Source organism: Kribbella sp. NPDC050281, assembly GCF_040655855.1.
Lineage (GTDB): Bacteria > Actinomycetota > Actinomycetes > Propionibacteriales > Kribbellaceae > Kribbella.
Genome location: NZ_JBFAKS010000012.1, coordinates 1 through 47,455, shown reverse-complemented (window position 1 = coordinate 47,455; position 47,455 = coordinate 1). Strand labels below are relative to the sequence as shown.

At 68.5% G+C, this 47,455-nt stretch carries 48 protein-coding genes; 31 read left to right on the top strand and 17 right to left on the bottom strand.

What is annotated here, in order from left to right; translation table 11 throughout:
* Positions 1 to 290: 290 nt before the first annotated feature.
* From AB0I34_RS15110 to AB0I34_RS15080, 7 genes are all read left to right on the top strand, one after another.
* Positions 291 to 2,414 (top strand): alpha-galactosidase, encoded by a 2,124-nt coding sequence (locus AB0I34_RS15110; RefSeq protein WP_360445239.1) that lies wholly within the window; start codon positions 291 to 293, stop codon positions 2,412 to 2,414.
* 36 nt (positions 2,415 to 2,450) lie between these two features.
* On the top strand, positions 2,451 to 3,395 hold the full coding sequence (locus AB0I34_RS15105; RefSeq protein ID WP_360445237.1) for a sugar ABC transporter permease: 945 nt from the start codon (positions 2,451 to 2,453) through the stop codon (positions 3,393 to 3,395).
* A complete protein-coding gene (locus AB0I34_RS15100; RefSeq protein ID WP_360445235.1) occupies positions 3,392 to 4,273 on the top strand; it encodes a carbohydrate ABC transporter permease in 882 nt (293 codons plus the stop codon). Before AB0I34_RS15105 ends, AB0I34_RS15100 begins: the two co-directional genes overlap by 4 nt.
* A 10-nt stretch (positions 4,274 to 4,283) precedes the next feature.
* Positions 4,284 to 5,639, top strand: a complete 1,356-nt coding sequence (locus tag AB0I34_RS15095) for a sugar ABC transporter substrate-binding protein (protein WP_360445233.1) — start codon at positions 4,284 to 4,286, stop codon at positions 5,637 to 5,639.
* Positions 5,640 to 5,888: 249 nt separating this feature from the next.
* A complete protein-coding gene (locus AB0I34_RS15090) occupies positions 5,889 to 6,443 on the top strand; it encodes a DUF1707 domain-containing protein (protein ID WP_360445231.1) in 555 nt (184 codons plus the stop codon).
* A complete protein-coding gene (locus tag AB0I34_RS15085) occupies positions 6,440 to 6,853 on the top strand; it encodes a hypothetical protein (protein WP_360445229.1) in 414 nt (137 codons plus the stop codon). The genes AB0I34_RS15090 and AB0I34_RS15085 overlap by 4 nt, the downstream gene beginning before the upstream one ends.
* Positions 6,846 to 8,306: a multicopper oxidase family protein gene (locus AB0I34_RS15080; RefSeq protein WP_360445227.1), complete on the top strand. Its 1,461-nt coding sequence runs from the start codon at positions 6,846 to 6,848 to the stop codon at positions 8,304 to 8,306. The genes AB0I34_RS15085 and AB0I34_RS15080 overlap by 8 nt, the downstream gene beginning before the upstream one ends.
* On the opposite strand, the gene AB0I34_RS15075 is transcribed toward AB0I34_RS15080, so the two are convergent.
* The 7 genes from AB0I34_RS15075 to AB0I34_RS15045 all read right to left on the bottom strand — a co-directional run bounded on the left by AB0I34_RS15075 (position 8,286) and on the right by AB0I34_RS15045 (position 13,709).
* Positions 8,286 to 8,507 (bottom strand): hypothetical protein, encoded by a 222-nt coding sequence (locus AB0I34_RS15075; RefSeq protein ID WP_360445225.1) that lies wholly within the window; start codon positions 8,505 to 8,507, stop codon positions 8,286 to 8,288. The genes AB0I34_RS15080 and AB0I34_RS15075 overlap by 21 nt on opposite strands.
* An 84-nt stretch (positions 8,508 to 8,591) precedes the next feature.
* Positions 8,592 to 9,689 (bottom strand): sulfite oxidase, encoded by a 1,098-nt coding sequence (locus AB0I34_RS15070; protein ID WP_360445224.1) that lies wholly within the window; start codon positions 9,687 to 9,689, stop codon positions 8,592 to 8,594.
* Between the two features lie 41 nt (positions 9,690 to 9,730).
* A complete protein-coding gene (locus AB0I34_RS15065; RefSeq protein WP_360445222.1) occupies positions 9,731 to 10,339 on the bottom strand; it encodes a response regulator transcription factor in 609 nt (202 codons plus the stop codon).
* The gene (locus tag AB0I34_RS15060; RefSeq protein WP_360445220.1) at positions 10,336 to 11,472 is read right to left on the bottom strand and encodes a sensor histidine kinase; all 1,137 of its coding nucleotides are present in this window, start codon (positions 11,470 to 11,472) and stop codon (positions 10,336 to 10,338) included. The genes AB0I34_RS15065 and AB0I34_RS15060 overlap by 4 nt, the downstream gene beginning before the upstream one ends.
* Positions 11,473 to 11,509: 37 nt before the next feature.
* On the bottom strand, positions 11,510 to 12,244 hold the full coding sequence (locus AB0I34_RS15055) for an ABC transporter permease (protein WP_360445218.1): 735 nt from the start codon (positions 12,242 to 12,244) through the stop codon (positions 11,510 to 11,512).
* Positions 12,241 to 13,140, bottom strand: a complete 900-nt coding sequence (locus tag AB0I34_RS15050; RefSeq protein ID WP_360445217.1) for an ABC transporter ATP-binding protein — start codon at positions 13,138 to 13,140, stop codon at positions 12,241 to 12,243. The genes AB0I34_RS15055 and AB0I34_RS15050 overlap by 4 nt, the downstream gene beginning before the upstream one ends.
* Positions 13,141 to 13,220: 80 nt before the next feature.
* Positions 13,221 to 13,709, bottom strand: coding sequence for an HIT family protein (locus AB0I34_RS15045; RefSeq protein WP_360445215.1), 489 nt, complete (start codon positions 13,707 to 13,709; stop codon positions 13,221 to 13,223).
* A gap of 59 nt (positions 13,710 to 13,768) precedes the next feature.
* Here AB0I34_RS15045 and AB0I34_RS15040 point away from each other — a divergent pair, with 59 nt between their 5' ends.
* Entirely contained in the window at positions 13,769 to 14,680 is a 912-nt protein-coding gene (locus AB0I34_RS15040; protein WP_360445213.1) for an aminoglycoside phosphotransferase family protein, read from the top strand.
* 139 nt (positions 14,681 to 14,819) lie between these two features.
* On the opposite strand, the gene AB0I34_RS15035 is transcribed toward AB0I34_RS15040, so the two are convergent.
* Positions 14,820 to 15,527: a TetR/AcrR family transcriptional regulator gene (locus AB0I34_RS15035; protein ID WP_360445211.1), complete on the bottom strand. Its 708-nt coding sequence runs from the start codon at positions 15,525 to 15,527 to the stop codon at positions 14,820 to 14,822.
* Between the two features lie 68 nt (positions 15,528 to 15,595).
* Here AB0I34_RS15035 and AB0I34_RS15030 point away from each other — a divergent pair, with 68 nt between their 5' ends.
* Genes AB0I34_RS15030 through AB0I34_RS15020 form a run of 3 tightly spaced genes read left to right on the top strand, consistent with a single transcriptional unit; the run spans position 15,596 to position 18,678 of the window.
* Entirely contained in the window at positions 15,596 to 17,071 is a 1,476-nt protein-coding gene (locus AB0I34_RS15030; RefSeq protein WP_360445209.1) for an NAD(P)/FAD-dependent oxidoreductase, read from the top strand.
* 57 nt (positions 17,072 to 17,128) lie between these two features.
* Positions 17,129 to 18,445: a hypothetical protein gene (locus AB0I34_RS15025; RefSeq protein ID WP_360445207.1), complete on the top strand. Its 1,317-nt coding sequence runs from the start codon at positions 17,129 to 17,131 to the stop codon at positions 18,443 to 18,445.
* On the top strand, positions 18,442 to 18,678 hold the full coding sequence (locus AB0I34_RS15020; protein WP_360445206.1) for a hypothetical protein: 237 nt from the start codon (positions 18,442 to 18,444) through the stop codon (positions 18,676 to 18,678). Before AB0I34_RS15025 ends, AB0I34_RS15020 begins: the two co-directional genes overlap by 4 nt.
* Here AB0I34_RS15020 and AB0I34_RS15015 read toward each other — a convergent pair.
* The 3 genes from AB0I34_RS15015 to AB0I34_RS15005 form a co-directional block, all read right to left on the bottom strand.
* On the bottom strand, positions 18,632 to 19,708 hold the full coding sequence (locus AB0I34_RS15015; RefSeq protein WP_360445204.1) for an aldo/keto reductase: 1,077 nt from the start codon (positions 19,706 to 19,708) through the stop codon (positions 18,632 to 18,634). The genes AB0I34_RS15020 and AB0I34_RS15015 overlap by 47 nt on opposite strands.
* 125 nt (positions 19,709 to 19,833) lie before the next feature.
* Positions 19,834 to 20,058, bottom strand: a complete 225-nt coding sequence (locus tag AB0I34_RS15010) for a hypothetical protein (RefSeq protein WP_360445202.1) — start codon at positions 20,056 to 20,058, stop codon at positions 19,834 to 19,836.
* Positions 20,059 to 20,348: 290 nt separating this feature from the next.
* Complete coding sequence (locus AB0I34_RS15005) at positions 20,349 to 20,843, bottom strand: MarR family transcriptional regulator (protein ID WP_360445200.1); 495 nt, start codon at positions 20,841 to 20,843, stop codon at positions 20,349 to 20,351.
* 91 nt (positions 20,844 to 20,934) lie between these two features.
* On the opposite strand from AB0I34_RS15005, the gene AB0I34_RS15000 reads away from it, so the two are divergent.
* Together AB0I34_RS15000 and AB0I34_RS14995 are read left to right on the top strand one after the other, a co-directional pair.
* On the top strand, positions 20,935 to 21,504 hold the full coding sequence (locus AB0I34_RS15000) for an NADPH-dependent F420 reductase (RefSeq protein WP_360445198.1): 570 nt from the start codon (positions 20,935 to 20,937) through the stop codon (positions 21,502 to 21,504).
* A gap of 50 nt (positions 21,505 to 21,554) precedes the next feature.
* Entirely contained in the window at positions 21,555 to 22,400 is an 846-nt protein-coding gene (locus AB0I34_RS14995; RefSeq protein WP_360445195.1) for a helix-turn-helix transcriptional regulator, read from the top strand.
* Here the strand turns inward: AB0I34_RS14995 and AB0I34_RS14990 are convergent.
* Positions 22,389 to 23,138, bottom strand: coding sequence for a MerR family transcriptional regulator (locus AB0I34_RS14990; RefSeq protein WP_360445193.1), 750 nt, complete (start codon positions 23,136 to 23,138; stop codon positions 22,389 to 22,391). The two genes, AB0I34_RS14995 and AB0I34_RS14990, sit on opposite strands and share 12 nt — an antisense overlap.
* 81 nt (positions 23,139 to 23,219) lie before the next feature.
* Between AB0I34_RS14990 and AB0I34_RS14985 the strand changes: the two genes are divergently transcribed.
* Genes AB0I34_RS14985 through AB0I34_RS14975 form a run of 3 tightly spaced genes read left to right on the top strand, consistent with a single transcriptional unit; the run spans position 23,220 to position 27,121 of the window.
* Complete coding sequence (locus AB0I34_RS14985; RefSeq protein ID WP_360445191.1) at positions 23,220 to 25,043, top strand: hypothetical protein; 1,824 nt, start codon at positions 23,220 to 23,222, stop codon at positions 25,041 to 25,043.
* Positions 25,040 to 25,966 carry an alpha/beta hydrolase gene (locus AB0I34_RS14980; RefSeq protein WP_360445189.1) on the top strand — a complete coding sequence of 309 codons (927 nt, stop codon included), beginning with the start codon at positions 25,040 to 25,042 and terminating at the stop codon, positions 25,964 to 25,966. The genes AB0I34_RS14985 and AB0I34_RS14980 overlap by 4 nt, the downstream gene beginning before the upstream one ends.
* A 9-nt stretch (positions 25,967 to 25,975) precedes the next feature.
* Complete coding sequence (locus tag AB0I34_RS14975) at positions 25,976 to 27,121, top strand: CoA transferase (RefSeq protein WP_360445187.1); 1,146 nt, start codon at positions 25,976 to 25,978, stop codon at positions 27,119 to 27,121.
* A gap of 47 nt (positions 27,122 to 27,168) precedes the next feature.
* Here AB0I34_RS14975 and AB0I34_RS14970 read toward each other — a convergent pair whose 3' ends face one another.
* From AB0I34_RS14970 to AB0I34_RS14960, 3 genes are read right to left on the bottom strand one after another with little or no spacing between them, the layout of a single operon-like run.
* Positions 27,169 to 28,245: a LacI family DNA-binding transcriptional regulator gene (locus AB0I34_RS14970; protein WP_360445185.1), complete on the bottom strand. Its 1,077-nt coding sequence runs from the start codon at positions 28,243 to 28,245 to the stop codon at positions 27,169 to 27,171.
* A gap of 19 nt (positions 28,246 to 28,264) precedes the next feature.
* Positions 28,265 to 28,582, bottom strand: a complete 318-nt coding sequence (locus AB0I34_RS14965; protein ID WP_360445183.1) for a hypothetical protein — start codon at positions 28,580 to 28,582, stop codon at positions 28,265 to 28,267.
* 4 nt (positions 28,583 to 28,586) lie between these two features.
* Positions 28,587 to 29,531, bottom strand: coding sequence for a DUF6772 family protein (locus tag AB0I34_RS14960; RefSeq protein ID WP_360445181.1), 945 nt, complete (start codon positions 29,529 to 29,531; stop codon positions 28,587 to 28,589).
* 171 nt (positions 29,532 to 29,702) lie between these two features.
* Between AB0I34_RS14960 and AB0I34_RS14955 the strand changes: the two genes are divergently transcribed.
* The 11 genes from AB0I34_RS14955 to AB0I34_RS14905 all read left to right on the top strand — a co-directional run bounded on the left by AB0I34_RS14955 (position 29,703) and on the right by AB0I34_RS14905 (position 41,428).
* Entirely contained in the window at positions 29,703 to 30,356 is a 654-nt protein-coding gene (locus tag AB0I34_RS14955) for a helix-turn-helix domain-containing protein (protein WP_360445179.1), read from the top strand.
* Positions 30,356 to 31,282 carry a nickel ABC transporter permease gene (gene nikB, locus AB0I34_RS14950; protein WP_360445177.1) on the top strand — a complete coding sequence of 309 codons (927 nt, stop codon included), beginning with the start codon at positions 30,356 to 30,358 and terminating at the stop codon, positions 31,280 to 31,282. Before AB0I34_RS14955 ends, nikB begins: the two co-directional genes overlap by 1 nt.
* The gene (locus tag AB0I34_RS14945; protein WP_360445175.1) at positions 31,275 to 32,180 is read left to right on the top strand and encodes an ABC transporter permease; all 906 of its coding nucleotides are present in this window, start codon (positions 31,275 to 31,277) and stop codon (positions 32,178 to 32,180) included. The genes nikB and AB0I34_RS14945 overlap by 8 nt, the downstream gene beginning before the upstream one ends.
* Complete coding sequence (locus tag AB0I34_RS14940; protein ID WP_360445173.1) at positions 32,180 to 33,169, top strand: ABC transporter ATP-binding protein; 990 nt, start codon at positions 32,180 to 32,182, stop codon at positions 33,167 to 33,169. The genes AB0I34_RS14945 and AB0I34_RS14940 overlap by 1 nt, the downstream gene beginning before the upstream one ends.
* Before the next feature lie 343 nt (positions 33,170 to 33,512).
* The gene (locus AB0I34_RS14935) at positions 33,513 to 34,439 is read left to right on the top strand and encodes an oligopeptide/dipeptide ABC transporter ATP-binding protein (protein ID WP_360445171.1); all 927 of its coding nucleotides are present in this window, start codon (positions 33,513 to 33,515) and stop codon (positions 34,437 to 34,439) included.
* A complete protein-coding gene (locus tag AB0I34_RS14930) occupies positions 34,436 to 35,236 on the top strand; it encodes a histidine phosphatase family protein (RefSeq protein ID WP_360445169.1) in 801 nt (266 codons plus the stop codon). The genes AB0I34_RS14935 and AB0I34_RS14930 overlap by 4 nt, the downstream gene beginning before the upstream one ends.
* A complete protein-coding gene (locus AB0I34_RS14925; protein ID WP_360445167.1) occupies positions 35,233 to 36,036 on the top strand; it encodes a hypothetical protein in 804 nt (267 codons plus the stop codon). Before AB0I34_RS14930 ends, AB0I34_RS14925 begins: the two co-directional genes overlap by 4 nt.
* 25 nt (positions 36,037 to 36,061) lie before the next feature.
* Positions 36,062 to 37,573 carry an ABC transporter substrate-binding protein gene (locus AB0I34_RS14920; RefSeq protein ID WP_360445165.1) on the top strand — a complete coding sequence of 504 codons (1,512 nt, stop codon included), beginning with the start codon at positions 36,062 to 36,064 and terminating at the stop codon, positions 37,571 to 37,573.
* A 254-nt stretch (positions 37,574 to 37,827) separates the two neighbouring features.
* Positions 37,828 to 39,384, top strand: coding sequence for a sugar ABC transporter ATP-binding protein (locus AB0I34_RS14915; RefSeq protein ID WP_360445163.1), 1,557 nt, complete (start codon positions 37,828 to 37,830; stop codon positions 39,382 to 39,384).
* Positions 39,381 to 40,409 (top strand): ABC transporter permease, encoded by a 1,029-nt coding sequence (locus tag AB0I34_RS14910; RefSeq protein ID WP_360445161.1) that lies wholly within the window; start codon positions 39,381 to 39,383, stop codon positions 40,407 to 40,409. Before AB0I34_RS14915 ends, AB0I34_RS14910 begins: the two co-directional genes overlap by 4 nt.
* An 11-nt stretch (positions 40,410 to 40,420) precedes the next feature.
* Positions 40,421 to 41,428, top strand: coding sequence for a substrate-binding domain-containing protein (locus AB0I34_RS14905; RefSeq protein WP_131364483.1), 1,008 nt, complete (start codon positions 40,421 to 40,423; stop codon positions 41,426 to 41,428).
* An 81-nt stretch (positions 41,429 to 41,509) separates the two neighbouring features.
* Here the strand turns inward: AB0I34_RS14905 and AB0I34_RS14900 are convergent, their stop codons facing one another.
* Positions 41,510 to 42,514, bottom strand: coding sequence for a LacI family DNA-binding transcriptional regulator (locus AB0I34_RS14900; protein WP_360445159.1), 1,005 nt, complete (start codon positions 42,512 to 42,514; stop codon positions 41,510 to 41,512).
* Positions 42,515 to 42,633: 119 nt separating this feature from the next.
* Here AB0I34_RS14900 and AB0I34_RS14895 point away from each other — a divergent pair, with 119 nt between their 5' ends.
* The 3 genes from AB0I34_RS14895 to AB0I34_RS14885 are packed head-to-tail and all read left to right on the top strand — an operon-like array spanning position 42,634 to position 45,022.
* The gene (locus AB0I34_RS14895) at positions 42,634 to 44,064 is read left to right on the top strand and encodes an NAD-dependent malic enzyme (RefSeq protein ID WP_360445157.1); all 1,431 of its coding nucleotides are present in this window, start codon (positions 42,634 to 42,636) and stop codon (positions 44,062 to 44,064) included.
* Positions 44,065 to 44,457, top strand: a complete 393-nt coding sequence (locus AB0I34_RS14890; RefSeq protein WP_360445155.1) for a VanZ family protein — start codon at positions 44,065 to 44,067, stop codon at positions 44,455 to 44,457.
* 7 nt (positions 44,458 to 44,464) lie between these two features.
* Positions 44,465 to 45,022: a YqgE/AlgH family protein gene (locus AB0I34_RS14885; RefSeq protein ID WP_360445153.1), complete on the top strand. Its 558-nt coding sequence runs from the start codon at positions 44,465 to 44,467 to the stop codon at positions 45,020 to 45,022.
* A gap of 60 nt (positions 45,023 to 45,082) precedes the next feature.
* On the opposite strand, the gene AB0I34_RS14880 is transcribed toward AB0I34_RS14885, so the two are convergent.
* A complete protein-coding gene (locus AB0I34_RS14880) occupies positions 45,083 to 45,349 on the bottom strand; it encodes a DUF3039 domain-containing protein (RefSeq protein ID WP_131517534.1) in 267 nt (88 codons plus the stop codon).
* A 139-nt stretch (positions 45,350 to 45,488) separates the two neighbouring features.
* Between AB0I34_RS14880 and AB0I34_RS14875 the strand changes: the two genes are divergently transcribed.
* Positions 45,489 to 47,291 carry a DEAD/DEAH box helicase gene (locus AB0I34_RS14875; protein ID WP_360445151.1) on the top strand — a complete coding sequence of 601 codons (1,803 nt, stop codon included), beginning with the start codon at positions 45,489 to 45,491 and terminating at the stop codon, positions 47,289 to 47,291.
* The last annotated feature ends 164 nt before the right edge of the window (positions 47,292 to 47,455 follow it).

Sequence of the window (47,455 nt, the reverse complement as noted above, 5' to 3'; positions counted from 1 at the left end):
ACCAGAGGCGGTGGGGTCGCGGCGTCCGGTGGGTCAACCCACCAGAGGCGGTGGGGTCGCGGCGTCCGGTGGGTCAACCCACCAGAGGCGGTGGGGTCGCGGCGTCCGGTGGGTCAACCCACCAGAGGCGGTGGGATCGCGCCGTCCGGTGGGTCGGCGGTCTTCCTTCGTTGTAAAGAATCCCGGCTGAGCCCTAGGGTATTTACTTAACTTCGTGAAGCATTGACATCTGGGCCGACGGGGTAAATAGTTCCGTCCTGAAATCAATCAGAAAGCAGAGTGAATCAACAGTGTCGAACATCGAGGTGCTGCAGCTTCGTGCTGCCGGAGTCAGCTTGGTGCTGGACTGCTCGGGTCCCACTCTTCCGTCCGTGCTGCACTGGGGCGCGGATCTGGGTGAGCTGAACGAGCGGGCTCTGCTGGAACTGAGGCGTGGGGCCGGGGCCGTACAGGACGGCAACGGTCTCGACGACAACCTTCCGGTCGCGATCGTGCCGGAGTACTCCGCGGGCTGGTTCGGGCTGCCGGGCCTGAGCGGCCACCGCGACGGGCAGAACTTCTCCGCGAGCTTCCGGCTGGCCAGCGTCGCGCAGACCGACAACACCGTGCAGGTCGATGCCGAGGACGCCGACGCGGCCATCAAGCTCCGCCTCACCATCGAACTGACCGACTCCGGCCTCGTGCGGGCCAAAGCGGACCTCACCAACACCGGCGAGACGCCGTACACGGTCGACGGGCTGGTGCTCGCGCTACCGGTTCCGACCGAGGCGACCGAGTTGCTCGACCTGACCGGCCGGCACATCGGTGAGCGCCACCCCCAGCGGCACGCATTCACGCAGGGCGCGCACATTCGCGACAACCGCCGCGGCCGCACCGGCGCTGACGCGACCCTGCTGCTGATGACCGGCACCAAAGGCTTCGGCTTCCGCGACGGCGAGGTCTGGGCCGTGCACACCGCCTGGAGCGGCAACCACCGTTCGTACGCCGAGCGCGGCATGAGTGGGTACGCCGTGATCGGTGGAGGCGAACTGCTGCTCCCCGGCGAGGGACGCCTGCAACCGCAGGGCACCTACAGCACACCGTGGCTCTACGGTTCGTACGGCGTCGGCCTCGACCAGGTGTCGACCCGCTTCCACGAGCACCTGCGGTCCCGGTCCGTCCACCCGCGGACCGAGCGTCCCGTCGTACTGAACACCTGGGAGGCCGTCTACTTCGACCTCGACCTGGACAAGCTGAAGGCGCTCGCCGACGCCGCCGCCGAGGTCGGGGCGGAGCGGTTCGTGCTGGACGACGGGTGGTTCCGCGGCCGCCGTGACGACCACGCCGGTCTTGGCGACTGGTACGTCGACGAAGGGATCTGGCCGAAGGGACTGCACCCGCTGGTCGACCACGTGAAGGGTCTCGGCCTGCAGTTCGGCCTCTGGGTCGAGCCGGAGATGGTGAACCCGGACTCGGACCTGGCCCGCGAGCATCCGGACTGGATCCTTGCCACCGGCCACCGGATGCCACCGACCGCGCGTCATCAGCAGGGCCTGAACCTCGGCGAACCGGCGGCGTACGACTACATTCTCGAGCGGCTCGACTCGCTGCTGACCGAGTACGACATCGCCTATCTGAAGTGGGACCACAACCGCGACTTCGTTGACGGAGGCAACCAGTTGACCGGGACGGCCGGCATCCACGAGCAGACGCTCGCGCTGTACCGGCTGATCGACGAGCTGAAGCGTCGGCACCCGGGCCTCGAGATCGAGTCCTGCTCGTCCGGTGGTGCCCGGGTCGACCTCGGCATCCTGGAGCGCACCGACCGCGTCTGGGGCAGCGACAGCAACGACGCGCTGGAGCGGCAGACGATCCAGCGGTACACGGAACTGCTGCTGCCGCCGGAGCTGATCGGCTGCCACGTCGGCCCGCCGCGGGCGCACACCACCGGCCGCACGCAGACATTGTCGTTCCGGGCGATCACCGCACTGTTCGGCCACTTCGGCATCGAGTGGGACATCGCGTCCGCCTCGCCGGAGGAGCGTCAGGAACTGGCCGGCTGGGTCGCCTTGCACAAGGAGCTACGGCCGCTGCTGCACACCGGCAAGGTGGTCCGCGCCGACCGCGGTCCGGACGACTTCCTGCTGCACGGCGTGGTCGCGCAGGACGGTTCGCGCGCCGTGTACGCCGCCGTACAGCTCACGCAATCTGTCACCTCGGCCGTCGGCCGGGTCCGGCTGCCCGGCCTCGACCCGCAGCGGACCTACCGGGTGCAGGAGACCGTGACACCCGGGCCCGAGTCGCGCGCGGCGGCCTGGTCGGCCGACGGTGGACAGGTAGAGCTGAACGGCGCAGCGCTGGCGGCGGTCGGCGTACACCTTCCAGCGCAGTGGCCCGAGAACGCGATCTTGCTGGATGTGACTGCGATCGACTGACCCCCCGGTCGATCGCCGACTGAAAAGGAGATCCCCGTGACCGTGACAACCAAGGCTCCACCTGACAGACAGCACAGTCGCGGGGATACCCAGGCGCCGTCTGCCCGGCGGCGAAGCCTGGGGGACCTGAAGGTCGCGATGATCTTCCTGGCCCCGGCCACCCTCGGCTTCGTCGTGTTCTACATCTGGCCGACCCTGCGCGGTGCGTACCTGAGCTTCACCGAGTACAGCCTGCTGTCCGCGCCGCAGTTCAACGGGCTGGACAACTACCGGCGGATGATCCACGACAGCTTCTTCTGGAACGCGCTCGTGGTCACCGTCGAGTACGTCGTGATCAACATCGGCGTCCAGACCGTCCTGGCGGTCGGCATCGCGATGCTGATGTACCGGCTGACGAAGTCGATCACGGTCCGTGCGGCGATCCTGCTGCCGTACCTGGTCGCGAACGTGGTCGTCGCACTGGTCTGGTACTGGATGCTCGACTTCCAGGTCGGCATCGTGAACCAGGGGCTGACCTGGATCGGGATCGACCCGGTCGCGTTCTTCGGCGACTCGCACTGGGCGATCCCGACCGTCGCCGGCATCAACGTCTGGCGGCACATGGGCTACACCGCGCTGCTGGTGTTCGCCGGGCTGCAGACGATCCCGTCGTACGTCTACGAGGCGGCCGAGGTGGACGGGGCAGGCGAGTGGAAGACGTTCTGGCGGATCACGCTGCCGCTGCTGCGGCCCGTTCTGGTGATGGTCCTGGTGGTCACCATGATCGGGTCGTTCCAGATCTTCGACACCGTCGCGGTGACCACGCAGGGCGGTCCGATCAACGCGACCCGGGTCATCTACTACTACATCTACGAGCGCGCGTTCACCCGGTTCGACTTCGGGTACGCCTCGGCGATGGCGCTGGTGCTGTTCGCGATCCTCGCGGTGGTCTCGTTGCTGCAGCTTCGGTTGCTCCGGGCAAGGGAGAGTGACCTCGCATGAGAAAGCCACTGAATCCGGGGCGGATCGTCGCGTGGGTCTGCCTGGCCGTGCTGCTGATCCTGACGATCTTCCCGTTCTACTGGATGTTGCGTACGGCGTTGTCGAACAACACCCAGCTCGCCGGGCACCCGAATTCGCTGCTCCCGGTGGAGACCACCCTGGGTGCGTTCAAGCGGGTGCTCGGGTTGTCGACCATCGAGGAAGCCCAGGCGCAGGGCGGTTCGGGTGCCTCGGTCAACTTCTGGCTGTACCTGCGCAACTCGTTGGTCGTGGCAACGGTCACGACCGCGTGCCAGGTGTTCTTCAGCGCGATGGCGGCGTACGCGTTCGCCCGGCTGCGCTGGCCCGGGCGGGACAAGGTGTTCGCGCTGTTCCTGGCCGCGCTGATGGTGCCGCCGATCTTCACCACGCTGCCGAACTTCGTGCTGATCAAGAACCTCGGGCTGCTGAACAGCTTCGCCGGCATCATCCTGCCGGGGGCGTTCATGACGCCGTTCGCGATCTTCTTCCTGCGCCAGTTCTTCCTCGGCATCAGCCGCGAACTGGAGGAGGCGGCGATGATCGACGGCGCCGGGCACCGCAAGATCTTCTTCGGGATGATCATCCCGATGAGTGCGGCGCCGATCGCGACACTGGCGATCCTGACCTACATCAACTCCTGGAACGACTACTTCTGGCCGTTGCTGGTGGGTCAGCAGGAGAACGTCCGCGTACTCACGGTCGCGCTCGGCGTGTTCCGGTCGCAGACTCCGCAGGGTGGACCGGACTGGGCCGGGCTGATGGCGGCGACGCTGGTCGCGGCGCTGCCGATGATCGTGCTGTTCCTGGCCTTCGCCAAGCGGATCACCAACTCCATCGGTTTCTCCGGGATCAAGTGAGGAGGCGGGCATGACATTCTCCAGACGCACCCTGCTGAAGGCGGGGCTGGCCGGGCTCGCCGCGTCGGCGGTAGCCGGTTGCAACAACGGTGCCGCGTCTCGCGGCGAGGGCGAAGTCATCTACTGGCTCTGGGACTCCGCCCAGCTGCCGATGTACACCCAGTGCGCCAAGGTGTTCCACGAGCAGAACCCGCAGTACAGCGTGAAGATCGAGCAGTACGGCTGGAACGACTACTGGTCGAAGCTGGTCACCGGGTTCATCTCCGACACCGCGCCGGACGTGTTCACCGGACACTCGTCGAAATACCCGCTGTTCGCGGACAAGGGCCAGGTGTTGCCGATCGACGATTATGTTGCGAAGGACAACATTGATCTGAGCATCTACCAGAAGGGTCTGGCCGATCGCTGGATCGGTGCCGATGGCAAGCGGTACGGACTGCCGAAGGACTTCGACACCGAGGTCTACTTCTACAACAGTGCCTTCACCGAGGCGGCCGGGATCAGCACCGAGCAGCTGAACTCGATGACCTGGAACCCACAGGACGGCGGTACTTTCGAGCAGATCGTGCGGCGGCTCACTGTGGACTCCAAGGGCCGTCGCGGTGACCAGCCGGGGTTCGACAAGGACAACGTCAAGGTCTACGGACTCGGGTACGCCGATGCCGGTGGCGCCGACGGGCAGACCAGCTGGAGCTGGTACACCGCGATCAACGGCTGGAAGTACTCCGAGGGCGAACCGTGGGGGACGAAGTTCTTCTACGGCGACCCGAAGTTCACCGAGACGATCGGCTGGTGGCGCGGGCTCATCACGAAGGGGTACATGCCGACGTACGCGCAGGCGAAGTCCGGGGTCGACGTGACCACGAGCTTCGGAGCGGGCAAGTACGGGATCACCCCGAACGGGTCGTGGATGCTGGCGACGTACGCCGGACTGAAGCAGGTGAAGACCAAGCTGGCCCGGCTGCCGATCGGCCCGATCGGGAAGCGGATGTCGATGATGAACGGGCTGGCGGACACCATCTGGGCCGGGACGACCCGGCGGGAGGCGTCCTGGGCCTGGGTGAAGTTCCTCGGCTCGCAAACCGCACAGGACATCGTCGCCAAGGCCGGCGTGGTGTTCCCCGCGGTATCGGCCAGCCTGCCCGCGGCCAAGGCGGCGTACGCCGCCGACGGCTGGGACGTGACCCCGTTCCTCGAGACAGTGGAGGCCGGGGAGGTCTTCCCCTACCCCGCCAACCCGAACGCCGCAGACGTCACCGCGGTCATGACCCCGGCGATGGACGCGGTGATGTCGTTCGAGGCCGAACCATCGTCCCTGGCCAAGGCGAACGACGACGTCAACCAGATCCTGTCCGCCACCACCTGAGTGGTACCGAAGGACGGGTAGTAGCCGGCCGCCACCAGGCCGCCTGAGCGTGGATCGGGGCGCAACCCTGGTTCCACCCCGAACTACTACCCGTTCTTCAGTACGCCCGGGGGAGTACGTCGTACTGCGTCGGTGGGCGCAGTGTGCTCCCCCGGGGGTAGGTGAGATGCCGCCGCTGAGGCGACGCGGTGACAGGGGATTGAAAGACACGCTTGGTGCAATCGCCAAAGTCGAGCACCGAGGAGTGTCATGAATGACGAGAGGCCGGGCGGACCGATCCGTATCGGCGACACCGAACGCGAGGACGCGGTCAGGCGTCTGGGTGAGCACTACGAAGCCGGCCGGCTCAGCGCGGAGGAGCACGCCGAGCGCGTCGGCCAGGCACTGGAAGCGAAGACCGACCGGGAGCTGGCCGCGCTGTTCGCGGATCTGCCGGATGACCACCGGGCCGGCGAGAGCGCGAACGAGGGCTGGACCGGCCCGTGGGGCTGGCAGCGGCCGCCGTGGACCTCGCCGGAGTACGCCGCCGGCGCGACCGGGCCGGGTGGACGCGGGTCTGGCGGTCAAGGCAAGGGACAAGGCAACGGCGGACGCGGCAAGGTCGGACGCGGGCGGCCGGAGTGGGCTGCTCGGGGACCGCTGGGCAAGATCCCGCTGCCGGTGCTGATCGCGCTCGGCGTGCTCGGGCTGATCGCGTCGATCGGGTGCACCGTGGGCGGCGGGCATCCGCCGATCCTGTTGTTCGGACTGATCGTGGCCGCGGTGATCGTGATCCGTAAGCGCCGGCAGGAGCGTCGCGCATGAGGGCGACGTACCGGACCTTAGGTCTGCTGATCGCGATCGCGGTGGTGCTGCAGGTGGCAGCGATCGCGCTGGCCGGGTTCACCCTCGCCAAGGACGCCGACGACGGAACGACGATCGGGGCGGACTACAGCAACTTCGGGCAGAGCTACCACAGCATCGCCGGTACGGCGATCGGTCTGCTCGCGCTGATCTTCCTGATCGTCTCGTTCCTGACCGATGTCCCGCGCGGCCGGACCCTGGCCGGGATCGTGGTCGGCCTGGTCGCACTGCAGTTCGTCCTCGCGGTGGTGTCCTTCGGGCTGCCGGCGCTCGGCGTCCTGCACGGCATCAACGGTCTGGCGATCGCCGGTGTGGCGGGTGCTGCCGCGCGACGGGCCGCCGTACCCAGGCAGACTGTGACCAGTGGCTGAGCCGAAGCCGCGCCGCTTGCGGGGCCGGCTGATCGCTCTGGGGATCGCCCTGGCGGTACTCGTACCGCTGGGGTTTCTCTGGGCGACCAGCCTGGTCCCCGGCGACTATTCCCCGACCGAGATGGGGTACGCCGACTTCGGCGGCGGACCGGAGTCCGGCGAGCACGAGCACCACCACGGCATGAATGTCGCCGACCTCACCGGCCCGCAGACCGGTACGCCGGATGTCGCGGTGACGCTGACGGCGCGGAAGCAGAAGTTCCAGCTCGCGAGCGGTGAGACGGTCGACGGGTACACCCTCAACGGGACTTCGCCGGGTCCGCTGATCCGGGCGAAGGTCGGCGACCTGGTCCAGGTCACCCTGGTCAACGAATCCGTCAAGGACGGCGCCACCCTGCACTGGCACGGGATCGACGTACCCAACGCCGAAGACGGTGTGGCCGGGGTGACGCAGGACGCCGTACCGGTCGGTGGGAAGTGTGTGTACCGCTTCCGGGCCGAGCAGGCCGGGACGTATTGGTACCACTCGCACCAGGTCTCTGCCGACGAGGTGAAGGGCGGCCTTTTCGGCACGATCGTGATCGCGCCCAAGGAACCCGGTGAGGTCCTGGCCGCGATCCACACCTACGACGGGAAGCGGACGATCAACGGGCGGACGGGTTCGCAACACGTCGACCTGCCGGCCGGTACGACGGCCCGACTGCGAGTGGTGAACACGGACAACTCCATCCTGCGCGTCGGTCTGATCGGTACGCCGTACAAGGTGGTCGCCGTGGACGGTCGTGACCTCCACGGTCCGACGGCGGTGACCGCGGCGTACCCACTGGCGGCCGGAGCCCGCGTGGATCTCGAGGCCGTGGTGCCGGCGGGAGGGATGCGGCTGGTGGCAGGCGCGGCCAACGTGTCGGTCGGGATCGGTCCGGCGGGGGCCGAGCCGCCGTCGGCCGAGCTGCCGGGGGAGACGGTCGATCTGCTGAAGTACGGTACGCCGGCCGCGCTCGGGTTCGACCCAGGGAAGGCCGACCGGAACTTCGAGTACCGGATCGGGCGGCGGCCCGGGTTCCTCGACGGTGTGCCGGGGCTGTGGTGGACGATCAACGGGCACAAGTACCCCGACGTACCGATGTATATGGTTGCCGAGGGCGACGTTGTACGAATGAAGATCTCCAACAGCAGCGGCCAGGCGCATCCGATGCACTTGCACGGTCATCACGCCGTCGTGCTGTCTCGCAACGGTGTCGCGGCCACGGGCTCACCGTGGTGGATCGACACCCTCGAGGTCGGGAACGACGAGACCTACGAGATCGCCTTCGTGGCCGACAACCCCGGTGTCTGGATGGACCACTGCCACAACCTCCCGCACGCCTCCCAGGGCTTGATGACGCACCTCATGTACGAGGGCGTCACCACGCCGTACCGCATCGGCGGGAAGTCAGCCAACAAGCCCGAGTGACTGCTCGGAGTGCTGAGCCAGATGCATCGCCGCGATCCGCGCACAGGCTGCGTCGATCGCGGCGCGCTGGGAGTCGTAGGAGCCGTACCAGAGCGGGTTGTCCGGCTGTGGGTCCAGTTCGTCCTCAATGTCGGCGTACCACTCGCCCGCAGTACGAAACACCCGCGCGTGCAAGTGGATCTCCGTTCCCAGCTCGTTCACCGCACCACTCCCTGGAGTGAGACCGTGTACGTCTCCAGCATGGAACGGGCGAACCGCGGAATCGGCCAGCGACACGCGGAGTGATCAGGTCACCAGAACGCTGATCCGCTGGGCGGAGTTGTTGGCGAAACCGCCGCGGTTCCACGGGGCTTCAATCGGTTGCTCGCGGCCGCTGGCGTCGTACGCGCGGACAGTGAGGACATGCTCGCCGGGTGTGGCCTCCCAGTCATGGGTGAAGGTCCGCCAGGCGTACTCGTCGTTGCCGGGAGCATCGAGTTTGGCGGTCTGCCAGGTGACGCCGGCGTCGGTGCTGATCTCCACCCGCTCGATCGGCGCCCAGCCGGACCAGGCCCGGCCCTCCAACGTGATGGTGCCTGCGGCAACGAACCGGTGCCGGCTCATGAAGTCCGGGAACCCGGGCGGGACCAGCAGCGCGCGCGGCTCGATCCGGGTCACCGGCGCGCCCGCATCGTCTTGTTCGGTGCGGAGCCGGTACGCGACCGCGTTCTGGAAGCCCTCGAACGCGTGGTCGATCAGCTCGATCGACCGCAGCCACTTGACGCTCGCCATCCCGTACCACCCGGGTACGACGAGGCGCAGCGGATAACCGTGCTGCGGCAGCAACGGCTGTCCGTTCATCTCCCAGGCGATGATCGCACCGGAGTCGATCGCCTCGGTGACGGTCAGCCCACGCTGGTAGTCCTGTTCGATCCCGCGCTCGACCCCGTGGTCCGCACCGGTGAAGACCACGTCCACGGCATCGGAACGGATCCCGGCCGCCCGCAAGAGATCGGACAGCAGCACCCCGGTCCACTCCGCCGTACCGACGGCTTCGGTCAGCCACGGCTGGCTGATCGGCCGCGGCTGCAACGCCGCCCGTCCGTTGCCCGCGCACTCCAACGTCACCCGGACGGTACGGCGACCCATCGCGCGCAACTCGGTCAGGCCGAACGACAACGGCTCCTCGACACAGCCGCCGACCGTGAGCCGCCAGTTGGACGCGTTCGTCATCGGGATGTCGTAGTGCACCAGCACGTAGTGCAGTCCGGCCGGCGTCACGTCGTACCGCAACGCCTCCATGGGCATCCCGTGATTACGTGCTGCGAGCTGCAGCTCGTCACCGGTGATCCCTTCGCCGGTGTCCGCCAACCGCCCCCGCACACTGAATTGCTCGACTGACATGCAGATCCCTCCCCTAGGTCAACCCTAGAGGTCTCGACCTGTTACAACCAGCCGTTGTCCAGGGCGATGCGGGCGGCCTCGGCCCGGGTCCGGGCGCCGGTCTTACCGATCGCGGCCGAGAGGTGGTTGCGGACGGTGCCCTCGGACAGGTGCAGTTCCTTGGCGATGTCGGCGACGGTGCCTCCCTCACGGGCGGCCCGCAGTACGTCGGACTCGCGGCCGGTGAGCGGGCTCGTCCCGGCGACGAGCGTCTCGGCGGCGAGTGACGGATCGACGACGCGCAGCCCCTGGTGCACCCGTCGTACGGCGTCCGCGAGTTGCGCGGCGGGCGTGTCCTTGACGACGAAACCGGCCGCGCCCGCCTCCATCGCGCGGCGCAGATACCCCGGCCGGCCGAACGTGGTCACCATGAGCACCCGCACGCCCGGTACGGCGGTCCGCAGCGCGGCGGCGGCCTCGATACCGTCCAGCCCGGGCATCTCGACGTCGAGCAGGGCGACGTCCGGCGTGGTCGCCTTCGCGGCTGCGATCACCTCGTCGCCCCGACCGACCTCAGACACCACATCCAGGTCGGGTTCGAGGTCGAGCAGCGCAGCCAGGGCTCCACGGACCAGCGCCTGGTCGTCCGCGATCAGCAGTCGGATACTCACGGGCCAACTCTGACAGCCAGCCGGAATCCGCTTCCAGGCGCCTGGCCGACCTGGACACTCGCACCGGCCTCGTCCGCTCGTTCCCGCAGTCCGACCAGGCCGTGCCCGGACGCACCACCGCCGGGCGTCGGCCCTTTCCCGTCGTCCAGTACTTCGATCTGGTTGGCGCTGATCCGGATCGTGCAACGCTTCGCGCCGGAGTGCCGTACGACGTTCGTCACGCCCTCCCGGACCACCCAGGCGAACAGCTCGCGGTGGTCCTCGGGCACCTCGTCGACGGTGGTCGGCAGGTCCGCCTTGATCTCGGCGGCCTGCAACGCGGCCCGCGCCGACACCAGTTCACCCGCGAGGCTGAGCTCCCGATACCCCGCGACGGCCGCTCGTACATCGGCCAGCGCCGCCCGGGCCAGGCTCTCCACATCGGCCACCTCGGCCGCGGCCCGGTCCGGGTTCGCCGCGATCAACCGGCCGGCCAGCTCAGCCTTGACCGTGATCACGGTCAGCGAGTGGCCGAGGATGTCGTGCAGGTCCCGGGCGAACCGGTTCCGCTCCTCCTGGACGGCCAGCTTGGCCATGTCCTGGCGGGTCGCGGTCAGCTCGATGCTGCGCTGGATCGCCCGTCGCATCCCGAATACGGCCAGCGCGCCGAGGAAGATCGCGAACCCGTAGCTCCCGTCGTCGGTCCAGCCCGGCACCAGTCGCATCGACAGCTCCGCGCCGCCGAGCAGCACGGCCACGAGCGGCACCGCGACCTTGACGTCGAGGGCCATCATCGCGATCGCCGCGATGTAGACCAGACAGGTGAGGGCCTTCTGGCCGGCCGTCGGGAGCATCAGGAACGTCAGCGCCAGCATCCCGGCCAGGTACGCGAGCCGCTGCCACATCGGGATGGCGCCGGTCCCGAGGCCGACTCGGCGCAGCCAGCCGAAGAACCCGAGGTACGCGATCGCGAAGAGGATCACCGTGGCCAGGCCGAACACCCGCATCGCGCCATGTTGGGTGGACGCGATCTCCTGGAACGGCTGAGCCAGGTAGAACAGCCAGATTCCGGCCGCCAGCCAACCCCACCGGCCCGGGCCGGAGCGGTCTCCGCGCTCGGCCAGCGATTCCAGCAGGGTTGGCGTCCGCGTCATGGTGGTCACGGTATGCCCTGGATCCGCCTCGCGCCGCTCAGGCCCGTGCGGTGTCGGCGCGGTACCGGCGCAGGCCGATGAAGCCCAGGACGACGGTCCAGCCCAGCACCACCAGCAGTGCCTGCATGTCCAGGCCGCTCTCCGTCAACGCGCTGCGGGAGCTCAGACCGGTCCAGTACGCCGGAGTCAACTGGGCGATGTGCTTCATCAGCGACGGCATCGAGTCCACCGGCAGCCACAGTCCGCCGAAGGCCGCGATCAGCATCGTGGCCAGACCGGTGATCGGCTGCACGCTGTCCGGCTTGGCGACGTACCCGATGACCAGGCCGATCGCGGCGAACGGCAGGGCACCCAGCCACGACACCAGCGCGACCGTCACCCACTGCCCGGCGTCCAGGTGCACGTGCCCGACGATCAGGCCGAACAGGAACACGACCAGCAGCGGCGGGATCGCCAGCAGCAGCGACAGGATCACCTTCGTGGTCACATACGCCTGCGGCTTCAGCGGGGTGAGCCGTAGGGTGCGGTTCCAGCCACCGTCGCGCTCGGCCGCGATCACGCCGCCGCTGCTCATCGCGGCCGACATCGACCCGAACATCGCCATACTCACCATCACGTACGCGATCGCAGAGATCCCGCCCTCGTTCGCGTCGTCCGGCAGCGTCAGGCCGAAGATCATGAACAGCACCAACGGCATCAGGATCGAGAAGATCAGCACCCGCCGGTTCCGCAGGGTGCGGCGGATGTCGAACATCAGATAGTCGCGGTTCATGCGAGGCTCTCCTGCTCTGCGCTGATGGCGAGGACGGCGTCCTCGAGGTCGGCGGAAGTCACTTCGATGTCGTGGGCGGGGGTGTTGTTCAGCAGGTAGCGCAAGGTGTCGTCGGAGTCCGCGCACTGCAGCAGGACGACGTCACCGCGGGTCTCGACGGTGCGGACACCCGGCAGGGACGCGAGCGCCGCGAGGTCGGCGCCCGGGACGGTCGCGCGGATGGTCCGGCCGGAGACGCTCGCCTTGATCTGCGCCGAGGTGCCGTCGGCAACGACCTTGCCGTTGCGCATCAGCACCACGCGGTCGGCGTACGAGTCGGCCTCCTCCAGGTAGTGGGTCGCGAACAGCACGGTCCGGCCGCGTGCGGTCTCGGCGTGCATCGAGGCCCAGAAGTCGCGCCGCGACTCGACGTCCATCCCGGTCGTCGGCTCGTCCAGAACGATCAGCTCCGGCTGCGGCAGGATCGCCATCGCGAACCGCACCCGCTGCTTCTGGCCGCCTGACAGGCCTTTCATCTTCCGGTCGGTCAGGTCCGCGATGCCGGCACTCTCGAGTGCTTCCCGCACCGGCATCGGGTTCGTGTGCAGGCCCGCGACCAGGTTCAGGAGTTCGCCGACCTTGGCGTCCTCGATGATGCCGCCGCTCTGCAGCATCACCCCGACCTGGCCCTTCGTGATCGCGTCGGTCGGTGTGCCGCCGTACACCTGCACGGTGCCCTGGTCCGGCCGTACCAGCCCGAGCAGCATCTCGATCGTCGTGGACTTTCCGGCCCCGTTCGGCCCCAGCAGCGCGACCACTTCGCCGGCCCGGATGGTCAGATCCACCCCAGCGACCGCCTGCACCGCCCCGTACCTTTTGGTCACGCCCGTCAGGCTGACCGCAGTCGTTGTCGTCATACCTGAAAGCTTCCGCGAGTACGCCGCTCCGCCCCTGGATCGCTCGTCACGACCCATCCATGACATCCGTCAGCCGGGCCTCAGGGTCTTTCCTCAGGGTCCTCCCTCCCCCCACCCAGATAGGCGCCGAGGCGGCGTACGTAGGGCTGCCGGTCCTCGGGGGTGGCGGGGTTGGGGAGGTGGCGGGTGTTGTAGAGGTTGTCGCCGGGGTATCGCGGGAAGACGTGGACGTGGTAGTGCCAGGCGTCCTGGTAGCCGGCCGGCTCGTTGTGTTGCCTGGTGGAAACGCCTTCGCAGTCGTAGGTGTGGCGAATCGCGATGGCCATCTCGCGGACGACGTCGTGTACGGCGTGGCCATCGGGCGCTGGGAGGTCGTACAGGTTCTCGTGGTGCGCGACCGGGACGACGAGGACGTGTCCGCGGTTGTTCGGCCACCAGCGGGAGGCTACGAAGGCGAGCGCGCGGTCCGTTCGCAGTACGACGTCGTCCTGGGTGGAGAGGCTGTCTCCGCCTCCGGACGCCAGCCGGCAGAACGGGCAGTCGTAGTCGGTGGGCTCGTGGTTGAACATCCTTCGACTCCGATCGAATCAGTTGACCTGGGGGCGGGGGACTGTGAGGCTCCCGTGCCGTGTCCAAGGTTCGCAAGTTGCACGACGACGAGGTGGATATCGACGCGTCGTTGGTGGCGCGTCTACTGGCGGAGCAGTTCCCGAGCTGGGCCGGCCTTCCGATCCGGGTGGTCGAATCGTCGGGCACGGACAACGTGACGTTCCGGGTCGGTGATGATCTGGCTGTCCGCCTGCCCCGCAACGCCGGGAATCAGGGCCAGGTGGAGAAGGATCTGGCCTGGATGCCGCGCCTGGCGCCCGACCTTCCACTCGCCATACCCGAGCCGCTGGCCATCGGCGTGCCGGGCGCGGACTATCCCTTCACCTGGGGTGTGTACCGCTGGCTGGAGGGCGAGCCGTTCCGATTGGATCAGGTCGACCCCGCGGCCGCGGCGAGGGACATGGCCGACTTCATTCACCGCCTGCAGACCGTCGACACGACCGGAGCACCCGTCCCACCGGACGATCCATTCAGCCGGGGTACGCCGCTGGCACCGCGGGACGAGCTCTTCCGTACGGCGCTGGACGAGTTGCGGGACGAGTTCGACACCGGACTCATGCTCGCGGCGTGGGAGGCGTCGCTGGCCGCGACCTGGGACGGTACGCCGACGTGGATCCATGGAGATCTGATGCCGGGCAACGTGTTGGTGGCCGATGGCAAGCTTTCGGCGGTCATCGACTTCGGGACCGCCTGGGTCGCCGACCCGGCCGGGGACCTGCTGGCCGCCTGGTACCTCTTCGACGCCGAATCCCGGCAGGCCTTCCGCGACGCGATGGGGGTCGACCAGGACACCTGGGTGCGCGCCCGCGGTTGGGTCCTGTCCCTGGAACTGATCGCGATCCCGTACTACCGAACCCGCAACCCCGATGCGGTGCGCGACGGCCAGGAGTTCATCGCCGGGCTTCTCGAGGACTTCGCCGCCGATCGCTGATCAGGCCAGGACGAGCGGGAGCCTCTCGGCCAGCTCGCCGGCGGCGGCCCGCTCGACGTCGGTCGGAGTCTCCGCGACCGCCGTACGCAATGCTGCCCATGACTCGGAGAACAGATCCACCGCGGCACGGTACCGCTGGTCAGGTGGTGCTGAGCGTTCGAAGGCCTTGCCAGAGGAGGTCCTGGAGGGTTCGCGCGACCTTCTCCGGAGTGGGTGGGGCGGGGACCCGGCTGCGCCAGATGGCCAGGCGTTCAGTGGCGCCGGAGATGCTTTGGGCAATGATCTCGATCTCGTCGTTGTCGGCGGTGCGGCCGGGTGGGAGGTTCATCCGGACCATCGCGGAGATCAGTTCGATGAAGGCGGCGCGGACCTCGTCGGTGGCGGCCGCTGCGGGTCCGGCGGCGGGGTTGGTGCTGAGCATTCCTTCGTCGATCAGGACGGACCAGGCGTGCGGGTGGTCGTCGAGGAACTGGAACCAGGCGACGAAGCCGGCGTACAGCGCGTCCTCGGCGTCGGTGGCGGCCAGCACCGCGTCGGACACGGTCTCCAGGAGTTGGGCACGGAGGCGGGCGAGGCAGGCGAGGAACAGGCCGTCCTTCGAGCCGTAGTACTGGTAGATCAGCGGCTTCGAGACCCCGACCTCGGCCGCGACGTCGTCCATCGACGTGCCCTGGTAGCCGCGCTCGCCGAAGATCCGCTCGGCTGCCTCCAGCATCTCGCGTTCCCGAGCCGCCCGATTCCGCCGCCGCTTCGGCGGCTCGATCCCCTCAACCACCCCGCTCTCCACGCCGGATTCTGCGGTGGTGCTGGGTGGCACCGGGGGTGTTTTGGGCGTGGTGGACGTCACTTGCACACTCTAACTGACTCCGAGTAACTTACTGGGAGTAAGTTGTTGTCCCGAGGCTGGAGGGCTCGATGGCGGACGAGGTCGCGCGGGAGACCAGGCATCACCGGATCGTGGTGATCGGGACCGGGTTCGCCGGGATCGGGATGGCCGTCCGGCTCAAGCAGGCCGGGTACGACGACTTCGTCGTACTGGAGCGTGCGGACGACGTCGGAGGCACCTGGCGGGACAACACGTATCCGGGCTGCCGGTGTGACGTGCCCTCGCATCTGTACTCGTTCTCGTTCGCGCCGAACCCGGACTGGTCGTCGACGTTCTCCCCGCAGCCCGAGATCGAGGACTACCTGCGCAAGGTCACCGACCGGTTCGACGTCCGCCGGCACATCCGGTTCGGTCACGCCGTTGAGGCGGCGTACTGGGAGGGCGGGCAGTGGCGGATCCGGACCAGCCAGGGTGAGTTCACCGCGCAGTTGCTGCTGTCCGGGATGGGACCGCTGGCCGAGCCGTCGGTGCCGAAGCTGCCGGGGATCGAGTCGTTCGAGGGCGAGGTCTTCCACTCGGCGCAGTGGGACCACGACCTCGACCTCAGCGGCCGCAAGGTCGCGGTGATCGGGACCGGCGCGTCCGCCATCCAGTTCGTGCCGGCGATCCAGCCGGAGGTCGAGGAGTTGCACCTGTTCCAGCGAACGCCGCCCTGGGTACTGCCGCGGCCGGACCGCAGGATCACCGAGGTCGAGAAGGCCGTGTTCCGCCGGTTTCCGCTGGTGCAGAAGGCGGTCCGGGCCGGGATCTACTGGGGCCGCGAGTCGATGGTGCTCGGGTTCGCGAAGCTGCCGTCGATCATGAAGCAGGTGCAGAAGGTCGCCGAGAAGCACCTCGAACGCCAGGTCCGCGACCCGCTCCTCCGCGCCAAGCTGACCCCAGACTTCACCCTCGGCTGCAAGCGTGTGCTGATCTCCGACGACTACTACCCGGCGATCACGAAGCCCAACGTCGAGGTCGTCATTGACGGAGTCGCCGAGGTCACCCCGACCGGGATCGTCACCGCGGACGGCGTGAAGCACGAGGTCGACACGATCATCTACGGCACCGGCTTCCGGGTGACGGACCTGCCGGTGATGGACATGGTGCACGGCCGCGACGGCCTGTCGCTGCGCGAGGCGTGGTCGGGCGGCATGGAGGCACACCTCGGCACGGCGGTCTCCGGCTTCCCGAACTTCTTCCTGCTGATCGGACCGAACACCGGCCTCGGCCACAGTTCGATGGTGTTCATGATCGAGTCGCAGATCGCCTACATCCTGGACGCGCTGAAGACGATGGACAGCGAGGGGCTGCAGCGGGTCGAGGTGCGGCCGGAGGTGCAACGCGCGTTCGTCGACGGCGTCCGGTCCTCGATGCGCAACACGGTCTGGACCCGCGGCGGCTGCACCAGTTGGTATCTGGACTCGGAGGGGCGCAACACCACGCTCTGGCCGTCGTTCACCTTCCGGTTCCGCCAGTTGACCCGCCACTTCGACTCCGCTGACTATCAGACCCTCGCTATGTGACATCGAGCGTGTTACATTCGATCGGTCAGATAGCTGAGGTGATCGGAGGGCGATCCCGTGCTGGTGCTCTTGCTGCCGTTGCACGGGATCGGCGGGCGAGGGGACCTGCCGGTGCCGCTGTGGCTGGCGATCTACTCCGCCGGCGCCGCGGTGGCGGTCTCGTTCTTCGCCCTCGCCGCGTTCTGGTCACGGCCGCGCTTCGAAGTTACCGCCGGTAAGTCGCTCGAATGCCTGACCCGGCTGGTCGATGCGAGGCCGACGCGCCGGCTGCTCAAGCTCGCCGGGCTGGCAGCACTCGCGCTACTGCTCGGCTCCGCCTGGTTCGGCAGCAGCGAGCCGGCTCTGAACCCGGCGCCGACCTGGTTGTACGTGTGGATCTGGGTCGGCATCATCCCGCTCTCGCTGGTCTTCGGCCCGATCTGGCGCCTGGCCAATCCGCTCCGCACGATCGCGGGCCTGGCGCGCAGGACGTCGTACCGGAGGCTGCCCGAAGGGATTGCCTACTGGCCGGCGGTCGCGGGGCTGGCTGGATTCCTCTGGCTCGAGCTTGCGTATCCGGACGGCTCCGAGCCGGTCGTCGTCGCGATCTTCGCGACGATGTACGCCGTCGTGAATGTTGCCGCAGGCATCGTCTACGGACCGGCCTGGTTCGGCATCGGCGACAGCTTCGAGGTGTACGCCGAAGTCCTGGCGCGACTGAGTCCGCTCGGCCGTGGTGCGGACCGTCGCCTGGAACTGCGGAACCCGCTGGCCGGTCTGGCCACGATGCCCCAACAGCCGGGGATCGTCGGCCTGCTGTGCCTGTTGCTCGGGTCAACCGCCTTCGACGGGATCTCGCGCTGGTCTGCGTGGACGCGGTTGACCGGCGACCTCAGCCGTACGCAGCACATCGTCGTACACACGCTCGGCCTGATGGTCGCGGTGGCGATCGTCACCGGGTTGTTCCTGCTGGCGTCGCGGACGACCGGCGCGGCGCGGATCCGGCCGGGCGCGGTCGGGCGAGCCGGACTGCCCGGAGCGTTCGTGCATTCGCTGGTGCCGATCGCGATCGGGTACGCCGTTGCGCACTACTTCTCGTTCGCGATGTTCCAGGGCCAAGAGGGTCTGCTGCTCGCGACGGATCCGTTCGGGCGGGGATGGGACCTGCTCGGGACCAGCGGGATGCGGATCGACTACGCGTTCCTCGGTACCGGGCTGATCGCCGCGGTCCAGATCGGTGCGATCGTGCTCGGACACGTACTTGGGGTCGTGTCCGCGCACGATCGCGCTGCCGAGCTGTTCCGCCGCCGGCAGCTACGACGGGCGCAGTACCCGATGCTGGCGGCGATGGTCGCGTTCACCGCGGGCGGGATCGCGCTGGTGACAGCGTCATGATCGCGCTGCACATGGGCGGGATTCCCGAGACCGCGATGGTGCTCGGTCCGGTGCTGCTGATCGCCGCCTTCATCCGGATCGCCCGCCGCCACGAGGCCGAGACCTCGGACGACGAGTACGACGACTGGGATCCCGATCTCGGTGACCTTCCAGCAGCACCCCGAGAGCCGGCCGGACCCGCAGAAGTCAGCGAGGGATCGGAGCCGGCTCGAGCTGAAGGCCGCCCAGGGTGACCGAGCGGGTCATCGGCAGGTTCAGGAACGCGTGCGGGAAGCCCAGCTCGATCGCGCTCACAGCCTCCAGCTCCGCCACGTCCTGATCACTGAACTCGACGTCCAGCGCGCCCAGGTTCTGCTCCAGCTGCGCCGCCGTCCGCGCGCCGATGATCGGCGACGTGACCCCGGGGTTCCGCAGCGTCCAGGCGATCGCGACCTGCGCTGGCAGGTAGCCGTTGCGCTCGGCAACCGCCTTGACGACGTCAGCGATCCGCAACCCCCGCTCGGTGAGCGAATTGTTGGCCGCAGCAACGTTCTTCCGTGTCCCTGCAACGCCCGCCAGACCCCCGCCGTGATCCAGGTCGGCGGTCGTGTACTTGCCGGTGAGTACGCCGCTGGCCAGCGGCGACCACGGTAGGACGCCGAGTCCCATCTCCCGCGCCATCGGGATCAGGTCCCGTTCGACGGTCCGCTCGACCAGGCTGTACTCGATCTGCAGCGCGACCAGCGGAGCCCAACCGCGCAGGTCGGCGATCGCCTGCATCCGCGACACCTGCCACGCCGGCGCGTCCGAGATGCCGGCGTACAGGACCTTGCCCTGGCTGACCAGGTCGTCCATCGCGCGGAGGATCTCCTCGACCGGCGTGGTGAAGTCCCAGGAGTGCAGGTAGAGCAGGTCGAGGTAGTCGGTCTGAAGGTTGCGCAGACTGCGCTCGACCGAACGCATCATGCTCTTGCGCTGGTTGCCGCCCGAGTTCGGATCTCCCGGCCGGGTGGACATGGTGTATTTGGTGGCGATGACCAGTTGGTCCCGGCGGTCCTGGGTGAGCTGGCCGAGCAGCTGTTCGGACGTCCCGTTGGTGTACATGTTCGCCGTGTCGACGAAGTTGCCGCCGCGGTCGACGTACGTGTCCAGGATCCGCTGCGCCTCGTCCTTGTCCGCGCCCCAGCCCCAGTCCGGTCCGAATGTCATCGTGCCCAGCGCCAGCGGCGAGACCCGCAGCCCGGAGCGTCCGAGCAGCCGGTAGGTGTCAAGTGTGGTGACCACTGAAGGTGTCCTCTCTCCCTCGTTCGCCACCACTGTCACGCGGCCCACCACGCTGCGTAAGGGAAGGCTCTTCCTGGGACTGGCCTTCCCACCCTTGCCGACGGGGCTGTCGTCGCAGGCTGATGTCAGGCGGCGAGGGTGAGAGCGCTGAGGCGGGACGGGTTCGGGTGGGCGGCGAGCTCGGCGAGGCGGGCGCAGCCGGCGGCCAGCGCCTCTTGCAGGGTCGGCCACTGGTCGACGCACCAGAACGGGTCGTCGGGCTGACGGTCGAGGTCGTCGTCGATGTCTGCGCACCAACCGCCGGCGAAGGCGTGGTGGACATGCAGTCTGAGCATCATGATCGTGGACATTTCCGGGCGGGACAGGTGGATCAGAACGGTAGCGGGCGGCCGGACGGCGTACGGAGGTCCAGCGTCGTGGTGGTGGTACGGCGGGTGGTCGTCCGCCGGCTCGGCTTCCGGCGGATCTGGATCTGGATCTGGCGCATCATGCACTCCTGAGGACTGAGGACGTCTGGTAGATACACAGTCCCAACCCAGACGTTCCCGCACATGCGGAGAACTACCGATATCGCCACCCAGACAGCCCTTAGACCAGGCCCGGGGGCGTCTAAGGGAGTGCACCGGGGTGGAACACCTACCTAGTTGCCGTCGTGGCGGTGGTAGACGTCCGACATCCGGCCCTCAGGGTCCAGGCGAGTAAGGATCGCGTCGGTGATCGCCGTCAGCTGAGTGACCTGCTCGGGGGTGAGCGCGTCGATCACGTGCTCGCGGACGGTGGCGACGTGGCCGGGGGCGGCCTCGCGGATCTTGTCCCAGCCGGCGTCGGTCAGCCGAGCGTTCGTGGCTCGGGCGTCGGTCGGACAGGGGAAGCGCTCGATCAGTCCACGGTCCTCGAGCCGCCGTACGACGTGGGACAAGCGGGGGAGGGTGGCACTGGTGTGCTGGGCGAGGGCGGTCATCCGCAGCGTGCGGTCCGGCGCCTCGGACAGCATCGCCAGCACGAAGTACTCGAAGTGGGTGAGTCCGTTGTCGCGGCGCAGTTGGGAGTCGAGGGCGCCCGGCAGCAGCTCGAGGACCGAGGCGAGCCGGATCCAGGCCGCGAGCTCCGGCTGATCGAGCCATTTCGTCGTCACGGAAACATTCTCCCAGCCAATGGTTGTAGGAACAACTGTTATTGGTCTATGGTTGTAGCAACAACTATTGAACACTCATCCAGGAGTAGTCATGGCACACGTCAGCATCATCGGCACCGGCACCATGGGTCAGGCGATCGCCGGACTGGCGGGTAAGGGCGGGCATGCGGTCCAGCTGCTCGGCCGCAACGACCAGGACAAGGTGGCGGGCGACATCGTCGTCCTCGCGGTTCCGTACCCGGAGGTCCAGCAGGTGCTCTCCGAGCGCGGCGACCAGCTGGCCGGCAAGACGGTCGTCGACATCACCAACCCGCTGAACTTCGAGACCTTCGACTCCCTCGTCGTACCGGCGGACTCCTCCGCGGCTGCCGGGATCGCGGCCGCGCTGCCCGAGTCGAAGGTGCTGAAGGCCTTCAACACGAACTTCGCGGCCACCCTCGCGTCCGGCAAGGTCGGCGACGGCGCCACCACGGTCCTGATCGCCGGTGACGACGCCGATGCGAAGGCCGAGCTGGCGGGTGTGATCACCGGCGGCGGTCTGCGCGCGGTCGACGCCGGCGCGCTGTCCCGGGCCCGTGAGCTCGAGGCGATCGGCTTCGTCCAGCTCACCCTCGCCGTCGGCGAGAAGGTCGACTGGACCGGCGGCTTCACCCTGAACTGAGGTTGCTGCACCCGCGCCCGGGCTGACCGCCGGCTTCGTAGAGTGGGCCTATGAGCGTTGACGTTGCCCAGGAGCTGGCGGTCTTCCTGCGCGGGTGCCGGGAGCGGTTGACGCCTGGCGAAGTGGGCCTGGCAGAGCGGGGGCGGGCTCGACGGACGCCCGGGTTGCGGCGAGAAGAGGTCGCTGAGCTCGCCAAGGTCAGCGTGGACTACGTGATCCGGCTGGAGCAGGGCCGGGGACTGCGGCCTTCGCCGGAGGTGTTGGAGGCGCTCGCGGGGGCGTTGCGGTTGTCGGATGACGAGCATGCGTACGTGTTCGACCTGACCAGGCAATGGACTTCGGTACGACGCCAGCCGGAGTCGAGTTCGCTGGCCGCTCTGGTGCAGGCGATGTCGCCGCTGCCGGCGATGTTGCTCAATCACCGCTTCGACATCTGTGCGTGGAACGCGGAGATGTGCCTGCTGATGCTCAACTTCGCCGACGTCGCGCCGGAGCGGCGGAACGTGATGTGGTTGTGCGCGCTGGAGCCGGCGTTCGAGACGTTCTACACCGATCGCGAACGGGTGATCCGTGAAGGGATCGCGGACCTGCGGGCTGCGTGGGCGGCGCATGCGGACGACCAGGACCTGGGTGAGCTCGTCCGTGCCCTGAGCGAGGAGAGCGAGGAGTTCGCCGAGCTGTGGTCGCGGCGCGACGTGAAGGTACAGAACAACGGCCGCAAGCGGCTCAACCATCCGGACGTGGGTTCGCTGACCATCGAGTACGACGTACTCACGCCGCTTGGTGACACCGGCCAACGGCTCATCGTCTACCGGGCCGCGGATGCGGCGTCTCAGCGTGGTTTCGACCGCCTCGCGGCGTTGGCCGGCCAGGACAGCAGAGCGCTAGCCGGTTGAGGGGAGGGCCTTCGGGTCGAGGCCGAGCTCCTCGTAGGCGACGATCTCGATCTCGCGTGCCATTGCTTCCCGGAACGCCGCGACCAGGGCCTGCCCGGCCAGCGGGATGATGTTCTCCAGCGTGCGCTGGATCTCCGGCCATCCCTCCGCGGGCAACCCGGCGTCGCTGAACTCGCGCCACACCGTGCTGCGGAACAGCTCGACGTACGTCTTCGCCACTGCGTCGGCCTGGGCGAACAGCTTGGGCAGCATCTCGAAGATCGCCTGCATCGGGACGCCGAGCTTGATCACCTCGAGCCCGGTTCGGAGCAGATCCGGGTTCGGGATCCGGAGCCGGCCGTCGTCCTGCCGCTCGGCGATCCCCAGCTCGACCAGCCGCGTGATCACCGCCGGATCGTGCGGTACGCCGGCCCGCTCGGCCAGCTGGAACTCGTCCAGGACCTCCGGCTCGGACGGGGTCCACGGGTTCACCAGGGTCTCGAAGACGCCGAGTGCCATCGCGCCGTCCGGCAGTTCGCCCATCATCCGCTCGACTGCGGCCAGCGTGTAGCCCTTGCTGAGCAGCTCCTGGACCAGCTTCAGCCGGGCGACGTGGTCGTGACCGTAGTACCCGGTCCGGCCGACCAGCCGTGGCGGCGGGATCAGGCCGCGTCCGGCGTACGCGCGCACGTTGCGGACCGTCATCCCCACCTCGGCGGCGAGTTGATCGACGGTGAGCTCCTCGTCGTGTGCTTCCACGGTTGACAGTCTTCCAGATCCGACGTTACATAGAAGATGTAACATCAGTCATGGCGCATGAGCGATGAAGGAGTCCGTCGAATGGCGATCCCGCTGGCCACCACCGGAACCGCGACGTTCGACCAGATCGCGATCGTCACCGGCCTGGTCGGACTGATGTACGTCGCACTCGCCGTACTCCTGTGGCGGGAACGGACCGGACGCGTCACGCTGGTAGGACGGCTTGCGGACACCATCGGGAGACTGGACGGAGTCCCCCGATGGGCCGCGCTGACGCCGTACCTGCATGCCGTCTCGCTGCTTGCCTGCGCCTTCGGCGTCTGGTGGGACATCGCGGTGCACATCGACCGCGGTCGCGACACCGGCCCGTTCGGTACGCCGGCGCACTACCCGATCTTCTTCGGCATCCTCGGCGTGATCGTCTCCGGCGTACTGCCGATCGCCCTCGCCCGCAAGCCGCTGCCGGCTCGCACGATCAAGCTCACCAAGGGCTGGCGAATCCCGTGCAGTGCCGCGCTCGTCACGGTGTGTGGGACGTTCGCGCTGGTCGGCTTCCCGCTGGACGACCTGTGGCACCGCCAGTTCGGTGAGGACGTCACGCTCTGGGGCCCGACCCACCTGCTGATGATCGGCGGCGTGGTGTTCTCGATCTTCGCGCGACTGCTGGCGCTCGCTGAGGTGGAGCAGTTGCTCGGCACCAACAAGCGCCGTCTGTTCCAGGAGATCGTGTCGGTCGGCGCTCTGTTGATCGCGTGGGATCTGTTCAGCACCGAGTTCAACTACGGCGTCCCGCAGTTCCCCTTGATCCTGCAGCCGATCCTGATCGTCTTCGGTGCTGCGCTCGCGTTCACCGTGCTGCGGGCGCGACGCGGTCCGGGTACGGCGTTCGCCGCGCTGGCCGTGTACCTGGTGATCCGCGGCGGCATCGCCTGGGCGGTCGACCAACCACTCGGCGAGATCCTCGGCCATTTCCCGCTGCTGATCGTCGAGGCAGTCCTGGTCGAGCTGGTGGCGTTTGCCCTCGGCAACAAGAATCGCTTCCGCCTCGGCGCCGTCGCCGGTGCGCTGATCGGGACCGTCGGCGTGGTCGCGGAGTACACCTGGAGCCACCTCTGGATGCCGATCGCGTGGCCGTCCTCGATGCTCCCGTCGGCCCTCGGGTACGGCGTCGTGACCGGGACCGGAGCCGGACTCGTCGGGGCCTGGCTGGCGACCCGGTACGCCGAGGTCGCGGGCGAGCAGCGTGCGATCGGTATCCGCAACGCGCGGTCGCAGACGGTCCGCCGTACCCATCAACTGGGCGCGATCGGACTGGTCGCAGTCACCGCGACGGTGTTCTTCTGCGTGCCGCGGTCGGCGGAAGCGGGCGTGACCGGGTCGGTGTCGTTGGAGCGGGTGGCCGCGGGGGCCGAGCCGACGGCGTACGTCACGGTCAAGTTGCAGCCTGGAGACGCAGCGGACGGTGCGCGGTGGTTCGAGGCCATGGCCTGGCAGGGCGGAGGGCTGGTGACGCACCCGATGGTCAAGGTGGCCGATGGCACCTATCGGTCGGCGGACGCGCTGCCGATGTTCGGCAAGTGGAAGTCGATGATCCGCCTGCACCAGGGGCAGCGCGACCTGGTGGCGATGTGGGTGTACGCGCCGGAGGACCTGGCGATCGAGAAGCCGGCCGTGCAGGTGTCGAACGGGCAGACGGTCGAGTTCGTCAACGAGCAGCAGGTGCTGCGGCGGGAGGAGCGGACCGACGTGCCACGATGGATGTGGAACGGCGGCTACGCCCTGCTCGGCGTGGTCGGTTTGCTCGAGATCGCCGGCATCGCCTGGCTGGTCGGGCGTGGCGCCCGCGGTGGACGCCTGCGTGCCGCCCACCTGGCCGCCGGTGAACGGGAACGGGAGACTGCGTGACGATCCAGGCGGAACGGTCCGGTGTGACCACGACCGACGGCGTACGGCTGAACGTCGAGACGACCGGATCACCGGACGCGCCGGTGACCGTCCTGCTCGTGCACGGCTGGACATGTTCGACGCGGTCGTGGCACAACCAGGTCGAGAAGCTGCCGAGGATCCTCGGGCAGAACGGCGTTCGCGTAGTCACGTACGACCACCGCGGTCACGGCCGATCGGACGCCGCACCGGCAGGGTCGATGCGAATCGAGCAGCTGGCCGACGACCTCGAGACCGTCCTGGACACGGTCGTCGGCGACGGACCTGTTGTGTACGCCGGTCACTCGATGGGCGGGATGACGCTGATGGCGCTCGCGGACCAGCGGCCGGAGCTGTTCGGCTCGCGGATCGCGGCGGCGGCGCTGGTCAGTACATCGTCTGGCCACATCGCGGAGGGCGCCTTCGGCATCCCCAGGCGGTTCGACTCGACGGCAGCGGCGTTCGCTCCGCGCGCGATGAACATGCTCAGCACTCGGCTCGAACGGCGTGCGCACCGGGGACCGCGGCCGCTGGACATGTCGGTCCGGGTACGCCGGCCCGCCCTGCGGCAACTGGTGTTCGGGAAGAAGACCGACCCGGCCGAGGTGGACCTGTTCCTCGCGGACCTCGCGAGCCTGCCGGGTCCGTCGTACGGCGGATTCTTCGAGGCGATCCTCAAGCACGAGCGCGATCACGCCCTGAAGGTCCTCGAGCAACTCCCGGTCGAGATCATGCACGGCACCCGCGACCGGCTGCTGCCGCCCCGCCACGCCAACCGGATGGCCGCCGAGCTTCCGACCGCGCGGATGTGGATGTATCCCGGTGCCGGCCACATGCTCATGCAGGAACGCCCCCGCGACGTCACCCACCGCCTGGCCTCCCTGGCCCGGAGAGTCACCGCCTAGGGTGACGGGGTGCAGAACCTTCTCTCTGATGTTGTTGTCGTCGATCTCACCAGGGCGTTGGCCGGGCCGCATGCGGCGATGATGCTGGGGGATCTCGGCGCCCGTGTGATCAAGGTCGAGGCGCCCGGCGGCGGGGACGACAGCCGGGGCTGGGGACCGCCGTTCGTCGAGGGCGAATCGACGTACTTCCTGTCCGCGAACCGGAACAAGGAATCGGTGACGGCGGACCTCAAGTCCGAGGACGGTCGCGACTTCCTGACCAAGTTGGTCCGGCGGGCCGACGTACTGATCGAGAACTTCCGGCCGGGGGTGCTGGACCGGCTCGGGTTCTCTGTCGAGCGGCTGCATGAGCTCAACCCGGGGCTGGTGATCCTGTCGATCACCGGGTTCGGGCACGACGGGCCGGACGGCGGACGGGCCGGGTACGACCAGATCGCGCAGGGCGAGGGCGGCCTGATGAGCATCACCGGTGCGGTCGAGCCGACGAAGACCGGCGTACCGATCGCGGACCTGCTGGCCGGGATGTACGGCGCCTATGGTGCGCTGGCGGCTCTGCACGAGCGATCGATCACCGGCAAGGGGCGCGTGGTGCGGACGAGCCTGCTGGCGTCGGTGATCGGCGTGCACGCGTTCCACGGAACGAAGTGGACGGTCGCCGGCGAACTGCCCGAGCGCGTCGGCAACCACCATGCGCAGATCGCGCCGTACGGGATGTACTCGACCGCGGACGACATCGTCCAGGTCGCCGTCGGCAGCCAGGGGCAGTGGCGGACGTTCGCACCGATCGTCGGACTGGATCCGGACGACGAGCGGTTCGCGGTCAACGCGCAACGGGTTGCCCACCGCAACGAACTGACCGCGGCGATCGAGGCGGCGTTCGCGCACGAGTCGGCGGACGTGTGGCTGGAACGCCTTGCGGAGAAGGGGATCCCGGCCGGCAAGGTCCGCGATTTCCAGCAGGTCTACGAGTGGGAACAGACGCTGTCACAGGGCCTGCTGGTCGATGTCGAGCACCCGACGCTCGGCCGGATCCAGCTCCCCGGGCCGCCGCTGCGGTTCGACGACCAGCTGTACGCCGGCGCCCGCGAAACCAACCTCCCGCCGCCACGACTCGGCGAGCACAACGAGTCGGTCAGAGCTTGGCTGGAGGAGTAGCGGACGCCCACGCCATCACAATCGGCGGATGCCCGGCGCCGTCAGGCTCAGCGCCGCCTTCGGCGGTCGGTTGTGATGGCCTGGCGGTCCGGAGCGGACGCCCGGACGACGAGCTCCGGGCGGATGAGTGTCTTCCGTGGGCGTTCGGTTCCGGGGTTGCGAAGGCGTTGGAGGAGGAGATCCACGGCGGTGGTGCCCACCTCGGCGGCGGGGAGGCGGACCGTGGTGAGGGGCGTCTGCAGGTACGCCGCGTAGGGGTGGTCGCCGTACCCGGTGATCGCGACGTCGTCGGGGACTGCCAGACCTAGCTCGGCAAGCACGCGCAGCAAGCCCAGGGCGAAGTAGTCGTTCCCGGTCACGATGGCATCCGGATGACGGTCGCTCAGGAGCGTCTGCGCGAACCGATAAGCCTCCTCCGGCTGCCACGGCAGGGCGAGGGAGTCGTAGCGCTTGGTCGGTACGGCGCGGATCGTGTCGTCCTTGACCTTCAGACCGGCGTCGGACATCGCCCGGCGGAAACCGGCGACACGGTCGGCGGTCGTCGTGATCGGCAGGTCCTCTTCCAGCACCAGCAGGCGGCGTGCACCGCCGGAGATCAGGTGGCTGGTCGCTTCGTAGGTGCCGCGTTCGTTGTCGACCCCGACCATGTCGCAGTCGAGCTCAGGCACATCACGGTTGACGAACACCAACGGGATGCCTGCGTCGCGGACACGGCGCCAGTGGTCCCACTCGGCCTGGACCGGCACGACCACGGCGCCGTCGACCGCGGACCGTAGCAGCGCCTCGGTGGCGCGCTGCTCGTTCTCCGCGCTCTCGTCGGTGACCAGCAGCAGCAACGAGTACCCCTGGGCGCGGACGCGGAGCTCGATGCTGCTGATCAACTGGGCGTAGAAGGGGTTGGACGGGTTGGTGATGACGAGGCCCAGCGTCATCGCCGAGCCGAGCACGAGCGACCGCGCCAGCGTGTTGGGCACGTAGCCGATCCGGGCCGCTTCGGCCTGCACGGCCGCGCGCGTCTTCGGGCTGACGCTGTCCTTGTCGCCGAGCGCACGCGACACGGTGTTCACCGACAGCCCGAGAGCTGCCGCGATGTCCCGCAATGTCGGGCGCCGTGCCTCCGTCATCTTCACCCCCTCGGGCAGCTTAAGCCTTCACAGCCAGGTGGATCCGCACCTGGACCGAACCGTCGACCTTGGCGCGCAGCCGCAGCCAGTGGCCGAACCCGCTGACCGGCCAGCTGATCAGCTGCCCCGGCCCGACCCGATGCTCTCCTGCGTCGAGATCGCACCAGGTGATGCCGTCGGGCGAGACCTGCGTGAGGTACGTCGCGGTGCCGTCGCCGCCGACGTGGTGGACGAACCAGCGCGCCTCACCGGCCCAGGCGACCTCGTACGGCTCGGTGGCGAAGCGGGTGTCGAACGTGGTGTCGCGTTCCAGCACCGCCGTCATGGACTGTCGCATGGGCCTACCAATCAACCGAGATGAGGACAGAGTCGAGGAAGAGAAAGTTCCTGACGCTGCTGTGAGTGCGGACCGAGAAGTAGAAGTTCAGCAGGTTCTCCAGCGTCTCGTAGCGTTCCTCGTACGGCGGGACCGGTACGTCGCTCATGTCCATCACCCGGTCGTTGACCTGGAGCTCGACGTTGCGGCGCTTGTCGGTGTCGATCAGCCAGCGCAGATAGTGCCAGTTCACCTTGGTCGGCACCTCGTTGTAGCAGAGCTCCTGCGGTTCGCCGAACTGCTGCCAGTCCTCGGGGTTGGGCGCGGTGAAGTCGGCGGCGTACTCCAGCTTCACCTTGCCCTCGAAGTGCTCGCGCGGCGTCGGCTCGGGCACGGTCGGGGCCATCCAGCGCCGGGTGAAGTGGTTGTCGAGATCGGTGTTCTGGTAGCGCGCGACCGTGTGGTAGCGCAGTCCGCCGTCGCCGCACAGATCCGTGGCGACCGTGAACGCACCGAACTGCGCCTCGGACGGGTGAGTGTTGCCGTCCCACTGCACGTCGCCGAAGGTGTCGAGCTCCGAGCCTCCGCCGAGGGTCGCCTCGGACTTGAACGCGAAGTACGTCTCCAGTTGCACCAGCCCGCGGCCGCTCATGGTGAGCCGGCGGATCGCGACCGCGGTGTGGCCCTTGTGCGGCCGCGTGGCGAGCTTGAGCGCGTACGTCCCGCTGAGCGCACCGTGGGTGCCGATGTCGAAGAAGTTGCAGGCCGACAACTGCGGCGGCCGGAAGTCCCGCATGTGGTCGTCGACCGTGCTCAGGTCGCCGCGGCCGTTGTAGTTGCCGAGCAGCTCGCACCAGCCGTGCGTCCCGCTGTCGAACTCGTCGAAGGCCAGGATGCGCGGCAACGGCGAGAACTTGGACAGGCGGGGATCGGCGGCCAGCAGCGCGCTCCGGACATCGGATGTCGTCACGCAGTGCCTCCCAAAGCATGAATCAGGTGGATGGTCAGTGAAGTTAACGTTCACGGGAATCGACCGTCAACGGGCCGTTCCGCCCTGAGCAACGGTGGTCTATTGACACGTAAATACCACGCTTCTACGGTGCATTAACGCTACCGTTAACGTTCACGGAATCGAGACATCATGCAGTCGCTGAGCCGCGCCCTGACCGTGCTGGCGGAGCTGAATCGCGAGGACCGGCCGTACGGCGTGACCGAACTGGCCGGCACCGTCGGCCTGCACAAGAGCACCGTGCACCGGATCCTGGTCACGTTCTGCGAGCACGGTCTGGCGAGCCGGGTCGACGACCATCGCTACACCGCTCGGGACGGGCTGGCGGCGCTCCGTCGTACGACGCAAGGGCAGGCGGGACCGGAGCGGGCGCTGGCCGACCTCGGTGACCGTCTCGGCCGGCTCGTCGTGCTGGCGAAACCGCTGCCCAAGATGGCCGGCCGGGTGCTGCAGGTGTCCGCGGTAGCGGGCAGTGCGAGTGCCGCGCCCGTCGAGCCGGGACATGCGGTGTCGCTGCACCGGAGTGCGCTCGGCCGCGCGTATCTGTCCGCGCTTCCCGCCGATCAGGTGACGGGTACGCCGGATCTGCTCGTCACGCTGCAGCGCATCCGGGTGTCCGGGTTCGCGCACAACTCCCGGCCGGTCGCCTCGCTTCCGCGGATGGTCGCCGTACCGGTTCGGGACAACGACGGGCAGTGCGCGGGGGCGCTGGGTGCCGAACTGATCCAGGCCGGCTCGATCGAGGAGGTACGGCGCGTGGTGTCGGTACTGCGGAGCGGCGTCTGATGGGGGCGTACGTCGTCCGGCGGGTGGCGTTCTCGCTGTTCGTGCTGTGGGGCGCGGTGACCATCATCTTCGTTGTCCTGCGGCTCGTTCCCGGCGATCCGGCGTACCTGATTCTCGGACCTGACGCGACGCAGGCGCAGGTGAACGCGATGCACCAGCAGCTCGGCCTCGACCAACCAATGATCCAGCAGTACGCGACGTACCTGGCGAACGTCGTGCATCTGGACTTCGGGCAGTCGTTCCGGCTGAACGCGGACTCGATGAGCCTTGTGCTGCAACGGCTTCCGGCCACGATCCAACTGGCCACCACAGCCTTGTTGCTGTCGTTGCTGATCGGGTTGCCGCTCGGGGTGATCGCGGCGTTACGGGCGCACAGCTGGGTGGATCGGACGATCTCGGTCTTCTCGCTGATGGGGCAGTCGACGCCGTCGTTCTGGCTCGGGATCGTACTGATCCTGGTGTTCGCGCGTGGTCTGAAGGTGTTGCCGAGCGCGGGTTCGGGGACGTGGTCTCATCTCGTGCTGCCGACGATCACGCTCGCGCTGCCGTTCCTGGCGATCCTCGTGCGGTTGACGCGCAGCGGTCTGCTCGAGGTGGTGCATGAAGGCTACGTGCAGACGGCGCGGGCGAAGGGGCTCGGCGAGGGGATCGTGATCCTCGTGCACGCGTTGCGGAACGCGCTGATCCCGATCGTCACCGTGGTCGGCCTGCAGTTCGGCGCCTTGCTCGGCGGCACCGTGATCGTCGAGACCGTGTTCGCCTGGCCCGGCGTCGGCCGGCTGCTGATCGACTCGATCGGGCGCCGCGACTACGGCGTCGTCCAAGCCTCGATCTTGATCGTGGCAACGATCTTCGTGGTGATCAATCTGCTTGTCGACCTCCTCTACGGCTTCCTGGACCCGCGGGTCCGTCTGGCTGGTGACTGACGTGACCTCGACCGAACTCGACCTCACCACCGCGACCGCGCCGCTGGTGACGAGCAAGCGGCGCGGGCGGGCCGGATCGGCCCGGATCCGCTTCGGCCTCATCGTGATCGCGATCTATGTGGTGGCCGCGATCTTCGGGCCGTGGCTGGTCCGGTACAACCCGGTCGACACGCGGACCGCGGACCGGCTGCGGCCGCCGTTCAGCCGGTTGTCCGACGGGTCGTACGCGATCTTCGGCACGGACCGGGTCGGGCAGGACCTGTTCGCGCAGATGTTGCAGGGGGCAAGGATCTCGATCGCGGTCGGGTTGGCGACGCTGGTTCTCGCCGGGACGATCGGGGTGACGATCGGGCTGTCCGCCGGGTACTTCGGTGGCTGGCTGGACGGCGTACTGATGCGGTTGGCCGACATCCAACTCGCGTTTCCCTCGATCTTGCTGGCGATCTTCATCGCGGCGCTGCTCGGGCCGTCGGTGGTGAACGTCGTCATCGTGCTGGCGGTGTCGAACTGGGTGACGTTCGCCCGAGTCGCCCGTGGGCAGGCGCTGGCGACGCGGCGGCGTGAGTTCGTCGATGCGTCGCGGACGCTGGGTGCCGGGACGTGGCGGCTGGTTTCGCGGTCGGTGTTGCCGGCCTGCGTCGCGCCTGTGCTGGTGGTGGCGACAGTTGAGATCGGGCACGTGATTCTGGCGGAGGCGTCGCTCAGCTTCCTGGGTCTCGGTACGCCGGCCAGTACGCCGAGTTGGGGTGTGACGATCGCGAACGGGCGCAACTATCTGGCCGATGCGTGGTGGATCTCGACCATTCCGGGGATCGCGCTGGCCTTCCTGGTGGTCTCGCTCGGCGTACTCGGCGATGCGTTGCGGGACCGGTACGACCCGCGGCTGAGGAGTCTGTGATGAAGGCCTTGTTGAGTGTGCGTGAGTTGCGCGTCGAGTTCGCCACCTCCGGTGGTGTGGTGACTGCTGTCGACGGTGCGTCGTTCGAGGTCGCTGCTGGGGAGACCGTTGCGCTGCTGGGTGAATCCGGCAGCGGGAAGAGTGTGACCGCGCAGGCCGTGATGGGGATCGTGCCGAAGCCGGCCGGGCGGATCGCCAGTGGGTCGATCACGTACGACGGTCGCGATCTGCTGACGCCTGGTGCTGCGAAGGGCCTGCGCGGGCGTGAGATCGCGATGGTGTTCCAGGATCCGTTGAGCTCGCTGAACCCGGTCTTCCGGGTCGGTGCCCAGATCGGGGAGATGTTCCGGCGGCATCGCGGTGCCTCGCGTCGTGAGGCCCGAGTGGCCGCGTTGGACCTGATGAAGCGGGTCGGGATCCCGGCGGCGTCGAAGCGGCTGGACGACTATCCGCATCAGTTCTCGGGCGGGATGCGGCAGCGCGTGATGATCGCGATGGCGCTCGCGTTGTCGCCGCGGCTGCTGATCGCCGACGAACCGACCACCGCGCTCGACGTCACTGTGCAGGCGCAGATCATGGACCTGCTCGCCCGGCTGCAGTCCGAAGAGGGCATGTCGCTCGTCCTCATCACCCACGACCTCGGAGTCGTCGCCGACGTCGCCGACCGCGTCGTGCTGATGTACGCCGGCCGTGTCGTGGAGACGGGTCCCATCCGCGAGGTCTACGAACACTGCGGACACCCGTACACCGCCGGCCTGATGGGCTCGGTCCCCGTCCTCGACGGTCCCCGGGACCGCCTCACGCCTATCCAAGGCTCCCCACCGGACCTCCTGTCCCTCCCGACCGGCTGCTCCTTCCACCCCCGCTGCCGCTACGCCGACCACCTCTGCACCACTGACCAACCCGACCTCCGCCCGCTCCCCACCCGCCCACCCCTCCACCAAGCCGCCTGCCACCACCCGGAAGGAGTCCTCAGCAATGCCCACTAACCCGACTCCCACCCCGGCCCCCGCCACCCCACCTCCCGCGAGAACTCCGGCTCCTCCCACCCCGGCGTCGGCCACCCCGCCTCCCGCGACCACCTCGGTTCCTGGCACTTCGGCGTCGGCTGCTCCGCTTCCCGCGACCACTTCGGCTCGTGGCACTCCGGCTTCGGCTGCTCCTGCGTCCGCCGGCCGCGCGTCTGCCACCCAGGCTTCGACCACCCCAGGTCCTTCGAGCGGCCCGGGCTCGTCCACTTCCTCAGACATCCAGCCGGCGGGCGCCGCGCCTTTGTTGTCTGTGCAGGATCTGCATACTTCTTTTCCGCTGCGGTCCGCTTTGTTGCGGCGGGTGGTGGGGGAGATCCAGGCGGTGGCGGGGGTGTCGTTCGACATTCCGGCTGGGGGGACGCTGGGCCTGGTGGGGGAGTCCGGGTCGGGGAAGTCGACGGTGGCGCGGACGATCATCGGCCTGGAGAAGGCGCGGTCAGGCAGCATCGTGTTCGAGGGCCAGGAGCTGACCTCCTTGCCCAAGGCATCCATGCGCCGGGTCCGCCGGCAGCTGCAGATGATCTTCCAGGACCCGTACGCCTCCCTCAACCCACGCGCCACCGTCGAACAGATCATCAGCGAGGCCTGGGAGATCCACCCGGACGTCGTACCCCGCAACCGGCACCGCGCCGAGGTCCGCGACCTGCTCGAACGCGTCGGCCTCAACCCGGATCACGCCAAGCGCTACCCGCACCAGTTCTCCGGAGGTCAGCGGCAGCGGATCGGGATCGCTCGCGCGCTCGCCTTACGCCCGAAGCTGGTCATCTGCGACGAGGCGGTCTCGGCGCTGGACGTTTCCGTGCAAGCCCAGGTGCTCAACCTGCTGGCCGACCTCCGCCGGGACCTCGGGCTCGCGTACCTGTTCATCGCCCACGACCTGTCCGTCGTACGTCATATCTCTGATCAAGTCGCGGTCATGTACCTCGGGCGAGTGGTGGAGACCGCGACGCAGGACGAGTTGTTCCAGCGGCCGTTGCACCCGTACACCCAGGCGTTGCTGTCCGCGGTCCCGGATCCGAAACCGTGGACCAAGCCGGAACGCGAACCGATCATCATCGGCGGCGACGTACCCTCACCCGCCGATCCACCATCCGGCTGCCGCTTCCGCACCCGCTGCTGGAAAGCCGAGGACATCTGCGCCCAGGAAGAGCCCGCGCTCGAGACCCGACTCGACCGCCACCCCACCGCGTGTCACTTCGCCACCGAACTAGCCGGAGCCACCAGATGAGCCGTACCGAACTTGTCCTGCTTCGCCACGGCGAGTCGCTCTGGAACGCCGAGGACCGCTACCAGGGCCAGCAAGGCACCGGCCTCAGCGCGCTCGGCCACCAGCAGGCGAAACTGGCCGCCGAATATTTGCGATCAGATGTCTTTGATCAAATCGTCGCCAGCGATCTCCAGCGCGTGACCGAGACCCTCCAGCCCTACCTCGACAGCCTGCCCACGGCGGACGCGGTGGACGCGATGGACGCGGCGGGGACGGTGGACGCGGCGGGCACGGCCGGAACCGTGGGGACGGTGGACGCGGCGGGGACGGCGGGGACGGTGGACGCCGTGGACGCGGCGGGTGGGCGGCGGGCGGGTTGCTCGGAGTTCGGCGGTCGGCCTGTGGTGCGGGTCGATCAGCGCTGGCGGGAGATTGATGTGGGGAGTTGGGGTGGGCGGACCTTTGCGGAGGTGTACGCCGACGAGCCCGCGGTGGTTGAGGCGTTTGCTCGGGGGGAGGACGTTGCGCGGGGTGGTGGGGAGACGTTCGCTCAGTTGAGGGAACGGGTTTGGGATGCGATCCGGGAGATCGCCGGCTCGGGTGCGCGTCGGGTTCTTGTGGTGACGCATGGCGGGCCGATCAGGGTCGCGACGGCGTCGACGTTGCGGCTGCCACCGGGTGGCGAGGTGTTGCTGGATCCGCCGGTGAACTGCGCGCTGACCACGATCCAGGTCGACGACTTACTCGCAGTAACAACGCTGACGGCGTACAACGTCCCGACCTCGGGAATCGCCTCCACCGAGGAGCAGCCGGCATGACCCTTGCCTTGAGCAACTTCAGTTTCGTGACCATGACCTACAACCTGTGGGCGGACTTCCACCTCGAGCAGCGGCAGGACGCGTTGAGCGCGCTGTTCACGACTCGCCCGCCGGACCTGCTCGCCGTACAAGAGCTCCGCCCGTCCACCCGCAAGCTCATAGACGACGCGCTGCCCGGACATGAACGCGTCGACGGCGGAGCCGGCTGGGAGACCCAGAGCAACCTCTGGTGGCGCCGCGACCTCTTCACCGCCGTTGAGCACGGGGCCGAGGACGTCGGCATCCTGTCGCCGGACGCGCGCCTGTTCTGGGTTCGGCTGCGCCCGGCCGACGGCCCCGAGTTGATCTTCAGTACGGCGCACCTGACCTGGCCCGGGCACCCGGACGAGCGGACCGACCACCGCAATCGCCGCGTCACCCAGGCCCGGGCGATCGCGGAGGCACTGGAGCGGCTGGCCGGCGACGGTGCCTGCCTGTTCACCGTCGACATCAACGACATCGGCCCACCGCAGTGGGAACTCGGGAACGCCGGGTTCCTGGACAGCTTCACCGCACTCGGCCGGCACTCACCGGTGACCCACCCGGTCGTGCCGACGGTGGCCACCGGTCCGATCGGGACCCGGCTGTCGCCGCTCGCCTCACCACCCAAGGCGATCGACTGGATCTTCGCCCGCGGCCCGCTCGCGGCTCGCACCAGCGAGGTCGTCGACTTCTTCCACGACGGCCGCGCGCCCTCCGACCACTACCCGGTCGTCGCCACCTACACCTTCACGCGGCCTCCCAGCGACACCGCCTCGTGACCCCTGCCCTGCAAAGGAGAACCCCGTGTTGAGGAAGCGAATCGTGGCGGCGGTCGCCGTCGCCGCCCTGGCCGCGCTGAGTGCGTGTTCGCCGGCCAGCGAGCCGAGCGCCGACGGCGGCGGCGAGCAGATCCTGCGCTACGCGCCGGCCATGTTCCCGGTGTCGCTGGACACCCACAAGTTCGCCGGTGAGGAGGCCGTGCAGACCGCTATCCAGCAGATCATGGAGCCGCTCGTCCGGGTCGAGGACGGCAAGATCGTCCCGGTACTGGCGACCTCCTGGGAGAACCCGGACCCGGACACCTGGGTGTTCAAGCTCCGGTCCGGCGTGAAGTTCTCCGACGGTACGCCGTTCACGGCCAAGGACGTGGTGGCGTCGTACGAGCGGCACAAGAAGCTCGACGGCCCGCTCGTTCCGCTGTACGAGACGGTGACGTCGTTCGCGGCGACCGACGAGCAGACGGTGACGGTGAAGACGAGCAAGCCGCTCGGTACGTTGCTGAGTTCGCTCACGCTGCTGTTCATCGGGCCGGCGGACAAGATCAACACCGACGGGTTCTTCAACAAGCCGATCGGGACCGGGCCGTTCTCGGTCACTGCGTTCCAGCCCGACGAGAAGCTCGAGCTGGCGGCCAACCCGACGTACTGGGACGGCGCGCCGAAGCTGAGCAAGCTGGAGTTCGTCAACATCCCGGAGGTCGCCGGCCGGATCACCGCGCTGGAGAACGGCGAGGTCGACGTACTCACGCAGATCCCGCCGGACCAGGTCGGTTCTCTCAAGGGCAGTGACGGGATCAGCTACGAGACGACGCCGAGCTGGACGTACTACTTCGACTGGTTCAACTCGAACCGGAAGCCCTTCAACGACAAGCGGGTCCGGCAGGCGATGTGGTACGGGCTGAACCTGGAGGGCACGGTCAAGGACCTGTTCGGTGATCTGGCGTCCGTGGCGCAGGCGCCGCTGGCGCAAGGCGTCATCGGTGCGCCGAAGCTGGCGCCGTACAAGTACGACCCGGCGAAGGCGAAGCAGTTGCTGGCCGAGGCGGGCTACCCGAACGGGTTCAGTACGTCGATGCAGTGGCCGCTGGAAGGTGGTCCGAACATCCGCGCGCTGGCGCAGGCGATGATCTCGGACTGGGCCAAGATCGGCGTCACGGTGAAGCCGCTCGAGAAGGAACGCGCCCAGTGGCTGGAGGACTTCGGCAAGCTCAACTGGGACATGAACCTGCAGACGAACGTCACCGGCACCGGCGACGCGGACTACACCCTGGCCCGGCTCTACGTCTGCTCCGCGAAGCGCAACGGCTACTGCAACCCCGCGGTCGACAAGCTGCTGCTCGACGCCCGCTCGTCCGTTGACCAGGCGGAACGCCCGAAGCTCTACGAGCAGGCCGGCCAGATGCTGTGGACCGACGCGGTCGGCATCTTCCCTGCTGACCTCGCCTCCAACTCGGCCCACCGCTCCCGGGTCCAGAACTTCGTGATGCCCCCGAGCGGTCGCCCGCTGTTCACGAAGGTGTCTGTGTCAGGGAGCTGAGGTCCGGACCGCCAGGCCATCACAACTGTCGCCGCCCGCGCGAGTTCACGCTCGCGCGGGCGGTCTCGCGTCCGCGCGCTGCGAATGTGATGGCGTGGCGGTCCGCGCCCACCTTTCGACGGTGGTGGAAAAGGTGCCGTGCGGGACGAAGCTGGGTTACGGATTGGTGCGGAGAGTTGGTGAGGGGTTGACGGGCTGGGAGGGCGCGGTCTAGCGTCCGGGAAATCGATTACTCACCGGGTCGCGGAGGTGTCATGGCCGACGGCGCTGCTCTGGTCCGGATGGTCCGGATCGGGAAGCGGTACGGCGGTGTGCAGGCCTGCCGCGAGGTCGACTTCACCCTGGGCGCGGGCGAGGTGCACGCGCTGCTCGGTGAGAACGGCGCCGGCAAGAGCACGCTGATGAAGATCCTGTCCGGCGACGTCACCGACTACGACGGCACGATCGAGATCAAGGGCCGGCAGGTCAGTTTCGGCGGACCCACCGACGCTCAGTCGGCCGGGATCGCGATGATCCACCAGGAGCTCGATCTCGTCCCCGGCCTGTCCGTCGCCGACAACATCTTCCTCGGCCGCGAACTCCGCACCGCGCTGAGGACGGTCGACCGCCGACGGATGGAGCGCGAGGCCCGCACCCTGCTGGAACGCAGCGGCGTCAGGCTCGACCCGCGTCGGCCGGTCGGCGAGTTGCGCGTCGGCGAGCAGCAACTCGTCACGATCGCGAAGGCGATCTCGCTCGACGCCCGCGTCCTGATCATGGACGAGCCGACCTCGGCCCTGACCACCGCCGAGGTCGAGAGCCTCTTCGAGGTGATCCGCGAACTCCGCAGGTCCGGCGTCGGCATCGTCTACATCTCGCACCGGATGGAGGAGATCGCCCAGGTCGCCGACCGCGCGACCGTCCTCCGCAACGGCCAGATCGTCAGCAGCTTCGACCCCCGCAAGCTGAGCACCGCCGAGGTCGTCGAGGCGATGGTCGGCCGCCCGGTGCAGACCATGTTCACCACTCCCGACACCGACACCGGTGACGAACTCCTCCGCGTCGACAACCTCGCTCTGAAAGCCCGCCGGCCGAGACCCGGCCGCCGGGACCCCGACGGGATCTCGCTGACCGTTCGCTCCGGCGAGATCGTCGGCCTGGCCGGCCTGCTCGGCGCCGGCCGAACCGAACTGCTCGAGACCCTGTACGGCGTCGCCCCGGCGGGCACGCGGACCGGCCGGATCCTCCTGCACGGCCAGGAGATCCACCCCCGCCGACCACGCCAGGCACTTGCCCAGGGCATCGGGTTCGTCCCCGAGGACCGGCGTGCGTCCGGGCTTGTCCTTTTCCACTCGATCCTCGCGAACACGGTCGTCTCGAGCCTGCCGTCGTACGGTCGGCTGGGAGTGATCGCGCGGCGGATGGAGCGGGCCGCGTCGGTGCGAATGGCGGACCGGCTGCGGCTGAAGTTCGGCCGTCTGCAGGACGAGGTCGGCACGCTGTCCGGCGGCAATCAGCAGAAGGTCGTGTTCGGCCGGATGCTGCTGACCGAGCCGAAGTTGCTGCTGCTCGACGAACCCACCCGCGGCGTCGACGTCGGCGCGAAGTCCGAGATCTACCGCCTGCTCGGTGAGCTCGCCGGCAAGGGCATCGGCGTCCTGCTGGCCTCGTCCGAGCTGCCGGAGTTGGTCGGCGTCTGCGATCGGGTCGTCGTACTGCGGGACGGGCGCGACGTCGCTTCCTTCAGTACGGCGGACTCCGGCGAAGGCGACCTGCTCGCCGCAGCCATGGGACAGGGCGAAGTGTTCGACGAGGTCGGAGGAGTCCAGTGACCGTACAGGACAAGGCAGCGATTGCGACGCCGGTGGAGCAGTCCTCCGGCGGAGTGGTTGCCACGCTGTTCCGGTTCCAGAGTGTCTTCGGGCTGCTGGCCGTGTTTATCGCGGCGATCATCTTCTCGCCCCGCAAGGACGGCGAGATCCTGTTCATCAGCGCGGACAACCTGGCGAACGTGGTCCGCGCGGTGTCCGAGATCGGCATCATCGCGATCGGGATGACGTTCGTGATCCTGATCGGCGGCATCGATCTGTCCGTCGGCGCCGTGCTGGGGCTGGCCGCGGTCGGGTCCGCGGTCCTGATGGTCGAGAACGACTGGGGTTTCCTGCCGTCCGTCGTACTGGTGCTCGCGATCGGCCTGGTCTTCGGTGCGTTGCAGGGCGTCGCGACCGCGATGATCGGGATCCAGTCCTTCATCGTCACACTCGCCGGGCTGCAGATAGCCCGCGGCCTGGCCCGGATCTGGTCCGGGGGGCAGGGCGTCGCGATCGCGTACGGCGATGGTCCGCACGAGGCGCCGGACTCGTTCGCGATCCTCGGCGAGCGGACGTTCGGCGGCCTGGTGCCGATCCCGGTGCTGATCTTCGCGGTGGTCGCGATCGCCGCCGTCGTGTTCCTGCGGGTCAGTGCGTTCTCCCGCCATCTGTACGCCGTCGGCGGTAACGAGAAGGCCGCGCGGCTGTCCGGCGTACCGGTGGTGCGGGTGAAGATCGCGGTGTTCGCGATCTGCGGACTGCTCGCCTCGCTGGCCGGCATCGTGCACGCGGTCCAGCTGAACCAGGGCAGTCCGAACGACGGGATCGGCTACGAGCTGGACGCGATCGCGGCGGTGGTGATCGGCGGGACCAGTCTGGCCGGCGGCCGTGGTTCGGTCGCCGGAACGGTCGCCGGCGCGCTGCTGCTCGGCGTACTGAACAACATCCTTGCCCTGAACAACATCGACTCCAACATCCAGCTCCTGATCAAGGGACTCGTCATCGTGGCCGCGGCTGCGCTGCAACGACTCCGCCCCACCTCGTGAGGAAGGTTCCCATGCGCTCTGTGAAGATTCCGCTGGCCGCCGCGGCGATCGCCGCCCTGGTACTGGCCGGCTGTGGCACGACCAACGAACGGACGTCGGACAGCCCGCAGGCGGGTGCGTCGAAGTCCTGCAAGGGGGCCGACGGCAAGTACACGATCGGGATGAGCCAGGCGAACGTGGCCGAGCCTTACCGGCAGCGGATGGACGACGACATCAAGGCGGCCGCGGCGACGGTGCCGCAGTTCGAGGTGAAGTTCGCCGACGCGGCGCAGGACAACGCCAAGCAGGTCGCCGACGTGGAGAACTACATCACCCAGCAGATCGACCTGCTGATCATCAGCCCGAACGAGGCCAAGCCGCTGACCGCGGTCGTGAAGAAGGCCTACGACAAGGGCATCCCGGTGATCGTGCTGGACCGCAAGGTCGAGGGTGATGCGTACACCGGCTTCATCGGTGGCGACAACGTGCAGATCGGTACCGAGGCCGGCAAGTACATCGCCGAGAAACTGCTGCCGGATGGTGGCAACGTGGTCGAGCTGAAAGGTCTGGCCGGCGCCACCCCGCAGGCCGAGCGGCACGAGGGCTTCCTGGCCGGCATCAAGGGCAACCCGAAGGTCAAGGTGATCGCCGCCGCGAGTGGCGACTGGCTGCGGGAGAAGGGCCAGGCCCAGATGGACGCGCTGCTGAAGGCGAACCCGAAGATCGACGTGGTCTACTCCCACAACGACCCGATGGCCGAGGGCGCGTACCTGGCCGCGAAGGCGGTCGGCCGGGAGAAGGAGATGAAGTTCACCGGCATCGACGCGCTGCCGATCCCGTCCGGTGGGATCAAGGCGGTCGAGCAGGGCCGGCTGAGCGCCACCTTCACCTACCCGACCAACGGCAAGGAAGCGATCGCCGCGGCGAAGAAGATCCTCGTCGACTGCGGCACCATCGAGAAGTCCCAGACGCTGCCCACCCGCCTGATCGACGCCTCCAACGCAGCCAAGATCTACGCCGAGGAGAACCCCACCGGCTGACGTGTGCAGCTCGACAGGAGGTGTCCGGCTCCAGCGAGCCGATCGACGACCGCCCACGCGGGAACGGTCGGCGCGGCCGGCCTACCTCCTGTCGAGCTGCACGCTGCTCGCCCGCTCGATCAGCCGGGCGCCGAGCGTGGTGGTCGTGGGTGGCCGGCTGCTGTCGGCGATCCGGGCGAGTAGCAGGCGGGCTGCCACAGCGCCGATCTCATACGCCGGTTGGGCTACGACCGACAGTGGTGGGTCGACGAGCTCCGCCCAGGGAGCGTCGTCGAAGGAGACGAGGCCGACGTCGCGGCCGGGGCGGATGCCGCGTTCCTGCAGGGCTTGCAGTACGCCCACTGCCATCGCGCTGTTGGCGACCAGCAGTGCATCGGGTGGTTCGGGCTGGGACATCACGTCGAGGGCGGCGCGACGGGCGCCGGCTGCCTTGTACTCGGTGCGGCGAACGAGTTTGGGAGTACTGCGGCGCTTCGCGGACCTGAGGGCGTCGCGGTAGCCGGCCAGGCGGTCGTCGGCGGTGCGGACGCCGGCGGGTCCGGTGATGCAGCCGATCCGTTCGTAGCCTTGGGCAACCAAATGCGCGGTCGCCTGCTTCGCTGCCTGCCGGGTGTCCACGAGCACCGCGTCGCTGTCCTGCACGGGCAGCGGACGGTCCACAGCGACGTACGCCGTACCCCGGCTTGCCAGCTTCGCGACGCTGGTCGCCGTACCGCTGGGGGACAGGATGACGCCGGCGACCCGCTCCTGGATCGCGATGTCGATGTAGCGGTTCTCCTTCTCGGCGTTCTCGTCGGAGTTGCACAGCACGACCGAGTAGCCGACCTCGTGCGCGACGTCCTCGACGCCGCGAGCGAGCGCGGTGAAGAACGGGTTCTCGACGTCGGAGATGATCAGCGCGACGACGGCCGCCTCCTGGCGGCGCAGCGCCCGGGCCAGGCCGTTCGGCTGGTACCCGAGCTCGGTGGCGGCCGTCCGGACCCGCGCGGCCAGGTCAGGGTCGACCGTGGCCTTGCCGTTCAGCGCCCGGGACACGGTGGCCGTGGACACCCCGGCCCGAGCCGCCACATCGCTGATCGTCGGCACCGATCCTCCCTTCGCTGAGGGGAAGACTAGCCGCCGAGTAAAGGATTACCCAGCGTCCTGCTGTGCACTTGACGTACGGACCCTCGGAGGCTTACCAGTGACGTGAGAGGATCACCGGCGTGACTGCCTTGCCTAGTGTTTCGTATTCCATCACCGTTCGCCTCGAGGTGCCCGCGGGTGGCTCGACGGTGAGCAAGCTGACGACCGCGGTCGAGCAGGCCGGCGGTCTGGTCACCGCGCTCGACGTGACGGCCTCCGGGCACGAGCGGCTGCGGATCGACGTCACCTGTGCCGCCGCCGATACCGAGCACGCCGGCCGTCTGGTCGAGGCGATGCGCGCCGTACCCGGCGTCGAGATCGCCCGGGTGTCGGACCGGACGTTCCTGATGCACCTCGGCGGCAAGATCTCGATGGAGGCCAAGCACCCGATCCGCAACCGTGACGACCTGTCGATGATCTACACGCCGGGTGTTGCGCGGGTCTGCCTGGCGATCGCGGCCAACCCCGAGGACGCGCGCCGGCTGACGATCAAGCGCAACAGCGTCGCGGTCGTCACCGACGGATCGGCGGTCCTCGGCCTGGGCAACATCGGCCCGAAGGCCGCGCTGCCGGTGATGGAGGGCAAGGCGGCGTTGTTCAAGCGGTTCGCCGGGATCGACGCCTGGCCGCTGTGCCTGGACACCCAGGACCCGGACGAGATCGTGTCGATCGTGAAGGCGATCGCGCCGGGCTTCGCCGGGATCAACCTGGAGGACATCTCCGCGCCGCGCTGCTTCGAGATCGAGGCCCGGCTGCGCGAGGAGCTGGACATCCCGGTCTTCCACGACGACCAGCACGGTACGGCGGTCGTCGTACTGGGCGCGCTGTACAACGCGCTGCGGGTGGTGAGCAAGGACATCAGCAACGTGCGCGTGGTGCTGTCCGGTGCCGGTGCGGCCGGTACGGCGATCCTGAAGCTGCTGCTCGCGGCCGGGGTGAAGGACACGATCGTCGCCGATGTCGGTGGCGTGATCCACCCGGAGCGCGACGGCCTGTCACCGGAGCTGCGCTGGATCGCGGAGAACACCAACGCGGCCAAGTACAGCGGCGACCTGAAGGGCGCGCTGGCCGGGGCCGATGTGTTCATCGGGGTGTCGGCGCCGAACATCCTCACCGGCGCGGACATCGCCACGATGAGCGACGACGCGATCGTGTTCGCGCTGGCGAACCCGGTGCCGGAGGTCGACCCTGCGGACGCGGGTGAGCACGCGGCGGTGGTGGCCACCGGACGAAGCGACTTCCCGAACCAGATCAACAACGTGCTGGTGTTCCCGGGCGTCTTCCGCGGCCTGCTCGACGCGCAATCGTCGAAGGTCTCGATCGAGATGGAACTGGCCGCAGCGAAGGCGCTGGCGGGTGTCGTCACCGACGAGGAGCTGAACGCGACGTACATCGTACCGAGCGTCTTCCACCCGGAGGTGCACAACATGGTCGCGCACGCCGTCCGCGACGCGGCCGGCGGCAAGGCCCCGGCGCACGAGAACTTCCCGGACGACTCCCCGGTTCTGTAAATGACGGCAACGGTGGCCGGGGACACCAGCTCGCGAGTGGCGGTGTGGGCGTGGCGGGTCGCCTTCGTGGCGGCCTGCCTGCTGCAGCTGTACGGCGTCTATGCGCCGCGGGAGGCGGGTCCGCACGTCGGGATCCCGATGGCGGACAAGTTCGCGCACATGTTCCTGTTCGGGTCGGTCGCGTTCCTCGGGCTCAAGCTGCGGATCTCGGCGCGCTGGTTGCTGGGGGCATTGGTGGCGAACGCGATCGTCAGCGAACTGGCGCAGTACTTCCTGCTGCCCCAGCGGGACGGCGATCCGTTCGACGTACTCGCGGATCTGATCGGCGTCGCGCTCGGCGCCTGGCTCGGGTTCCGGGTGTTCCGTGGTCCACGGGCGTCGCGCACGACATGATGGGGGTATGACGGCCTCGACTCTGACCGGTTCGCTGCTGGTGGCGACCCCGTTGCTCGACGAGCCGCCCTTCCGCCGGTCGGTGATCCTGCTGCTGGACCACGACGACGACGGCGCACTCGGGGTGGTGGTGAACCGTGCCGCCGACCTGGCCGTGGACCGGGTGCTGCCGGACTGGTCCACCACGGTCAACGAACCCGGGGTGCTGTTCATGGGCGGCCCGGTCGGCACCGACAGTGCGCTGGCCGTCGCCGAGGTGATCGAGACGGCCGACCCGCCCGGGTGGCGTGAGTGCTTCGGCCGGATCGGGTTGATCGACCTCGACGTACCGCCGGCGCTGCTGGAGGGGGCGATCCAGCGGATGCGCATCTTCGCCGGGTACGCCGGCTGGTCCCGCGGGCAACTCGAGGGCGAGATCACCGAGGGCGCCTGGTACGTCGTCGAGTCCGAACCCGACGACGTGTTCAGCCTGCACCCGGACACGCTGTGGCGCCGGGTCCTGCGTCGCCAGAACGATCAGATGGCGTACCTGGCGACGTACCCGGACGACCCCACCCAGAACTGACGCCCGCGCACCTCGGGCCGAGGCCGCGCGGCTCGGCGCGGCCTCTCGCCTGGGCGGGCTCTACTCGCCGCCCTCGTCGTCACCTGGGTTCAGCGAGTCCCAGATCTCCTTGCACTCCGGGCAGACCGGGAAGCGCTGTGGGTCCCGGCTCGGCACCCACACCTTGCCGCACAGGGCGACGACCGGCGTCCCCATCACCATCGCCTCGGTCAGCTTGTCCTTCGGCACGTAGTGCGAGAACCGCTCGTGATCGCCGGGCTCTGCCGGCGCCGGCTGCGTCCGCTCGTCGACGACCGTCTCGGCCCCCGGGCTCAGCTGAGTACTCATGCCCCCGAGTGTAGGCCGACACACCAGTCGACCCGGGAACTTTCTCCACAGACCGCTCGTACTGCGACACGCCGGTCGGGGTTTGTCGGCGAAGTCAGGTAACGTTCCTGCACGGCCGACAGTCGACTAACGGGGGAGTATGCCGTCCGTGGATTCGAGCGTGCCTGCTGGACCAGCCGTGCTTCCGCCGGCGTATCCGGATCGCGCCGCGTGGGGTACCGCCAGCAAGTTGCGGGCCTGGCAGGCGGAGGCACTCAAGCTGTACTTCGACAGCCAGCCGCGGGACTTCCTTGCCGTGGCGACACCCGGAGCGGGTAAGACCACCTTCGCTCTCACCGTGGCCGCCGAGCTGTTGCACCGGCGGCTGATCGAGCGGGTGACCGTGGTGACGCCGACCGAGCACCTCAAGGTCCAGTGGGCCGAGGCCGCCGACAAGGCCGGGATCGCGATTGACCCGGCGTTCGCCGGCCGGCGCGGCAAGACCAACAAGGACTTCCAGGGCGTCGCGGTCACGTACGCCGGGGTCGCGGTGAACCCGCTGGCCTTCCGGGTCCGGACCGAGCGGTTCAAGACGCTGGTGATCCTGGACGAGGTGCACCACGGCGGCGACGCGCTCAGCTGGGGTGAAGGCGTGCGGGAGGCGTTCGAGCCCGCGGCCCGCCGGCTCTGCCTGACCGGTACGCCGTTCCGCAGCGACGACAACCCGATCCCGTTCGTGACCTACGAGACCGCCCACGACGGGGTCGCCCGGAGCAAGGCGGACTACACCTACGGCTACGGGCACGCGCTGCAGGATCACGTCGTACGCCCGGTGATCTTCATGTCGTACTCCGGTGAGATGCGGTGGCGCACGAAGGCCGGTGACGAGGTCGCGGCGCGACTGGGTGAGCCGCTCACGAAGGACCTGACCGCCCAGGCTCTGCGTACGGCGCTCGACCCGGCCGGCGAGTGGATGCCGGCGGTGCTGGCGGCCGCGGACAAGCGGCTGACCGAGGTCCGCCGGCACATGCCGGACGCGGGTGGGCTGGTCATCTCCGGCGATCAGAACACGGCCCGTGCGTACGCGAAGACGCTGCGCGAGATCACCGGCCAGGCGCCGACAGTGGTGCTGTCGGACGAGAAGTCGGCGAGCAAGAAGATCGCGAAGTTCTCCGCGGACGAGTCGCGGTGGATGGTCGCGGTCCGGATGGTGTCGGAGGGTGTCGACGTACCACGGCTGGCGGTTGGGGTGTACGCGACGCCGACGTCGACGCCGCTGTTCTTCGCGCAGGCGGTCGGGCGGTTCGTCCGGGCCCGCAAGCGCGGTGAGACGGCGTCGGTGTTCGTGCCGTCGGTGACGCGGCTACTCAGCTTCGCCGCCGAGATGGAGGTCGAGCGGGACCACGTGCTCGGCCGGAAGAACACGAATGAGGACGGCGACATCTTCGCGCTCGAGGACGATCTGCTGGCGAAGGCGAACCAGGCTGAGGGTGCCAGCGACGACCTGGAGGCGAAGTTCGAGGCGCTCGGGTCGGATGCGAGCTTCGACCGGGTGGTGTTCGACGGCGGCGACTACGGGACCGGCGGGGATCAGGCCTCCGACGAGGAGCTGGACTTCCTCGGGCTGCCTGGGTTGCTGGAGCCGGATCAGGTGCGGGAGTTGCTGCGCAAGCGGCAGGCGAAGTCGATCGCCGCGCAGAAGCGGTCGCAGCGGCCGGGGTCGTCCGAGCGTGAGGACCCGACGCCGACCGAGCTGGCGACGCACGAGCAGGTCGCGCTGCTGCGCCGCGAGCTGAACGGTTTGGTCGCCGCCTGGCACCACCGGACCGGTCAACCGCACGGCGTCATTCACAACGACCTGCGCCGCAAGCTCGGCGGCCCAGCCGCGGCCCACGCCTCCTCCATCCAGCTCAAGGAGCGCATCGAGTTGATCCGCGACTGGGCCACCCAGCGCCGAGCCTAAGTACGCCCGGGCTTCGCCCGGGGTGGTGGGGAGTAGCTGGGCCACCCAGCGCCGAGCCTAAGTACGCCCGGGCTTCGCCCGGGGTGGTGGGGAGTAGCTGGGCCACCCAGCGCCGAGCCTAAGAACGCCCGGGCTTCGCCCGGGGAGGTGGGGAGTAGCTGGGC

Bases quoted from the DNA above. Each gene is read 5' to 3' on its own strand.
- AB0I34_RS14890 (WP_360445155.1), top strand. From the start codon at position 44,065: ATGACGGCAACGGTGGCCGGGGACACCAGCTCGCGAGTGGCGGTGTGG.
- AB0I34_RS15100 (WP_360445235.1), top strand. From the start codon at position 3,392: ATGAGAAAGCCACTGAATCCGGGGCGGATCGTCGCGTGGGTCTGCCTG.
- AB0I34_RS14940 (WP_360445173.1), top strand. From the start codon at position 32,180: ATGAAGGCCTTGTTGAGTGTGCGTGAGTTGCGCGTCGAGTTCGCCACC.
- AB0I34_RS14905 (WP_131364483.1), top strand. From the start codon at position 40,421: ATGCGCTCTGTGAAGATTCCGCTGGCCGCCGCGGCGATCGCCGCCCTG.
- AB0I34_RS15045 (WP_360445215.1), bottom strand. From the start codon at position 13,709: ATGTTCAACCACGAGCCCACCGACTACGACTGCCCGTTCTGCCGGCTG.
- AB0I34_RS15070 (WP_360445224.1), bottom strand. From the start codon at position 9,689: ATGTCAGTCGAGCAATTCAGTGTGCGGGGGCGGTTGGCGGACACCGGC.
- AB0I34_RS15050 (WP_360445217.1), bottom strand. From the start codon at position 13,140: ATGACGACAACGACTGCGGTCAGCCTGACGGGCGTGACCAAAAGGTAC.
- AB0I34_RS15085 (WP_360445229.1), top strand. From the start codon at position 6,440: ATGAGGGCGACGTACCGGACCTTAGGTCTGCTGATCGCGATCGCGGTG.
- AB0I34_RS14955 (WP_360445179.1), top strand. From the start codon at position 29,703: ATGCAGTCGCTGAGCCGCGCCCTGACCGTGCTGGCGGAGCTGAATCGC.
- AB0I34_RS14875 (WP_360445151.1), top strand. From the start codon at position 45,489: ATGCCGTCCGTGGATTCGAGCGTGCCTGCTGGACCAGCCGTGCTTCCG.
- AB0I34_RS15095 (WP_360445233.1), top strand. From the start codon at position 4,284: ATGACATTCTCCAGACGCACCCTGCTGAAGGCGGGGCTGGCCGGGCTC.
- nikB (WP_360445177.1), top strand. From the start codon at position 30,356: ATGGGGGCGTACGTCGTCCGGCGGGTGGCGTTCTCGCTGTTCGTGCTG.
- AB0I34_RS15030 (WP_360445209.1), top strand. From the start codon at position 15,596: ATGGCGGACGAGGTCGCGCGGGAGACCAGGCATCACCGGATCGTGGTG.
- AB0I34_RS14925 (WP_360445167.1), top strand. From the start codon at position 35,233: ATGACCCTTGCCTTGAGCAACTTCAGTTTCGTGACCATGACCTACAAC.
- AB0I34_RS15060 (WP_360445220.1), bottom strand. From the start codon at position 11,472: ATGACGCGGACGCCAACCCTGCTGGAATCGCTGGCCGAGCGCGGAGAC.
- AB0I34_RS14885 (WP_360445153.1), top strand. From the start codon at position 44,465: ATGACGGCCTCGACTCTGACCGGTTCGCTGCTGGTGGCGACCCCGTTG.
- AB0I34_RS15090 (WP_360445231.1), top strand. From the start codon at position 5,889: ATGAATGACGAGAGGCCGGGCGGACCGATCCGTATCGGCGACACCGAA.
- AB0I34_RS15055 (WP_360445218.1), bottom strand. From the start codon at position 12,244: ATGAACCGCGACTATCTGATGTTCGACATCCGCCGCACCCTGCGGAAC.
- AB0I34_RS14915 (WP_360445163.1), top strand. From the start codon at position 37,828: ATGGCCGACGGCGCTGCTCTGGTCCGGATGGTCCGGATCGGGAAGCGG.
- AB0I34_RS15010 (WP_360445202.1), bottom strand. From the start codon at position 20,058: ATGTCCACGATCATGATGCTCAGACTGCATGTCCACCACGCCTTCGCC.
- AB0I34_RS14985 (WP_360445191.1), top strand. From the start codon at position 23,220: ATGGCGATCCCGCTGGCCACCACCGGAACCGCGACGTTCGACCAGATC.
- AB0I34_RS15020 (WP_360445206.1), top strand. From the start codon at position 18,442: ATGATCGCGCTGCACATGGGCGGGATTCCCGAGACCGCGATGGTGCTC.
- AB0I34_RS14995 (WP_360445195.1), top strand. From the start codon at position 21,555: ATGAGCGTTGACGTTGCCCAGGAGCTGGCGGTCTTCCTGCGCGGGTGC.
- AB0I34_RS14965 (WP_360445183.1), bottom strand. From the start codon at position 28,582: ATGCGACAGTCCATGACGGCGGTGCTGGAACGCGACACCACGTTCGAC.
- AB0I34_RS14930 (WP_360445169.1), top strand. From the start codon at position 34,436: ATGAGCCGTACCGAACTTGTCCTGCTTCGCCACGGCGAGTCGCTCTGG.
- AB0I34_RS14970 (WP_360445185.1), bottom strand. From the start codon at position 28,245: ATGACGGAGGCACGGCGCCCGACATTGCGGGACATCGCGGCAGCTCTC.
- AB0I34_RS15000 (WP_360445198.1), top strand. From the start codon at position 20,935: ATGGCACACGTCAGCATCATCGGCACCGGCACCATGGGTCAGGCGATC.
- AB0I34_RS14880 (WP_131517534.1), bottom strand. From the start codon at position 45,349: ATGAGTACTCAGCTGAGCCCGGGGGCCGAGACGGTCGTCGACGAGCGG.